The following is a 55,181-nucleotide window of genomic DNA, read 5'->3' on the forward strand; positions in this document are numbered from 1 at the left end:
AAGGTCATGCCGACGGAGAGTTCGGTCAGTTCCGGCGGGAAATAAGCGAGCCGAGCCATCCGCCAGTCGGGCTGCGCATCGGTGCGGTACTGGACGAAGAGGGCGTCGCCCATGCGGGTGACGCGGACCGAGATTTGCTCGAAATCGTCTGCCAGGCGGAAGGCGGACCAGTCGGAATGGCCATTGGTCACCACCACGCTGAAATGGCGCGCGCCGTCGGTGAATTCGATGCCGCATTTCATCCAGTGTTTTTCGTCGTGGCGGATCATCAGCCCGGCCTGGTCGTAGAGCGCTTCATAACGGCCCACGAAAGAAGTCTCGGCGGTGAAATCGCCGTTTCGGGTCCGATGCAAGAAGTGGCCGGTGTCGCGGTGAAAGCCGTAATAGGTGCCCTGCCAGAAATCGGTCTCAAAGCCGGAGCGGGCGATCAGGCGGCCGTTACCCTCACGGCTTTCCGGCGGCGGGTTCAGCCAGGACATGCGGGACAGGTCGATGGGCATCGGTTCCTCGTCGATGATCAGGCGGGCACGCGCACGACGGCGCGTAAGCCGCCGCGGGGGCTGTCGGCGAGCGTGACGTTGCCGCCATGGGCGCGGGCGATGTCGCGGGCGATTGCAAGGCCGAGGCCGGTGCCGGAGGAGTCGAGGTTGCGGGCCTGATCCAGCCGGTAGAACGGCTTGAAGACATCCTCGCGGGCGTCGGCCGGAATGCCGGGGCCGTCGTCGTCGAGCGTCAGCGTCAGCCACTTGGCGCTGTGCCTTGCATCCACATGCAGCGATTTGGCGTAGCGCTCGCTGTTCGAGACGAGATTGCCGACCAGCCGGGTGAAGGCGTTGGGGCGCACGGCGATCTCGTCTTCGCCGTCGATCTCGTAGGTCATGGTCTTGCCGTGCAGGGTAAATTCCAGGCACAGCTTTTCGAGCAGTTCGCTCAGGCGCAGTTCTCCGAAATCCTCCTCCGCTTCGCCCTTGGCGAAGGCGAGATATCCTTCCAGCATCGACTGCATGTCGTCGACATCCTGGCCCATGCCGGCCAGTTCCGGCTTGTTGCCAGCGAGTGCCAGCTGCAGTTTGAAGCGGGTGAGGATGGTCCTCAGATCGTGGCTGATGCCGGCGAGCATGGCGGTGCGCTGTTCCATCTGCCGCTCGATGCGCTCGCGCATCTGGATGAAGGCAAGGCCGGCGCGGCGAATCTCATCGGCGCCGCGTGGCGAAAACCCGTCGGTCTTCTGTCCCTTGCCGAAACTTTCGGCGGCGCTCGCGAGCGTCAGGATCGGCCGGATCTGGCCGCGCAGGAAAAGGATGGAGATGATCACCAGCACCAAGGCGGCGCCGATCATCCAGACAAGGAAGATATGGGTGTTGGAGGCGTAAGTTGAGCCGCGGCGGACAAAGACGCGCAGCACCCTCGTGTCGAACTTGATGCGGATCTCGACGAGCCGGCTGTCGCCCACCGTGTCGATCCAGAAGGGCATCTGGATCTGGCGGGTGATCTGGTCGGCGAGGATATCGTCGAGGATCTCGAAGAAGGGGCGGGAGCGGGGCGGCGGTAATTGGCCGTTTTCCTCGACCGCGATGGTAAGGTTCAGCGCGTCGCTGGCGATGCGGCTGATGGCGTCATAGTTGCTGTCCTGCGGATAGGCTTGGATCACCTCGATAATGCCGGCGATATCGCGCACCGTGCTTTCCGACAGGCGTTCGGTCACCATGCGCCAGTGCCGCTCCATGAAGACGGAGGCGACGACGCCCTGCAGCAGCAGCATCGGCAGGATGACGATCAGCAGCGAACGGGTATAGAGGCCGGTCGGCAGGCGGCGGCGCAGCCAGCGGGTCATCGGCCGCCAGCCCGGCAGGGTCAGCCGATCCATGTCGCGCTTCAGAGAGTCGAAAAGTGCCATCCTGCCTTCAGCCTGTGCCGTCTCTTCCCGGCTAATCGATACTCAGCCTGTATCCGATGCCGCGCACCGTCTGGAGATAGACGGGGTTGGCCGGATCCTCTTCGATCTTACGCCGCAAACGATTGATCTGCACGTCGATCGTGCGTTCGCCGACTTCGGCGTCGTCGCCGATCAGCTCGTGACGGGGAATGGTGTCGCCGGCGCGCAGCGCAAACAGCAGCATGATCTCCTGTTCGCGATCGGTCAGCCGGATGGTCTCGGCGGCCTTGCGCAATTCCTTGCGTGGGATCGAGAAGGTGAAGGGGCCGAACATGATCTGCTCGATCTTCGGTGTGTCGGGCGAGGTGCTGCGGCGCAGGATGTTGTTGATGCGCAGCACCAGTTCGCGCGGATCGAAGGGTTTCGACAGATAGTCGTCGGCACCCGCTTCGAGACCGGCAATGCGGGATTCCGATTCGGCGCGCGCCGTCAGCAGGATCACCGGCACCGTCTTCTTCTGGTAAAGCGACTGGGTGAGCGAAATGCCGGATTCGCCGGGCATCATCACGTCGAGAATGATCAGATCGAAATGCAGGCCTTCGAGCTTGCGACGGGCTTCGGCGGCGTCGCCGGCGACGGTGATGCGAAACCCCTGTTCCATCAGATAGCGGTTGAGGAGATCGCGGATGCGGGTGTCGTCGTCGACCACGAGAAGATGAGGCGCATCATCGGAAGGGGGCAGTGTCGTCATCTCAAAGGTCCCACTTATTCCAGGTCGCTGTCGATAGGCTCGAGACTTTCGTCGCGGCCGCGCATGTGGCGCAGGAATTCCTTGACCGAGGCCCGCGTGTCCGGGGTCAGCTCCTCCATGGCGCGAGCGATACGGCGCGATTGCGGCTCGGAAAGGGCGAGCGCCAGTTCACGGCCGGCAAGCGTCGGGTAGAGCCTGCGCTGGCGGCGATCCTTGGCGCCGGCCATCTGGCGAATATAACCCGATTCGATCAATTGCTTGAGGACGCGCGCCAGGCTCTGCTTGGTGATCTGCAGCGTATCGAGAAGGTCGGTGACCATCATGCCCGGCTGGCGGCTGACGAAATAGACGACGCGGTGGTGGGCGCGGCCCATGCCGATCTTGGCGAGGATCGCATCCGGATCGGACACGAAATCGCGGTAGGCGAAGAAAAGCAGTTCGATGGTCTCGAAGTCGATCTGGGCTTCGTCGACTGCCGGCATTGTCGGCAGGACCTTCTTGACGGCCTTTCCCGTCGATGCGCGCGACACTCGCGTTTCCTTTCCCTTTTTGGCTCCTTGCCCCCCGGAGTTCTGGAGGCCGAAGCTCTTTTTTGCTCGCTTCACAGTGTAACCTGACGCACGTCATAAAGCGCGAACAGGCTGAACAATCAACAGCATTTGTTGGGGAAGGGCGGATGCGCGGCTGGCGCAAAGGGAAAGGGCGCCGTCCGGCAGCGCCCCTTCATGGGAATGCTCAATCGTAGATGTGGACAATGCGGCGGGTGCCGGGATCGACGAGCACGGGCCGGTCGTTGACCACGACATAATCGTAATCGTAGTCCGGTACCTGCCGGACAACGACGCCTGGCGGCAGCGTGGCACCGATCGCCACTTCGTTGCGGACATAGACCGGCTGGACCGGGTGCTCCTCGATGTAGCTGATGACGGTTTCCGGCGGTTCCACGGCGTCGACGGCGCCGACAGGGCCGAGCAGGATATCGCCCGGACCGGGGACGGGTGCCGGCGGAACGACGCTTGCCGTCGTCTCGTAGGTGACGTTGGGGACTTCATACTGAGTGCGGTATTGCTCAACCGCGACCGGCGCGCCGTTGTGGCGAATGGTCAGGTATTCCGCATAGACCCAGCCGCGCATGCCGTTGACATCGATGCGGCACCATTTGCTGCCCTGAAGGCAGCCATCCATCATCGCCGGGCTGCCGCGGGTGGCAAGGCCGATTTCGGGATAGTCCTGGCCGGGGCCGGAGCGGACGATGATGTCCGAGGCGGTCGTGGTGGTCATCTGCGCCTGGGCGGGCAGGGCGAGCGTCGCAAGGACGGCGCCGAGGCCCAGCCACTTCAATTCCGGGCATTTCAACCAAGTCGTCATGGATTTTCTCCTCATGTTGACTGGCGGGGTAACCCCTGCCTCTCCTGGTGGTTCCGCCGGACGGGAGTGGATTCTACAAGCTGTGGCGGGGGTGCCACAGATAAAAAGGGCAGGGAACCTTTACGCCGCGAGTCCATTGATCCCGCCAGAAGCACCGGAGATATCCCATGACGACCCAGACGATGACCGCCCAGACCTTTGCCGCACTGCCCCCGATCAGAATGGAAACATCGAGCCCGACCAATCCGTTGAAAGGTCTGCTGGTGACGGTTTTTGCGCTGAAGATCGTGGTTGCGGCCTTCCTGATCGCCACGGTATCGCTCGCACCGCCGGTTTCAGCCGGCACCCCCTACACGACCCTTGCCTCGAATTGATCTTTTTGGCTGAAATGCCTTCCGTTTAGCGATATACCCCGGCGGACATTATCGCTTGAGACCGAGGCATCATGGGCAAGCTACAAGCCGGTATCATCCCGGTTACGCCATTCCAGCAGAACTGCACGATCCTTTTCGACGACGAGACCAAGCAGGGCGTGGTCGTCGATCCAGGTGGCGACGTACCGACCATTCTTCAGGTCATCACGGAAAACGGCATCACGCTGAAGGAAATCTGGCTGACGCACGGTCATATCGACCACGCAGGTGGCGCCGACGAATTGCGCGAGGCGCTCGGCATCCCGGTGATCGGGCCGCATGAAGCGGACTTGCCGCTGCTGCAGCGCCTGGAGACGCAGGCGGAAAAATTCGGGGTCAAGATGGAGGTGCGCAATGTCGTGCCGGACCGCTGGCTCAACGAAGGCGATACGGTTTCTTTCGGCGACCATGTCTTCGAGATTTTTCATTGCCCCGGGCATGCGCCGGGTCACGTGATCTACTATAACCGGGCTCAAGGGTTCGCGCATCTCGGCGACGTGCTGTTCAACGGCTCGATCGGGCGCACAGACCTGCCGGGCGGGGATCACGATACTCTGCTCGCCTCGATCCGCGACAAGGTCCTGCCGCTCGGCGACGAAGTCGGGTTCATCTGCGGCCATGGGCCGGGGAGCCGGATCGGCGACGAACGCCGCACCAACCCGTTCCTGCGCGGTCTCTGAGGTCGAAGTCGCGGCATGGCTTGATCAAAAAAAACCCGGCATCTCTGCCGGGCTTCAACTCGAAATGGTAAGCCTCGAGAGGCTTAACCGGCGATCTGCAGATTGACGGCCTTGGGGCCTTTGCCGCGACGATCCGGTTCCGTGTCGAAGCTTACTTTCTGGTTTTCCGACAATCCGGACAGGCCAGAAGCCTGTACGGCAGAGATATGAACAAAGATATCGGCGCCACCATTGTCAGGCTTGATAAAGCCGAAGCCTTTGTCGGTATTGAAGAATTTTACAGTGCCAGTCTCGGCCATGCGCAGGTCCTTTTCTCTCTGTCCGTGTTCAGCGGCGGACAGCATCACAGTGTAGCCCCGAAGGGCGGCGGCAGGCAGCTTTAAGAAAGGGTCCCTGTCTTTACCGCGATGACCGGCAGGAATTGCTTTGAAATCTCCGCCCCCGGCCTACCGCCCGAAGTCTTAGCGCCTTCGGAGCGCGTCATTATAGGTCTTCCCATGCTCGTAAATTGCCCGAACTTGCACAGAGTGCTGTGTTTATCGAAAATTGGCAAGAAAAAGTTTTTTGAACAGTGGCTACAATGCGAAATTGCAAATCACGAGAACGCCTGAAAATGCGGGCTTTGCGCCTTTCCTGACGCCTCGGGAACGCGAATCCATCGCTGGCAATGCTTCGCTAACCCTCTTCTGTGCGATTTTGAGGCAAATGGCGCGAAAAGAAAAATTTTAGTCGCACCTGTATTCGAGGGGGCGTCAGGGCGTCTTTCTTGGCGGTCATTGCGGTAAATCGCGGCAGGCGTTCGTCGCGTGAAGGTTGTTTTCTGGTTATTCGCCGCTCGATTGCCGACGGCCGAAGGCGCGGGCGGGCCTGGCGAATACCGGCTTGGCGGGAACCGGAGGAGGCGCCGCCATCGCGGCCCGGCTGAGGCCGAGCGTGATGTCGTTGCCGCCTGCCTGGAGCGGCGGCGCAAGGTCGGCGAGGCTTTCCGGAAAACTCTCGTTGAATGTCGTCGGTGCAAGTTCCGGCCGTGCAAGCGCATAACCCTGCATCAGCGGCACGCCGAGTTCCTCGCAGAGATCCACCTGCCACAGTTCTTCGAGCCCTTCGAAGATCGGTTCGATACCATCGTCGAGCATCTGCCGGACGATGACGCGCAGCAGCGCGTAACCGGCGGAATTGTCGAGGAAGTCGCGCACCCAGGCGGCCTCGAACTTCACATAGTCCGGCCGGATGCGCTTCAGCCGGTCGAGATCGGAATCGCGGGCGCCATAATCGTCGATCGCGATGCGGAAACCGATCGCCTGCATGTGTTCGGTAAAGGCGACGACGATGTCGTCGGCAGCGCCGGATCTTTCGGAGATTTCGCAGACGATGCGGTCCGGGGCGAGGCCGGCCTCATGGCTGGCGACCTTGATGCGATCGACTTCCTGGCGCATTTCCTGGGGCGTGCGGAAGAGGCCCGGATGGAACTTGACGAAAATCCCGGCGCGCGCGCGGTTCAGCCGGCCGGTGTTGAGGATGTGGATCGTGCGCAGGATGCTGTCGACATCGGCCATGTCGACCGGCGACACGAGCGGAAAAAACTCGGCAGGCGAGACCGGCTCGTTATCCCGGGAGGCACGCAGAAGGCCCTCGAAGGCTTCGATATCGAGGCCGGTTTCGGGGCCTGAGCGAAAGATCGGCTGCAGCGCGGATTGCAGCAGGAAAGGACCGTAGACGGTGGAGAACGACCCGTTGTCGCTGCGAACCAGATTGGCGAAGATGCTTCTCGGCGTCATGCCCTTGCCCGTCGATTTCCGTTATCCATCCCTCCTGGTTGTAGCAGCCAAGGGTTACGCGGCTGTAAACAAGGTTTCGAAGGTTTTAATCAGCTTCTTTCATGGCTCACATTCAAGCTTTGTGCTTGAAACGGAGTCATAGTTTAGACATAGAGCTAACCCGGCGGGTTCGGAACGCGAGGCCGCCTGGTTCAACAGCCCTTCAGGACGAAGATTATGGCCTTTCTTGCCGACATTCTTTCCCGCGCAAAGCCTTCCGCCACCATCGCCGTTGCCCAGAAAGCCCGCGAGCTCAAAGCAAAGGGCCGCGACGTGATCGGGCTTGGCGCCGGCGAGCCGGACTTCGATACGCCGGACAACATCAAGAAAGCCGCCATCGACGCGATCAACCGGGGCGAAACCAAATACACGCCGATCGCCGGCATCATCGAGCTTCGCGAGGCGATCGCCAGGAAGTACAAGCGCGAGAACAACCTCGACTACACGGCCGCGCAGGTCATCGTCGGCACCGGCGGCAAGCAGATCCTGTTCAACGCCTTCATGGCGACCCTCAACCCGGGCGACGAAGTGATCATCCCGGCTCCCTACTGGGTCTCCTATCCGGAAATGGTGGCGCTCTGCGGCGGCACCCCGGTGTTCGTCGACACGACGCTCGAAACCAAGTTCAAGCTCACCCCGGAAGCGCTCGAAAAGGCGATCACGCCGAAGACCAAGTGGTTCCTGTTCAACTCGCCGTCCAATCCGAGCGGCGCCGCCTACACGCATGACGAACTGAAGGCCCTGACGGACGTGCTGGTCAAGCACGAGCATGTCTGGGTCCTCACCGACGACATGTACGAGCACCTGACCTACGAGGGCTTCAAGTTCGCAACGCCGGCGGAAGTCGAGCCGAAGCTCTACGACCGGACGCTGACCATGAACGGCGTTTCCAAAGCCTATGCAATGACCGGCTGGCGTATCGGCTATGCGGCCGGCCCGCTGCAGCTGATCAAGGCCATGGACGTGATCCAGGGCCAGCAGACTTCGGGCGCCACCTCCATTGCCCAGTGGGCTGCGGTCGAGGCACTCAACGGCCCGCAGGACTTCATCACCAAGAACAAGGCGATTTTCCAGGGCCGCCGCGACCTCGTCGTGTCGATGCTCAACCAGGCCAAGGGGATCGTATGCCCGTCGCCGGAAGGAGCGTTTTACGTCTACCCGTCCTGCGCCGGTCTGATCGGCAAGACGGCTCCTTCGGGCAAGGTGATCGAGAACGACCTGGACTTCGTCACCGAGCTTCTGGAAACGGAAGGCGTTGCCGTGGTGCATGGCACGGCCTTCGGCCTCGGCCCCAATTTCCGCATCTCCTATGCGACCTCGGAAGAGGAACTGGAAGAAGCCTGCAAGCGGATCCAGCGCTTCTGCGCCAACTGCAAGTAAGTAGCCCCGATATTCCTGGAAAGCCCGCCGGCGACGGCGGGCTTTCTTGTTTCGAGTACTCGCGTTGACGATGACAGCAACCGGACGTACATTTCAGGCATGAAAACCGTATCAATCCGCGAAGCCCAGGACCGTCTCGACGAACTTGCCCAGGATGTGGAGCAGGGTGAAACCGTGACCGTGACACGCGACGGAAAGCCGGTGTTTGATATCGTGCCGCATATCGAGGCAGTGGAACCGGCTGAGAAGAAGGGCGGTATCGATCTCGATGCCCTCCAAGCTCATCTTCGTGCTCGCGGCATTACCAACCCTGTTCCATATATCGCGGATGATTTCGATGATCCGCTGCCGGAAGATTTCTTGCTGAGACCGCTGCCTTGACGAAGCGGTGTCTTCTCGACACCCATATCATCCTCGCGATTTTGCGGGCCGACACGCGTCAACGTTTCCCAAACATCAGCAAGCTGGTGGGCGCCGCGGATTTTTCCGGTTTCGTGAGCGTCGCCAGCCTTTGGGAGATCGCCATCAAGTCCCGCCTCGGAAAGCTCGATCCGGGCGTACCGCTGGAAGACATGCAGATCGTTCTGGAAGGTGCAGGCCTCACCATCCTGCCCATCGATATCCCGCATGTCATCACTGCCGCCGAACCGGAGCCCGATACGCGGGATCCTTTCGATCGGCTGCTTTTGGCGCAGTGCCAGGTCGAGGGGTTGCTGCTCGTCACGATCGACCGGGCGCTTGTGGGGCATCGCCTCGCATTCAAATTCTAGGAAAACAGCGCCCGGAGCGCCGCGTTGCCCGAACTGTCGATTACCCTTTCGTCAACTTCACGATCGTCGATTCCCCGCCGCCGCGTTGTTCGGTGACGGCATAGACGGCGCCGTCGGGGCCGACCTTGACGTCGCGGATGCGGTTGCCGAGCGGGACGCGCTCTTCATAGGCGACCTTGTCGCCATCCATGTGAACAACCACGACGGCCTGGGCGACAAGTCCGCCGATCAGGAAGGAATTCTTCCATTCGGGGATGGCGTCGCCGTCATAAAAGGCCATGCCGGACGGGGCGATGACCGGGTCCCAGAAATAGACCGGCTGTTCGGTCTCCTTCATGGCGGTGATGCCCTTGCCGACCGGCCGGCCGCTGTATTCGATGCCGTAAGTAACTTCCGGCCAGCCATAGTTCTTGCCGGCTTCCGGGCGGTTCAGCTCGTCGCCACCGCGCGGGCCGTGTTCGACGGTCCAGAGACGGCCCTGGCCGTCGAGGGTGGCGGATTGCAGGTTGCGGTGTCCGAGCGACCAGATTTCCGGCCGGGCGCCCTGACGGTTGACGAAGGGGTTGTCTGCTAAGGCCTTGCCGTTCATGTCGATGCGAAAGACCTTGCCGAGGCCGCTGGCGATATCCTGGGCCTGCACGCGCGGCTGCGGGTCGGAGCGTTCGCCGACGGTAACGTAGAGTTCCCTGTTGGGGCCGAAGACGAGGCGGGAGCCGAAATGGTTGTTGCCGTCATAGCTCGGCATCTGGCGGAAGATGACCTTGACGTTTTCGAGCTTGCCGCCGCCGCGGTCATCCGGGACCAGTTTTGCCGAGGCGACCGATGTGCCGTTGCCGTCGTCGCGCTGCTCGGAGAAGGAGAAGAAGATCATGCCGGAGGAGGCGAAATCCGGGGCGAGCGCCACGTCGAGCAGGCCGCCCTGGCCCCTGGCGAGCACTTTCGGCACGCCTTCGATCTTCGGTCCGGCTTCGCCTTCCTCCGAGATTATGTGCATGGCGCCCTGCTTGGCGGTCACCAGCATGCGACCGTCGGGCAGGAACTCCATGGCCCAGAGATGCGGCAGGCCGTCGGCGACCACTTCCTGGGCGATCTTCGGCATCCGGGCGGGCTGCGGCGCGCGCGTCTGGTTGGCGAAGGCGGGTTTCTGGTCCCGGGCGTTCGGCGCCCTGGTTTCGGCAGGCTGTCCGGCGTTCTGAGCGGGAACGGGGCCGGCAGCCAGCGCGATGGAGAGGGCCGAGCCGGTCAGGAGAAGACTGAGGCGTTTCATCGTGGACTCCCTTTCATGGGGCGGCATTGACCGCCGAGGCATGGAGCGACACCCTCGCACGCGGCGAAAGAGTATCGGTGATGGCCTTCATCTAGGGCGTTCATCCGCAAGCGCCGAACACGGTTCGTTCAAGATTATTTTATTGGGGCGTCAGAAAGAAAGCCCGCCGGCAAGGCGGGCTTTCTATATCGGGATGCGCCAGTCGTCGGGCGAGGCGCCGCTGCTCAGTCGGCGAGATCTGCCGGGACCTTGCCGCCGTTTTCGGCGAGTTTCTTCATCAGCGCCTTGTGGAGCCACACGTTCATCGTCGCGGAGTCGTTAGTGTCGCCGGTATAGTGCAGTTCGGCGGCCAGTTCCTTGCGGGCGGTAAGGCTGGAATCCAGATCGAGCGCCTTCATCAGGTCGACGATCGACTTGCGCCAATCGAGCTTCTGGCCACTCTTCTTGACGGCGGCGTCGAGTATCGGGGTGATGTCGACGGGCGTGGAGGAGGAGGGGGCGGCTGCAGACGTTGCCGAAGGGATGGGCGTCGGATTGCCCGCCGGGGCGGCGGATGCGGAAACCGGAGCGGCCGGCTTCAGCGGTTCGGCGGGCTTGGCAGCGGGTGCTGCTTCATCTGCGCCCCAAATCGCATTCTTAATCTTGTCGAAAATACCCATTGTTGCAGTCTCCCTCGGGTTAAATCCGAATAGGAACCTAAGCTAGAACAATGATTTCTCAAGTGGCGGCCGCGGGTTATTCGACCCGCGGCCCACGAATATCGGATCAGGCCGTGCCCCAGATGGCTTCGGCGGTCTGGACGACGAGTTCCAGCTTGCGCTTCTGGTCGTCCTCGGTGATCGAGTTGCCTTCCTCGGTCGAGGCGAAACCGCATTGCGGTGCGATCCCGAGCTGGTCGATATCGACGAACTTGGAGGCTTCGTCGAAGTGGCGACGGAGGCTGTCGAGGGTTTCGAGCTCACCGGTCTTGGTGGTGATGAAGCCCGGATAGACGCGCTGCTTCGAACCCTTCTGGAGCAGGCTCAGCGGCTGCAGGCCACCGGAACGCTCGGTGTCGTATTCCATGAAGAACATGTCGACACCGGTCTTGTTGAAGATCGCGTCGGCCGCCGCATCGTAACCGCCTTCGGCAGCCCAGGTGGAGCGGAAGTTGCCGCGGCACATATGCATGCCGATCAGCATGTCCTTCGGACGATCCTTGATCGCTTCGTGCATGGTTTCAGCATACTTCTGGATCAGCCAGTCCGGATCGTAGCCTTCCTCGCGCTTCATGGCGCGCTGCTTCTCGTCGCCGAGATAGGCGAAGTAGATGTCGTCCATCTGCAGGTAGCGGCAGCCGGCTTCGTAGAACTTCTGCACGGCCTTGGCATAGGTGCGGGCGAGAGCGGCGAAGAGCGCTTCGGGATCCTGGTATTCCGGATAGGTCACGTCGGCGCGGGCGGTGCGGTAATGCGCGACGCTCGGGCCGGGGATGGAGATCTTCGGCGTCACCTTGGTATTGGCGGCGAGGAACTTGAAGTGTTCCAGATGCGGGTGATCATCTGGGAAATCGAGCTTGCCGTTGATGGTCGGGAAGGTCGGCGGCAGCTTGACGCCGTGGAAGGTGACGCCCTTGTGGGCTTCGCGGGTGACGAATTCCAGGCCATCGAGCAGGCCCATGAAATCGTAGTGCCAGAAGTGGCGACGGGCTTCGCCGTCGGTCACGACCTTCAGGCCGACGCTTTCCTGCAGCTTGATGAGATCCTTGATGCCTTCGTCTTCGACGGCCTTCAGTTCCTCGGCGGAAATGCTCTTGTCTTCGTAGAACTTCTTGCGGGCGTCCTTGATGGAAGCGGGACGCAGGAGCGAACCGACGTGGTCGGCTCTGTAGGGAGGTGTAGACATTTGAAAATCTCCTTCATGCGCAACACGGGGGCCGCGCCAGACGCTGGACGACCGGCGGATAGGCCGGCCTTCGCCGCGGCGGACACGACCATATTTCAGACATTGATTCAACCTCTTCCCGATCCGATTCCGCTCCCGCGCGCAAGTCTTTGATCCGGAATCTCTTTCGCCTACAGACCAAGGGCAGTCAGCATCACGAATGTCGCAAAGAGAACGAAATGGGTCATGCCTTCGATGGCATTCGTCTGGCCGTCGTTGAGGTTGATCGCGGCGACGACGAGGGTGATCGCGACCATCACCGTCTGCACCGGAGTCATGGCCATCACGAAGGGCTGGCCGCTGTAGAGCGCGATGCTCTCCATGACGGGAACCGTGAGGATGACGGTCGAGAGCGAGGCGCCCATGGCGATGTTGACCACGGACTGCATGCGGTTGCGCAGTGCGGCGCGCAGTGCTGTCAGGATTTCGGGAGCTGCGGAGATCGCCGCGACCACGACAGCCATCAATGTCAGCGGCGCGCCGCTGCCCTCCAGTCCGGCATTCATGAGCGCGGACATGAACTCGGCGAGGAAGCCGATGATCAGCACGCCGGCCAGAATGACGCCGATGGAGATCGCGGCGGATTCTTGCTTGGTGTCCTCTTGCTGCGTCCCGGTGCCCGTGGCCGGCTTGGCGCGCGGATAGCTGTAACTGAAGAAATAGCTGTGCGGACCGACCTGCATCTTCAAGAAGACCGCATAGAGCGCGATCATTGCGCAGATCGTGAAGGCGGAATAATAGTGCCAGCGATCGCCGGGGATGAATTCCGGGACGATCATGGAAATGCCCATGGCGGTCAGGATCATCACGCTGTAGGTGCGGCTGGAATCGTCGTTATAAGGCTGTTCGCCATGGCGCAGGCCGCCGAGCAGGGCGGCGAGGCCGAGGATGCCGTTGATGTCCAGCATGACGGCCGCATAGATCGTGTCGCGCACCAGGGTGGGCGAGCTGGTATTGCCCATCATGATGGCGAGGATCAGCACCTCGACCGCCACCGCCGACAGCGTCAGGATCATCGTGCCATAGGGATCGCCGACCTTGTGGGCGAGCATTTCGGCATGGTGGGCGACGCGGGTCGAGGCGAGGATGATGATGCCGATCAGGACAGCTGCGGCGATCAGCGAAGCCGTCTTGCCGGCCTCGAGCACGGAATGCTCGACGGAATAGGCGACGAAGCCTGAGGCCAAAGCGACGATGAGAGATCTTTCCTGCTTCAGCAGGGACAACAAACCCACGTTCTACTCCTGACCTTACCCTCGGCGCTTATCTAACGCGGCAACCTGCAGCATCAAGCACCGTTCAGTCTGGCCTCAAGGATTTGCGGTCATCGGCCTTTGATGACATAATTTGCGACGTGATTTGCGATGTGGCTTGGAAGTCGTGGCACCTTTTTCGATTTTTCACCCCGATGCCGCGACAGGACGAGGATCCGATTGGATCGAGGCAGCCATGAAAGACAGGAGGGAGTATGACCAAGGTTACCTATAAAGTCGTGCCGCATGACGGCGGCTGGGCCTATCGCCAGGGCGACGTCTATTCCGAAACTTTTCCCAGCCATTCCGATGCCTTGCAGGCAGCCCGCATCGTGGCGGCCGAACAACAGGTCGGCGGGGATGCGGAAGAGATCAGCTGGCAGGACGAAAAGGGCATCTGGCACACCGAATACAGCGAGGGTGGCGACCGGCCCGAGGCCGAGGTCATGGATGGCGACGAGGGTACGACCACCCACTGAAAGCGTCAGCCGCGGACATAGTCCAGCAGGCCTCTGACGAGCGCGTCGAAGGTGACGCGCCAGCGGGGCGACGATTTCAGGTTTTCGTGCATGGCGATCCAGGTGTCGAGAGGCAGCTCGAAAACATCCGGCAGCACCCGGACCAGATCTCGATCACGTCGGGCGATGCCGACCTGGCAGATGCCGATGCCGACACCGCCGCGGATCGCCGCCAGTTGGGCGAGATTGCTGTCGGCGCGGTAGCTCCAGCGGATCTGCTCGATATCGGGGAAGGCCGGAGAGGTCATGCGGATACGGTCCGCAGCGGCGCGAACAAAGGCGGTGCGGCGGTCGAAACCGATCAGCCGGTGGGTTGCGAGATCGCCGGGGTTTTGCGGAGCACCATGCCGATCGAGATAGCGGCGATGCGCAAAAAGCCCCAGCGGAATGTCCCCGATATGGCGGGTGACGAGCGCATCCTGGGCCGGGCTAGTCATGCGCACGGCAATGTCCGACTCGCGTCTTAAAAGATCTTCCAGCGAATCCGACAACGACAGTTCCAGCTCCAGCCCGGGATGTTCGTCCTGGAGGGCGGCCAGGATCGGCGGAAGGACTTCGACGCCGATCACCTCGCTGGCGCTGATCCTCACAGTCCCCTTGATCGCGCCGATCTCGCCCGAGGCCAGCCGCTGCATGGCGGCGGCCGTGATGGCGAGGTTTTCCGCATAGGGCTTCATCGCCAGCGCCGGCTCGGTGGGCAGCAGGCCCTGCTGCGAGCGGGTGAAGAGCTGGTAGCCCACCGCCTCTTCCAGTGCGTCGATATGGCGGCCGACGGTCGGCTGGGTCAGGCCGAGTTCGCGCGCGGCCGCCGAGAGTGAGCCGAGCCGCAGGACGGCGAGGAAGGTGCGGTAGAAGTCCCAACTGATGTCATTCATTTTTGTATGGATGCCAAAGAAATTCTGCCAATTCCGTATAGAAGCAAAAGGCGCGATAGTCCAGCCAGCGAAACGCAACCAACCGGAAGGACTATCGCAATGTCCGAACAATCAACCTCAAAACCCGTCGCCCTCGTCCTCGGTGCCACCGGCGAGATCGGCGGCCATGTGGCGCGCGGCCTTGCCGCCCGCGGCTGGACCGTCCGGGCGCTCAATCGCAAGGCCGGGGAAACGGCCAAGCGCGAGCCGCGTTTTCACTGGCTTCAGGGCGATGCGATGAATGCCGCCGACGTCCGCCGGGCTGCCCAGGATGCGAAGCTCATCGTCCATGCGGTCAATCCGCCGGGCTACAAGGACTGGGAAAAGCTGGTCCTGCCGATGCTCGACAATACGATCGCTGCTGCCCGCGCCGTTGGTGCCCGTATCCTGCTGCCCGGCACGGTCTACAATTACGGGCCGGACGCCTTTCCCGAGATCACCGAGGAGAGCCCGCAGAACCCGGTGACGCGCAAGGGCGCGATCCGGGTGGAGCTGGAGCGGCGACTTGAAGCCGCGTCGAACGACGGCGTGCCGGTGCTGATCGTCCGGGCGGGTGATTATTTCGGTCCGGGCGCTGCCAATAGCTGGTTTGCCCAAGGTTTGGTGAAGCCCGGCAAGCCGGTGACATCGGTCAGCCGGCCGAATGCCCGGGGTGTCGGGCATCAATGGGCCTATCTGCCGGATGTCGCCGAAACCATGTTGCGGCTGATCGACCGCCACGCGGAGCTGCCGCGTTTCGCCCGCTTCCAGATGCGCGGCTTCTGGGACCGGGATGGCGGCGAGATGATCGCGGCGATCGGCCGGGTGGTCGGGCACGAGGTCAAGGTGAGGGCATTCCCGTGGTGGCTGCTGAAGCTCGGTTCGCCCTTCGTGCCTGTATTCCGCGAGCTCGGCGAGATGCGTTATCTCTGGAAGGTGCCGGTGCGGATGGGCAATGAAAAGTTGCTCGCCTTCCTCGGTGAAGAGCCGTCGACGTCGATCGATGAGGCGGTGAGGGCGGCGCTTGTTGATCTCGGCTGTATCGAGCCGAAGCCAACCAAGGCCGCCAAGCCGGTGGCGCTTCTTGCCTGAACAATAATGTTAAATGGAAAAGGGCCGCTTTTGGGCGGCCCCTTCCGAGGTTCATCAGGCCACCGCTTCGAGCACCGGGTAGTCGGTATAGCCCTTGGCGCCGCCGCCGTAGAAGGTGGACTTGTCGGCCTGGTTGAGCGGCGCATTGTCCCTGAAGCGCTGCACGAGGTCCGGGTTGGCGAGGAAGAGCTTGCCGAAGGCGACTGCATCGGCATAGCCGCTTTCGACGGCTTCGATGGCGCTTTCGCGGTCGTACCCGTTGTTGACCAGCCAGCCGCCGGTGCCGCCGGCCTTGCGGTAGATGCTCTTGAGCTCCTGGTAGTCGAAGGGCTTGTCGCCCTGGAAGAAGGCGCGGTCACCGCCGGTCGCACCTTCGACGACGTGGATGAAGGAGAGGCCGCGGGGGCCGAGCTGCTCGACGACATAGTTGAAGACGGCCTGCGGGTCCGGATCGCTGACGCCGTTTGCGGGCGTGACCGGCGACAGGCGGATGCCGACGCGGCCGGCGCCGATTTCCCGGGTGACGGCATCGACGACTTCGAGCACGAAGCGGGCGCGGTTCTCGATCGAGCCGCCATATTCGTCGGTGCGCTGGTTGGCGCCCAACTTGAGAAACTGGTCGATCAGGTAGCCATTGGCGCCGTGCAGCTCGACGCCGTCGAAGCCGGCGTCGATCGCGGCGCGGGCACCCTTGGCGAAGTCACCGACGATGCCGGCGATTTCGGAGGTTTCCAGTGCGCGGGGGGCGGAGGTATCGGCGAAGGCGCCGCTGCCATCGGGATTGAGGATATAGGTCTTGCCGCCGGCGGGAATGGCCGAGGGTGCGACCGGGGCCGCGCCATTCGGCTGCAGCGAGACATGCGAGACGCGGCCGACATGCCAGATCTGAGTGACGATCTTGCCGCCCTTGCGATGCACGGCCTCGGTCACCTTCTTCCAGCCCTCGATCGCCTGCGGCAGGTAAAGGCCCGGCACATCCGCATAACCCTGGCCCTGCTGGGTGACCGGCGTGCCTTCGGTGATGATGAGGCCGGCGGTGGCGCGCTGTTCGTAATAGGTGACGTTGAGGTTGTTGGGGATCGCTTTCGGCGAGCGGTTGCGCGTCAGCGGAGCCATGACGATGCGGTTCGAAAGTTCGATATCGCCGAACTTGGTCGGATCAAAAATGCTGGCCATCGGAAATTCCTTATACGGTTGAGGGGCGGCGGGCCGGATCTAGAGGGTCGATCGGAGCTCGTCGAGGAAGGCCGCGATGTTCTTCTCGTCGCGGTGGTAAAATGCCCATTGGCCGACCCGGTCGATTTTCACCAGGCCTGCCTTTTCGAGCGTCGAAAGATGCGCCGAGACCGTGGATTGGGAGAGGCCGCAGCGTTTTTCGAACTGGCTGGCGCAGATGCCCATTTCGAGCGGGTGCGCCTGATCGGAGAAATGGCGTTCCGGCTCCTTCATCCATTCCAGGAATTCGACCCGGGCCGGATGCGCCAGCGCTTTCAGAATTTCCGTCTTGTCCATCGTCAGGATCCAAATATCGGAGTTTCCCGATATATAGATCGTCTGAAGCCGATTTAAAGGAAGCGGTTTGCGGAGACGCGAATGATTGTAAAAAAAATGGGCCGCCGGATCGCTCCGAGGCCCAATAATTGTGAAGGTCAAAACCTCCAGAGGGGAACAGCCAGCACAGACAACAGGGACGTCGTCGAAGCGCGCCGGCTGACCTTAATATGGGGAGACCGGTTCCCCTCGACAAGGGTGCGGCTGAGATATTGAACGGAAGTTTCGAGGTGGATTATGACGGGTGAAAACTAGCCGAATGATCCAATGCCGGTTCGGGGCAGATCCAGGGCAAAAAAGAGGGCCACTGGATTGCTCCAGGGCCCTATAATTGTGAAGGTCAAAAAACCTCCAGAGGGGAACAGCTGCTGCGGCGGAACTGGGAGGAAAAGCCGCCATGTGCATCAGCTGTGTGCGATATGGTGGTTTTTTGTGCAGCGAACAATAGTCTTTTGTGCAGGCCAGCCATGCGCAGGCCGCAATGCTTTTGTTTGATGCGCTCAATGGTTACATATCAGGCAACCGCAGAATCGTGAAAACCCCTTGGTTTCTGGGCTTTAACGGGCCGGCCAGGTCTGGGCGCGCGGGGTCAGAAGTTCCAGTTGCGCGCTTTGCCGACCACGAAATCGCGGAAGACTTTCAGCTTCGCCGCGTTCTTCATTTCATCCGGGTAGCAGAAATAGGTATCGAAGGACGGGATGTCGGCATTGATCGCCAGCTGAATGAGGCCCGGGTCGCGGCCGACGATATAATCCGGCAGGCAGGCGATTCCGATTCCCAGCAGGCAGGCGCGCTTGATCGAGGTCTGGCTGTTGATCTGCAGATGCGGCGTGCGGGTATTGTCCGATGACCGGCCGGCATATTCCAGCCAGTTGACGTCGAGCAGGTAGTTCGGCGCCGGTTCCCCGAACGAGATGATGCGGTGGTTGTCGAGATCCTCGACGGACTGCGGCTCGCCATAACGGTTGATGTAGGAGGGGGCCGCATAGACGTGCATATGCACGGTGAAGAGCTTGCGCTGGATGAGATCGGACTGGACCGGCTGACGCAGGCGAATGGCGCAATCCGCATGGCGCATGTTCACGTCCACCTCCTCGTTGTCGAGGATCAGTTGGATCGACATTTCCGGATAGAGCTGCAGGAATTCCTGCACCTTGTCGGTGAGCCAGCCCTGGCCGAGGCCGACCGTGGTGGTGACGCGCAGCTTGCCGGACGGCTTTTCAGTCGTTTCGGTGAGCTGCATCTTCACGGTTTCGAGCTTCAGTAGCACGTCGTGGGCGGTGCGGTAGAGCAGTTCGCCCTGTTCGGTGAGGATCAGGCCGCGCGCGTGGCGATGGAAGAGCTTGACCCCGACATCCTGTTCCAGCGCGCTGACCTGGCGGCTGATCGCCGACTGGGAAAGATGCAGCTTGTCGGCCGCATGGGTGAAAGACCCTGCCTCCGCCGCCGCGTGGAAAATGCGCAGTTTATCCCAGTCGAGCGGCACACCCATCGTTCAACGTCACTCCGCGGCTATGGCGACCGGCTGGATGCCGGAGAGGTAGCGTTCGGCCTCGAGCGCTGCCATGCAGCCCATGCCGGCGGCGGTGATCGCCTGGCGGAAGGTATCGTCGGTCACGTCGCCGGCGGCGAATACGCCGGGCACGTCGGTGGCGGTCGAATCGGGAGCCGTCCACAGATAGCCGTTCGGCTTCATCTTCAATTTGCCCTTGAAGAGCTCGGTCGCCGGCGCATGGCCGATCGCCACGAAGACGCCGTGGATCGGGAAGTCGGTCACCGCACCCGTCTGGGTGTTGCGCAGCTTGACGCCCTCGACGGAGGGCGGCATCGGCGCCTTGGCCGGCTTGCCGGTGATCTCGGCGATTTCGGTGTTCCACAGCACGCTGACATTCGGGCGCTGGAACAGGCGTTCCTGCAGAATCTTTTCCGAGCGGAAACTGTCGCGGCGGTGCACGACCGTCACGGACTTGGCGATGTTCGACAGGTAGAGCGCTTCCTCGACAGCGGAATTGCCGCCGCCGACCACGATCACGTCCTTGTTGCGATAGAAGAAGCCGTCGCAGGTTGCGCAGGCGGAGACGCCAAAACCCTGGAACTGCTGCTCGGTTTCGATGCCGAGCCATTTTGCCTTGGCGCCGGTCGAGATGATGATCGTCTCGGCGGTCCAGACCTGGCCGGAATCGGTGCGCACCGTGAAGGGACGATGGTTGAGCTCGACTTCGGTGACGAGATCGTTGACGATTTCGGCGCCCACGTGGGTCGCCTGCTTGAGCATCTGCTCCATCAGCCAGGGGCCCTGGATCGGGTCGCCGAAGCCCGGATAGTTCTCGACATCCGTGGTGATCATCAACTGGCCGCCCTGTTCCATGCCGGCGATCAGCACCGGTTTCAGCATGGCGCGCGCTGCATAGATGGCGGCCGTATAGCCAGCCGGGCCGGAGCCGATGATCAGGACCTCGGTGTGACGGGAGGACATGGACAATTTCCTTTCAAAGACCGGTCGACGTTTCGTTGCCCCTCATATAGGTGGTCGATGTCCGGTCTGCCGCTTTAGAAGCGCCATGTAAGATTGATCCATGCAGCAATGCAAGGGCAGCCTTGCACTAACAACAGATCAGTTGGCATGGAAACGGCGCTGAACCGCTTGACGACATATTCTTGCTTAAAATTCGTCTTGCGATAAAAGCACTGCAGAATGAAGGGGACTTCCGTGCTTCGCGCCGATCTTGATGCCATCGATCTAAAAATCCTCCGGGAATTGCAGCGCGACGGGCGCATGACCAATGTCGAGCTCGCGGAACGCGTCGGCATTTCGGCGCCGCCCTGCCTGCGCCGGGTGCGCAAGCTCGAGGAAGCCGGCATCATCGAGGGTTATCACGCGCTGCTCAGCGCCCCGAAACTGGGCGTCGATCTCGTCGCCTTCTGCATGGTCGGGCTGAAGCGCCAGTCGGACGCGGACCTCAAGGCCTTCGGGGCGAAGGTCCAGCAATGGCCGATGGTGCGCGAGGCCTGGATGGTCAACGGCGACAGCGACTTCCTGCTGCGCTGCGCTGCCCAGAACCTTACCGTCTTCCAGGACTTCGTGATCGAGGTGCTGACCGCCGACCAGCATGTGGACACGGTGCGCACCATGCTGACGATCCGGCAGGTGAAGCAGCTGGGTCTGGTCGAGATCTGAAGCGCACCGGCGCCGCCGACGTTTCGTCACTTGCTCCCGGCAGGGCGGAACCGCTTCTTGTGAATGAAGGCGATCAGCTTGTCTTCCATCAGGCGCCGCTGCTTGGCGAGCGCGTAGAACCATTTCCGCTTGTTGGTTTTTCTGGCGCGGCCGGAGCTTGCGAGGATTTCGCTTTGCGCGTCGGTCGTGGTGACGGGCGAGGGCCAGAAGGAGTAGCCATGGCCGGTGCGGGTCAGCCAGTGGCGGAAATAATTGTCAACGGGGGCGAACATCTTGCGATGCTCCTCGATGAACAGCCGGGCGCCTTCGCGCGACCAGACGATGGCGCTGGTCGTCATCGGAAAGTAATGGGCTGCTACCAGTTCGCAGTCGTGGCCGCCGATGCCGTAGCGGGCGAGCGGCGTTGCGATCTTCAGCTTGTTGTTGCCGATGTTGATCAGCCGCCAGTCGGGATCGACCTTTTCCAGATCGGGGAGGGCGGCTTGAAGCAGTTCAACCGGATTGCAGAGCGGCAGGGCGTCGTCTTCCAGCACCAGCGCATAACGAGCATCGGACTTCAAAAAATGTTCGGCGACCTTCAGGTGGCTGCGATAGCAGCCGATTTCGCCGCCCACAAGAGTGCGGCCCATGTAGCTCTCAGCGCGTTCCGCGTCGTAGTCCTGGATCGTCGAGAGATCGAACTTGCGGCCGTCGACGGCGGAAATCCGCTCGAAGGCGATGCCATAGGCCGAAAGCCGGTCGCTGATGGCTTTCAGGCGGTCATTGCTGCCATCCAGATTGATGACATAGGTCTCAAGCGATTGCATTTTACCCTTTTCCGGCAGGCAGGCGCAGCGGCGTTTCACCCGCTATGGCCGCTTCCGTTGCCGGTAGACTTGTGATGGTCGAAGCTTTTCGACGTTGCTATATCGTGGCCGGACGGTTTTTGGAACAGCGCGGGTCTTATGCCGGATAGCATCGTTGGCGGGGGTGCTGAAGTCCTGCGACAGGCATCCTGGGCAGGTTCAACATTTCAGGGACAAGCATTCCCGCCCCCCCTTGCGCGGGGTTTTCAACCGTAACATATAGGCGGCGCTGCCTATAGATGCTGGTTTCAGGTATAAAGCGGCGGAAACAGACAGGCGAGGCGACGATCGATGCGGGTTCACCAGTATATTTTCGGCAAGGACGGCGGGGCGGAGAAATTCTTCGTGCACCTGGTCGGCGCGCTTGCACGGCGCGGCGTCGAGCAGACGGCCGTGATGCGCTGGAACCGCCGCTGGAAGCCGGATGTCGAGGCTCATGCCAAGGTGATCGAGAGCAATTTCCGCAACCTGTCGATCGATCGTATCCTTCTGCCGATGAAGGTGCTCTCCATGGCAAAGCGGGACAAGGCCGACGCGATCATTTCCTGGTCCACCCGCGGTGCCCGCCTGATGCCGGACTATAAGGGCGGTATCAAGCTCTCCCGTCTCGGCGACTACCCCACCCATCTCGGCTATTTCAAGAATTCTGACATTCTCGTCTGCAACACGCCGGGCATTGCCGACCATGTGCGCAACAATCTCGGCTGGACCCGCGGCGTCGAGGTGATCTCGAACTTCACCGATACGTCGGTCGTGGCGCCCGTCTCGCGCTCGGTTGCCAACACGCCGGAAGGCGTGCCGCTGATCATGACGATGGGGCGTTTCGTCAAGCGCAAGCGTTTCCACCTGCTGATCGAGGCGATGGCGGCGGTGCCGGACGCCTATCTGTGGATCGCCGGCGACGGCGAGGAACGGGAAGCGCTGGAGGCGGTCATGCGCGAGCACAAGATGGAGAACCGGGTCCGCTTCCTCGGCTGGCACAAGGATACACGCCCCTATCTTGGGGCCGCAGACATCTTCATCATGCCGTCCAGCCACGAGCCGCTCGGCAACGTGATTTTCGAGGCCTGGGCGCAGAGCAAGCCGGTGATTTCCTCGCGTTCGGAAGGGCCTTCGTGGTTCATGCAGCACGGCGAAAACGGTCTGCTTGTCGATATCGATGACGTCGCCGGTTATACGCGCGCCATCAACCAAGTGATCGCAGATCCTCAGCTGGCTGCGAGCCTCGGCGAAAAGGGCAGGGCGACGCTGGTGGGGCAGTTTTCGGAAGAGGCGATCGCCAACGCCTATATCGAACTGTTCAAGCGGAAGCCGTGATCCGGTAGATATTGCCGAGCAGCTTTGCTTCGCCCTCGATGCTGAAATTTTCGAGCGCGTGGGTGCGGGAGCGGAGCGCGGCGGCCTTGCGGCGAGCCTCGTCGTCCATGAAGGCGGCCGCCGCCTCGGCCATGGCATCGACGCTGTCGCGGGCGATGATCAGGCCGGTTTCCTCGTCGCCTGTCACCAGAAGTTCAGGGAAGGCGCCGACGTCGGTAGCGATCACCGGGACCGCGGTCGCCATAGCTTCGAGCGGCGTCAGCCCGAAACCCTCCCAGCGCTGCGGCGCGATGAACAGGTCGAGGGCGCGATACCATTCGTTGATATCGGTGTGTTCGCCGACGAACAGGATGCGGTCAGCAAGGCCGGCGGCAGCGACCTTCTTCTTCAGGCCGTCCTCGAAATCCACATGCGGGCCGGTGGCGCGGCCGGCGACGATCACCGACCAGTCCTTGCGGTCGGCAAGCACCTTGATCATCGAATCCACGAAAAGATCGGTGCCCTTCTGGCGGCGCACGCGGCCGAAACAGCCGACGATCTTCTTATCCGGATCGAGGCCTTTGGCGCGCTTTGCCTCGGCCTTGTCGGAGGGCGGCGAGAAGCGGTCGGTGTCGATGCCGTGCAGCACGACGGTGTTCTTGACGGCCAGATAATCCGCCGTCTTGCCGCTGGTGGCGATCACGGCGTCCATCTTCGAGACCAGCCATTTTGTCCAGCCGGTGTGATGGCGCTGAGAGGCGGAGGTGAAGACGATCTTCATCGGCATGCGCAACACGTCGCGCATGAAAACTGCCGGGAGCATCTCGATATTGCGGCGCGCGTGCCAGATCCGGCACCGCCGGCCGCGCGGCGGCGACCAGAGGCGGAAGAGGTCCCGATAGCGGATATGGGCCAGGTCGGCGGGCAGGCCGGGGCCAAGCGCCGCCACCTTCTGGCCGAGCGATCTCTGGACGGGAACGAGCTGGATGATCGTCGATGTGACGCCGGAGAGGCGCCGCTTGAAATTCGGCGCGATCACTTCGACGTCACGGATATCGATGATGGCGGGGTCGCCTTGTTTGCCCACGGGCGTATCAGCCCCAGGAAATGGCGAGGATTTCGTAGGCCTTGGAGCCGCCGGGGGCGACAACTTCGATGGAATCGCCCTTTTCCTTGCCGATCATCGCACGCGCGATCGGCGAGGAGATGGAGATGCGGCCAGCCTTCACGTCGGCTTCCTGGTCGCCGACGATCTGGTAGATCTTTTCCTCGTCGGTGTCCTCGTCGATGAGCTTCACGGTGGCGCCGAACTTGATCTTCGAGCCGGACATCTTCGACAGGTCGATGACTTCTGCACGCGCGGTCAGGTCTTCCAGCTCGGTGATGCGGCCTTCGTTGTGGCTCTGGGCCTCCTTGGCGGCATGGTATTCGGCATTTTCCGAAAGGTCGCCATGGGCGCGCGCTTCCGCGATTGCCTCGATGATACGGGGACGCTCCTCCTGCTGACGCCAGCGCAGCTCCTCTTGCAGCTTGGAAAAACCACTCTGCGTCATCGGTACCTTTTCAACCATTTCCTTGTCCTTCAGGCGCATGCCCGCGGATACCGCGGACACAAAAAGAAACAGGTTCCGGAGCGAAACTTCGGAACCATCGTAAAATCAGAATGTAGGTCACTATAACAGAATTTCGACAGCGAACGCTAGGAATTTCGAAACCTTGTCCGTGTGCCCCTCCTTCACCATGAGATTGCAAGCGGCACCGTTTGTCAATGACTTGACGGGCTGAAAAAGAACATTTAGTGAACACTCTAATGAAGAAGTCGCTGAAAGAACGCCTGGCGATCCTTTCGGATGCCGCCAAATACGATGCATCCTGTGCCTCCAGCGGGACCGTGAAGCGGGACTCGTCCGCGACAGGCGGGCTCGGCTCGACGGAGGGTTCGGGCATCTGCCATGCCTATGCGCCGGACGGGCGCTGCATATCGCTCCTGAAGATCCTGCTCACCAATTTTTGCATCTACGACTGCGCCTATTGCATCAACCGGTCGTCCAGCAATGTGGAGCGAGCCCGCTTCACGCCGGAGGAGGTGATCTGGCTGACGCTGGAATTCTACCGCCGCAACTATATCGAGGGCCTGTTCCTCTCCTCCGGCATCATCCGCTCCTCCGACCACACGATGGAGGAGATGGTGCGGATCGCCAGGGAACTCAGGACAACCCATAATTTCCGCGGCTACATCCACCTGAAGAGCATTCCGGAAGCGTCCGCGCATCTGATCGAGGAGGCGGGGCTTTATGCCGACCGGCTGTCGATCAATATCGAGTTGCCGACCGACAGCGGCATCAGCCGGTTCGCGCCGGAAAAGCGGCCGGAGAACATCCGCCGGTCGATGGGCAAGCTCAGGCTGAAGATCGAGGAAATGGCCGATCCGACGCTACAGACGAAACGGAAGAAGACGTTCGCGCCGGCCGGGCAGAGCACGCAGATGATCGTCGGCGCCGACGGCGCCAGCGACGCGACCATTCTCGGCACCAGCGCCCGGCTTTACGGCAGTTATGGTCTGAAGCGCGTCTACTACTCCGCCTTCAGCCCGATCCCGGATTCGTCGAAGACCCTGCCGCTGATCAAGCCGCCTTTGATGCGCGAGCACCGGCTCTACCAGGCGGACTGGCTCTACCGGTTTTACGGTTTCGAGATCGGCGAGATCACCGCGACTCAGGCGGGCGGCATGCTCGACCTCGATCTCGACCCGAAGCTCGCCTGGGCGCTCGGCCATCGTGAACGGTTCCCGGTGGACGTCAACCGAGCGGAGAAGGAGATGTTGCTGCGGGTGCCGGGTTTCGGCGCCAAGACGGTGAAAGGCATCCTCTCGTCGCGGCGGTTCGGGCGGCTGCGGCTCGACGATCTGAAGCGGCTCGGCGTGTCGCTCCGGAAGGTGCAGCCGTTCATCACGGCGGAGGGCTGGACGCCGCACCGGCTGGTCGATCGGACGGATCTCAGGGCAATGTTCGAGCCGAAGCCGGAGCAGTTGTCGTTGTTATGAGGTACCGGTTTTCGCTGCGGGGCAGGGGGGATCTTACCGAATGGCGCGATGCCGCCCGCGCCTTCCTCATGGCCGGGATCGTGCCGGAATATGTCGAATGGCGGACGATGGACGATGCCGACGGGCTGTTCGGTTTCGACGAGAACCACCTGCCGCCGCCGCACCCTGACTGCGAGCCGATGACGGTGTCGCCCGCCTTCATCCGGCTGGCGCAGGCGGTGCTCTGCCATTCCGACCCGACCCGGTTCGCGCTGCTCTACCGCATGCTGTTTCGGATGATGCATGGCGGGGTGATCCATGGCCGGCATCTGCTGCAGATGGCGACCGACCCGGACGTGGTTGCCGCCAGCCGCATGGCGAAATCGGTCGGCCGCGACTATCACAAGATGACCGCTTTCGTGCGCTTCAAGGAACTGCCGCTCAGGGAAGGCACGGCCGGACGGCGGCGCTTCATTTCCTGGTTCGAGCCGGATCATTTCATCGTCGCCCGGGTGGCGCCGTTCTTCCAGCGGCGCTTCACCGACATGGACTGGCTGATCGCGACGCCGAAGGGCTCGGCCTCCTGGGACGGCGAGACGCTGCGCACGACCGACGAGCCGGCGGAGAAGCCCGACCTGCGAGACGAGACGGACGAGCTTTGGCGCACTTACTACGCCTCGATCTTCAACCCGGCGCGGCTGAAGGTGAAGATGATGACCACCGAGATGCCGAGGAAATACTGGAAGAACCTGCCGGAAGCGGAGCTCATTCCGGGGATGATCGCCAATGCCGAGGCCAATGTGATCGAGATGGCGCGCAAGGCGGCGAGCGAGCCCTTGCCCTTCCATCACCGCATCCAGAAGGCGGCCGCCAGGGCGCCGGCGGAGCCCATGGCTGCTGCCGGTACGCTTGCGGCGCTGAAGCAGGAGGCGCGGCACTGCACGCGCTGCGACATCCATTGCTTCGCGACCCAGACGGTGTTCGGCGACGGTCCGCCGGACGCTCGGGTGATGTTCGTCGGGGAGCAGCCCGGCGACCAGGAAGACCTGGCGGGAAAACCCTTCGTCGGGCCGGCGGGAAAACTGTTCAACGACGTGATCGGCGAGGCCGGCATCGACCGGCGGTCGCTCTATATCACCAATGCGGTGAAGCACTTCAAATACGAGCCGCGCGGCAAGCGGCGCATCCACCAGAAACCGAATATGGGCGAAGTCAGGCAATGCCGCTGGTGGCTGACCCAGGAGCTGGAACTGGTGAAGCCAAAACTGGTGGTGGCGATGGGCGCGACGGCGCTGTTTGCGCTGACCGACATGCGCCAGAAGCTGGAGGATATCAGGGGCGAGCCCATTGCCATGGACGAGGGGCGCATGCTCTTCGTGACCGTGCACCCGTCATACTTGCTGCGCATTCCCGACGAAGGGAGAAAGGCGGAGGAGCTGGTCCGGTTCAGGGAAGACATGCGCCGGATCAAGCGCTTGGCGGCGTGAACGGAGAGAATGATTCAGGCCGCTTAAGGGACGAAAGTGGGGTTGTTCGGCAGGTTGGGTGGGGTGTAGGTGCCAGCGTCCAATCGGGTTTTGACCGACTCGTGAAGCTTCGCTCCGTCCGGAATGAAGCGCCGGTCTTCGAGCGGCAGATAGATTCCGCTGCGATCCCCACGCTTGCGCCACGAGCTTTCGGGAACGCGCCGCGGCAGGTATTCGAGGATTTTCCAGCCCTTCGACATCGAGTCGTGAAGATCGGCTTTCGGATCCAGGGGCACATATTTATTGGCGTTCCTGCCGAGGACGATATTGTTGATCGTGCGGGTCACATAGAAGAGGCCGGTCGGGCCGGTTTCGCGGATCATCCAGTCGAGCGGGATCTTGATCTGGCTGCTCTGCGCCTCGGGGTAACCGCCGCCGATATCGCCGTGCACGCCGGCAAACCAGACTTCCTTGAAATCCTGTTTCACGACGGTTTTCGGCTTGAACGGGCCGCCCCAATAGTCCTGGTCCGCCATCCACAATTCCGGCTGGAACATGGTGCGCCGCTCGTCGATCGCCACCGCGTGGCGCACGCATTCGACGCTCGGGTTCTTGCGGGTGAAGGGATGGGTCTTCAATTGCGGGCGCCACTTGCCCGATTCGATGACCGAAGCCACGGTATCGAAAAGGCCGAGGAGCGCGATCGGCGGACGGTCGTTGCGGAGCATTCTCTCATAGAGGCGCATACTGGCAAATGCCGACGATGCGTCCTCGTCCTCGACCGCATCTTCCTTGCGCTGTTCCTGCTCGGGAATGCCCTTGTAGGTCTTGTAGGCGTAATCCAGCAGGTTGAGGTGATATTTCGTGGTCAGGCCGAAGGCATGGATGAAGCCGGCAAGCACACGTGCGGAATAGGCGCCGCGGCTGAAGCCGAAGATATAGAGGCGGTCGCGATCCGAATGCCGGCCATCCACGTTTTTGGGGCCGCGATCATAGTTTTCGACGAGGAAACGATAGGCTTCCTTGACGTTCTCGTCCAAACCCCAGCCGGTGGCGAGGCCCCAGACTTCGAAGGCCTTGCGATAGAATCTCGACCAGGAATTTGCAGCCCCGAAGGTGCCGACGCCGGGGTCGTAATAGACGATCTGCCTCTCGGACCGCTCCAGCGTTCCGAACAATCTGAGGATATTGGTGCGGTCGGCGGATATTTCGTTCGACGTACCGTCGAACAGAATGACGATATTCCTCGACATGGTTTCCCCCGGATGATCCCGACCGAAGAGTATCATCACCCTGTCATGTTTACAATTTTAAGTAGCTGTATCAGTCTTGGCATTCGTCGTTTTGCGGGAGGCAGGCATGGCCGATTTCAGATTCGCGACCTTCAATCTCTATCATTTCGCCGAGCCGGGCATTTTCTGGCACGAGCGGGATCCCAAATCGACCTACACGCCGGAGCAGTGGCAGGCCAAGCAGGCCTGGATCATCGGCATGCTGGCGCAGATGAATGCCGATGTGGTCGGGTTCCAGGAAGTGGTTTCATTCGAGGCGCTGAAGGACCTGGCTGCCGCTGCCGGTTATCCGCATTTCTACAATGCCGGCGCGCCGATTTTCGACGACCAGGATCCGGCGATCTATGTGAACGCCACCGTTTCGATCGCCTCGCGCCATCCGTTCGCGCAGGTCGGCGACCTGATCGGCGTTGCCGATATCGACGTCGATACGGTCGTCGATCCCGGTTTCAGGTTTTCGCGGACGCCGGTCGCCGCACGCATCGACCTGCCGGGGATCGGCGGGGTGGACATCTATGTCTGCCATCTGAAATCACAGGGCGCATTCGTCGATCCCCGCGACGTCGATCCGATCACGGACTGGGCTGCGAAGATCAAGACCTATTATGCGCTGCGCAATGCCGCCGGCGTCGACCAGGTCGCCAAGCGTGCGGCCGAAGCCGGCGTCGTCTACCGGCTCTTCCGCCGCGCCATCGATCGCGACAACGATGCGCCGGTCCTGCTGCTCGGCGACCTCAACGAGGGGCCGGATTCGCACACGATCGGCATTCTGACCCAGGGCGAGCGGGTGTTTTCCTGGGGCAGCATCCCGGGCAACGGTGTTCCGCCGGAATTCGCCTTCCTCAAACATGTCTACAAGCTCTACGACACGTGGCCCCTCGTGCCGACCCAGCTTCAGGGCCGGCCGATCACCCATAGCAGTTCGGGCCACGGATCGATCCTCGACTACGCGATCGTTTCCAACGGGCTCAATCCGAACAATCCGCGCCGGCGCGGCACGGTGACCAAGGTGGAGATCTTCGACGATCATTTCCGGGATGGGCCGCCGAAGGGCATTGCCTCCGACCACGCGCCGGTCATCGTCACCATCGCGGGACGCGACACTTGAAGGCAGGAGGGCGTCGAGCCGCTCTCCCTTCGATCGCATCGCCTCTTCGCCGAGTTTTGCAGGCGCCGTTCAGGTGGATGTCGCGGAAATCAAGGCTGAAGGCAAAGGTGCGCGCGGCCGAAGGTCTCCCTCGGCTGCGCGATCAATGTCAGGCGAAATAGCTCTGCAGCGGGCGGACTTCGAGGTTGCCGGCTTTCAGCGCCTTGATCGCCATGGCGGCGGCTTCGGCGCCGGCCATGGTGGTGTAATAGGGCACCTTCTGCATCAGCGTCGCGCGGCGGAGCGATTTGCTATCCGAGATCGCCTTGTTGCTGTCGGTCGTGTTGATGACCAGCTGGACCTGCCGGTTGCGGATCGCGTCCTCGATATGCGGGCGGCCTTCCAGCACCTTGTTGATGCGGGTTGCGGAAATGCCCTGTTCGGCGAGGAAGCGGGCGGTGCCGCCGGTTGCCAGAACCTTGAAGCCGATATCGGTCAGGATGCGGATTGCCGGAAGCACGCGGATCTTGTCCTCGTCGCGAACCGAGACGAAGACCGTGCCGTCGCGCGGCAGTTCTACGCTGGCGCCGAGCTGCGACTTGGCGAAGGCCAGCGCGAAATCCGTGTCGAGGCCGATGACTTCGCCGGTCGAGCGCATTTCCGGGCCGAGCAGGATGTCGACGCCGGGGAAGCGGGCGAATGGGAAGACGGCTTCCTTGACGGCGATATGCTTCAGGTTGCGCGGATCGGGCTTGGTGCCGTAGGCGGCGAAGGTCGCGTCCAGCTTTTCGCCGGCCATGACGCGGGCGGCAATCTTGGCGATCGGCGCGCCGATGGTTTTTGCCACGAAAGGCACGGTGCGCGAGGCGCGCGGGTTGACTTCGAGAACGTAGACCGTGCCGTCCTTGATGGCGAACTGGACGTTCATCAGGCCGACGACATGCAGGGCCTTGGCCATGGCCTTCGCCTGGCGCTCCAGTTCGTCGATCATCTCGTTGGAAAGCGTGCGCGGCGGCAGCGAGCAGGCGCTGTCACCCGAATGGATGCCGGCTTCCTCGATATGTTCCATGATGCCGGCGACATAAACGTCGGTGCCGTCGCAGACACAATCCACGTCGACTTCGATGGCGTTGCTGAGGTAGCTGTCGAACAGAAGCGGGTTCTTGCCGAGCAGGGTGTTGATCTGGCCGGTCTTGTCGTTCGGGTAACGCTGCTTGATGTCTTCTGGCACTAGGCCCGGCACGGTGTCGAGCAGGTAGGTCTGCAGCATCGATTCCGAATGGATGATCTGCATGGCGCGGCCGCCGAGAACATACGACGGGCGCACGACGAGCGGGAAGCCGATTTCCGAGGCAACCAGACGGGCCTGCTCGACGGAATAGGCGATGCCGTTGTTCGGCTGGTTGAGGTCGAGCTTCATCAGAAGCTTCTGGAAACGATCACGGTCTTCGGCAAGGTCGATCATGTCGGGCGCGGTGCCGAGGATCGGGATGCCGTTCTTTTCGAGCGCCTCGGCGAGCTTCAGCGGGGTCTGGCCGCCGAACTGGACGATGACGCCGACAACTTCGCCCTTTTCCTGTTCGGCGCGCAGGATCTCGATCACGTCTTCGGCGGTCAGCGGCTCGAAATAGAGCCGGTCCGAGGTGTCGTAGTCGGTCGAGACGGTTTCCGGGTTGCAGTTGATCATGATCGCTTCATAGCCGGCATCCTTCAGCGCGAAGGCGGCGTGGCAGCAGCAATAGTCGAACTCGATGCCCTGGCCGATGCGGTTCGGACCGCCGCCGAGGATGACGACCTTCTTGGCGGTCGACACTTCCGCTTCCGAGCGCAGTTCGCCGACGAAGGGCGTTTCATAGGTCGAGTACATGTAGGCGGTCGGCGAGGCGAATTCGGCGGCGCAGGTGTCGATGCGCTTGAAGACAGGCCTCACATTCAGGCTGTTGCGCAGTTCCGCCACTTCCTTCGGACGCTTCTTGGTGAGGCTTGCGAGGCGGGCATCGGAAAAGCCCATGGCCTTCAGCATGCGCAGGTTCTCGGCATCGTCCGGCAGGCCGTGCTCGCGGACGCGGGCTTCCATGTCGGTGATGCCCTTGAGCTGGGCGATGAACCACGGATCGATCTTGCAGGCCTCATGGACTTCGCCTTCGGTGAGGCCGAGGCGCAGCGCCTGGGCGACCATGCGCAGCCGGTCCGGCGTCGGCGTGCCGATCGCGGCGCGGATGGCGTTCTTGGAGTTCTCGCCGTCCTCGAAGCCGGGGATTTCGATCTCGTCGAGGCCAGTCAGTCCGGTTTCCAGGCCGCGCAGCGCCTTCTGCAGCGATTCCGCGAACGTGCGGCCGATCGCCATGACTTCGCCCACCGACTTCATCGCGGTGGTCAGGATCGGCGAGGCGCCGGGGAATTTTTCAAAGGCGAAACGCGGGATCTTGGTGACGACGTAGTCGATCGACGGTTCGAACGAGGCGGGCGTCGCACCGCCGGTGATGTCGTTGTCGAGTTCGTCGAGCGTATAGCCGATCGCGAGCTTGGCGGCGACCTTGGCGATCGGGAAGCCGGTGGCCTTCGATGCGAGCGCCGACGAGCGCGAGACGCGCGGGTTCATTTCGATGACGACGAGGCGGCCGTCCTTCGGGTTGACGGCGAACTGCACGTTCGAGCCGCCGGTCTCGACGCCGATCTCGCGCAGCACCGCGATGGAGGCGTTGCGCATCATCTGGTATTCCTTGTCGGTCAGCGTCAGAGCCGGCGCGACAGTGATCGAATCGCCCGTGTGGACGCCCATCGGATCGATGTTCTCGATCGAGCAGATGATGATGCAGTTGTCCGCCTTGTCGCGGATCACCTCCATCTCGTATTCCTTCCAGCCGAGCACCGACTCCTCGATCAGCACTTCGGTGGTCGGAGAGGCATCGAGGCCGCCGCCGACGATCTCGAAGAATTCCGAGCGGTTATAGGCAATGCCGCCGCCGGTGCCTCCCATGGTGAAGGAGGGACGGATGATGGCGGGCAGGCCGACCACGTCGATCGCCTGGGCGGCAATTGCCATGGCGTGGCTGATATAACGCTGCTTGCGGTCGGTCTCGCCGAGGTTCCACTGGTTTTCGAGCTCGTCGAGTGCCTTGTCGAGTTCGGCGCCGGTGAGGCTTTCCTTGACCCGGTTGCGCTCGATCTCATGGGTCTTGCGGTCGGCGTCCTTGATGTCGGTGGCATTGGCCAGCATCGACTTCGGGGTTTCGAGGCCGATGCGGGACATCGCTTCGCGGAACAGGGCGCGGTCTTCGGCCATGTCGATGGCGGCCGGCTTGGCGCCGATCATCTCGACATTGTAGCGGTCGAGCACGCCCATGCGCTTCAGGGAGAGGGCGGTATTCAGCGCCGTCTGGCCGCCCATGGTGGGCAGAAGCGCGTCCGGACGTTCCTTGGCAATGATCTTGGCGACCACTTCGGGGGTAATCGGTTCGACATAGGTGGCGTCGGCAAGGCCCGGGTCGGTCATGATCGTCGCCGGGTTGGAATTGACCAGGATGACCCGGTAACCTTCCTCCTTCAGCGCCTTGCAGGCCTGGGTGCCTGAATAATCGAACTCGCATGCCTGGCCGATAACGATCGGACCCGCGCCGATGATGAGGATCGATTTCAAATCTTGGCGCTTGGGCATGGGGTATCTTTCCGCTTTTTTCCTGCGCGGAAAACCGGCGCGGTGTGGAGAGGCACCGGTCGGGTCGCGCGCGCATGTCTTTTCAGGCTAGACGCGGCTTATAGGCAAATGTTCTGGCGAACGGAACCCCATAAATCGCCAAATCGACAGGAAAAGCGTTCGGCATCACTTGCCGACAAACCAGCTTTTCGACAACGTCGCCACCGGCGTTCCGGCGGCAACGCTTCCTCGTGCCGGTCACCGCCTAGCGGGAGAGGTCGCCGAAGCGGGCGCGCACCGTATCGGCATAGGTGCGGCTCACGGGGATCTCGGTGCCGTCCTTCACAATGACGAAAAGCTTGCCTTCAATACGTTTCAGCGTCTCGACATGGGCATCCGCCACCCAATGGGAGCGGTGCACCTGCAGGCCGAGCGTGGGTCCAAGTTCCTTCAGGGCGTCGGCGAAGCGCAGGAGGACCAGTTCATGGCCGCGGCTGGTGACCACGTCGGTATAATGGTCCTCGACCGAAAGCCGCAGGATTGCGCCGCGGTTCTGGGGTTTCAGCCGGGCGAGGATCTCGGGTTGGGCTGGGGGCGAAGCGGCCGGCACCACGGCAGGCGAAGGCGATACAGGCGGGGCTGGTGCGGAAACCTCGGCGATCTGCCGGTGCATGGCCGTGTAGGTCAGAAGACAGAAGAGGGCGCAGAGCGGCAGCGCGAACAGCGCGCGGTGGAAGCCGGTCTCCATCTCGGCCCAGCGGCCGAAGAAGGCGAAATCGATGGCGCCGAGAGCGAAGCCGATCGGCAGGGCCGCGGCCAGCGACCCGATCATCATGCGGGCGAGCGTGTGGTTGAGATGCGGGCGCAGCAGGATTTCAGCCATCAGCGCGAAACAGATGGCGATCGTCCAGGTAACCGCGTGGACGGTCAGCCAGTAGCCGAACCGGATGCCGAGGGTCATGCGCTCGAACGTGCCGTAGGGGCCGGTGACGACGAAGATCAGGATGACCAGCGTAAAGGTCGCCCAGAAGCGCCAGGAGCGGGTGAAGAGCTGCAATTCACGAAGCGTGGAGCTCAAAAACGGGTGATTCACGAAGTTTGTCCGTTGTCTGCGCCATTCCGGTTGAGGGTGAGCCAGTCATGGCGGAAACAGGCGATCAATTCAATCGCTTGGTGATTTCGAACAGGTATTCCCCATGAACCTCCAACCGCTTCTCGATGCGCCGCTTGCCGTCCAGATCCATGTCGCGGCCGTGCTGCCGGCCTCGGTGCTCGGCGCCTATATCCTGCTCAACCGCAAAGGCACGCCGATACACCGGCTGCTCGGCAAGATCTGGATGGCGCTGATGGTCATCACCTCGCTCTCCAGCTTCTTCATCCACGAGATCAACCTCTTCCACGGTTTCAGCCCGATCCATCTCCTGTCGATCTCCGTGCTCGTCGGGGCGTGGCAGGCGATCAGTTCGGCGCGCGCCCACAATATCCGGGCGCATAAGGCGGCCGTCATCGGCATGTATTTCGGCGGCATCGTGATCGCCGGCCTGTTCACCCTGATTCCGGGGCGGATCATGAACGCGGTGGTCTTTTCCGGCGGGCCAAGCTGGATCCTGATCCTGACACTGCTCGGTATCGCCGCAATGCTGTTCCTGCAACAGCGGCTGGTGACGCGCCGGTTTTGAAATTGCGTATCAAGAATTTCCTCGAAGCGTACCGTTCGGCGCCTTGCTGTCATGGACAGGCCCGGCTTACGGGACTAGAGCTGCCCTCAAGTAACTTGCAGCAACGGCCATCCGCGATGACGACCGCTTGCGCGGAGGAAATTCCATGGCCGATGCAACATCCAAACCCGTTTCCGCCACTGCCGCCGAAGTGACGGTGCTGCCAATCATCCTGGCCGTCAGCTTCTGCCACATGCTGAACGACATCATGCAGTCGATGATCGCGGCAATCTATCCGATGCTGAAGACCGATTATGCCCTCGATTTCTGGCAGATCGGCATCCTGACGCTCGCCTTCCAGTGCACGGCCTCGCTGCTGCAGCCGGTGATCGGCATCATCACCGACAAGAAGCCTTTCCCGTATTCGCTCCCGGTCGGCATGGGCTCGACTTTCATCGGCCTCTTCATGCTGGCCGCTGCCCATTCCTACGTCATGCTGGTCGTTGCGGCATCGCTGATCGGCATCGGCTCGGCGGTCTTCCATCCGGAATCCTCGCGCGTCGCGCGGCTGGCTTCCGGCGGCCGCTATGGTTTTGCGCAGTCGGTCTTCCAGGTCGGCGGTAATTTCGGCCAGTCGATCGGCCCGCTGCTCGCTGCCTTCATCATCGTGCCGAACGGGCAGGGGAGCGTCGCCTGGTTCTCCGGCATCGCGCTGCTCGGCATCGTCATCCTGTCCTGGGTAGCGCGCTGGTACAAGGCGCATATGCTCGCCAACAAGGGCCGCAAGCGCATTCTCAACGCGCATAACCTGTCGAAGCGCACGGTGGCGATTGCGCTGACGGTGCTGGCGCTGCTGACCTTCTCCAAGAACATCTACATGGCGAGCATCGGCAGCTACTACACGTTTTTTGTCATCGAGCGTTTCGGCGTGACGGTGCAGCAGTCGCAGATCATGCTCTTCGTCTTCCTCGGAGCTGTCGCGCTCGGGACCGTCATCGGCGGGCCGATCGGCGACCGGTTCGGCTCGAAGGTGGTGATCTGGTTCTCGATTCTCGGCGTGCTTCCATTCACGCTAGCCATGCCCTTTGCCAACCTGCCGGTGACGATCGGGCTTTCGGCCATCGTCGGCTTCATCATGGCCTCGTCCTTCCCGGCGATCGTGGTGATGGCGCAGGAACTGGTGCCGGGCCGGGTGGGCATGATCGCAGGCATCTTCTTCGGGCTGGCTTTCGGCATCGGCGGCATCGCCGCGGCAGTGCTCGGCATCCTCGCTGACCAATACGGCATCACCTTCGTGTACAATGTCTGCGCCTTCCTGCCGGCGCTCGGGCTGCTGGCGGTTTTCCTGCCGGGGAAAAAGGCCCTGCGGGTCGCCTGAGGGCGAATCTTCGGCTATGTGATGCTGGGACGGATCGCTTTTGCGGCCGCCAGCGTTATATCGGCTAAAGTACAGTCGAACAGGAGGGCAGGACATGGAATGGAAAGGGCGGCGGCAATCCGACAATGTCGAGGACCAGCGTGGCGCTTCCATGGGTGGGAGCCCGCTTGGGCGGGGCGGATTTCGCATTCCGGTGGGCGGCGGTGGCCGGCGCGGCGGCGGGCTCGGCATCGGCGGGATCATCGTTATCCTGATCATCTGCTGGATCACCGGCATCAACCCGCTGTCGCTGCTATCTGGCGAACTCGGCATGGATGGGTCGGGCTTCGAGCAGCAGCAGACGACCGGCAATCGCACGCCGGCCAATGACGACACGACGGCGTTCGTGCGCACTGTGCTCGCCGAGACGGAAGATACCTGGAACGGCATTTTCCAGGCGAACGGCCAGCAATATCAGGAGCCGGTGCTGGTGCTGTTTTCGGGCCAGGTGAATTCCGCCTGCGGATTTGCCTCTTCCGCGACCGGGCCTTTCTATTGCCCCGGCGACCACAAGCTTTATCTCGACACCAATTTCTTCAAGGAACTCGAGCAGCGCTTCGATGCGGCCGGCGACTTTGCCGAGGCCTATGTGATCGCCCATGAAGTCGGCCATCACGTGCAGAACCTGCTCGGCATCCTGCCGAAATTCAACCAGGCACGCCAGCGCATGAGCGAGGCCGACGCCAACCGCATGTCGGTGCGCGTCGAGCTGCAGGCCGACTGCTTTGCCGGTGTCTGGGGTAAGTTCACCCAGCAGAAGGGCATTCTCGACACCGGCGATCTCGAAGAGGCGCTGAACGCCGCCCAGCAGATCGGCGACGATACGCTGCAGAAGCGCAGCCAAGGCTATGTCGTGCCGGAAAGTTTTAACCACGGCACCTCGGCGCAGCGCGCGCGCTGGTTCAAGCGCGGGTTTGATACGGGCGACATGAAGTCCTGCGATACGTTTTCGGGGAATGTGTAGCTTTCAGGCCCGAAGGAGAGGGCGGAGCCAGATCGCCCCCCTCTGACCTGCCGGGCATCTCCCCCTCAAGGGGGGAGATCACAAGCGGGACGATCCCGGCATCCAAATAGCCACTGCGAAGGATGTGACGTTCAATCCCGGGCGATGAGCAGGCTCCAGCCGATCTCCCCCCTTGAGGGGGAGATGCCCGGCAGGGCAGAGGGGGTGAGCGGCACCCTCAGGAGCCAAACTACTTATACATCCCCTCGCGGAGGTTGATGCCGTATTCGACAAAGGCCTTCATGGCGCAGAGCATCTGCGACCAGCCCTGGCAGTTGCCATAGGAGGCTTCGAGCCCGCCCTTCGTTTCGCGCCAGCCTTCCTCGGCGATCGTCACCAGCGTGCGGTTTCCGTCAAGCGGCTCGAACGTCATGGTCACCGTCGTCTTGTAGTTGGCGGGTGCGACGTTTTCCGGGCCCTGTTCGGCCGCATTGCCCTCCGTCGCATCCCAGCGCAGCACGATCTTCCTGTTCTTTTCCACCTCGACCACGTCGACCGGGAAGGCGCCCGGAAAGTCGTGAAAATCCCAGGTGACCGTCGCGCCGGGTTCGAGCCGTCCCTTGGCGCCGCCTGTGGTGAAATAACCCGACAGCTTCTTCGGATCTGCGACGGCTTCGAACACGTCCTCGACCGGTTTAGAGATCCGGCCCGATACCTTGAACTTCAGTTCCATGATCTTTCTCCCTTGTTTCTCCCTGCCTTATTATGTTATAAAAATATAACATGTCAAGCGATGAAAAAAATGACCTGATTTTCAAGGCCCTGGCGGCGACGGTTCGCAGGGAGATTCTGGACGAGTTGAAGGATCGGCCGCAGACGACGGGCGATCTCTGTGCCCGGTTTCCCAAGCTCGACCGCTGCACAGTGATGCAGCATCTGAAGGTTCTGGAAGGTGCGGACCTGGTGCTGGTGAGGCGCGAAGGGCGGGAGCGTTGGAACCACCTCAATCCATTGCCGATCAAGGCGATCCACGACCGCTGGATCGGTGCCTATGCGGCGCATGCGGTCGACATGCTCGACCGGATGAAGCGGGATCTGGAAGGTTAGCGGATCAGCAGGGCGGCGCCGTAAAGCCCGAGCGCGAAAACGGTGTGGGCGGCGAAATTGAGGAGGCGGACCTTGCCCGGCTTCGGCGTCTTCGAGGCGGCCCAACCGAGTCCCATGCCGGGCTGCATCAGGAACCAGCCGGCGCCGATGGTGACGATGCCGAGGATCCAGGCGGGAATGAAGGTCGGCGCGGCAAACCAGCCCGGTCCCATGATGAAGGCGAGGATTACTCCGTAGAGAAGACCGACGGCATAATGGCCGGCCCAGCCCAGGGCGAGTTCATGTTCGTAAGGGTCGGCGGCAGCAATGCTGTCGTGGAAGACCTTTCCCCGGGGCAGGTGCCAGAACCAGCGCCCGGCCGGCGCCCAGTTGGGTTTTGGCTGGCCGAAGGCGCGGTAAAGCAGGATCGCCCAGAGGTCCATGAGAATGGTTGCGCCGAGGCCGATCAGGATGCCGCGCCAGAAAAGTTCGAACATGAAGAATCCGCCGGAAGAGGAAGGTGAGCCAATCTCTAAGGGCTCCGGTTTGGGCTGTCGAGATCTTCCGGACTTAAGGAAACATCTTGTCGGAGGTGGCGGTCGCAAGCGTCTTGCCGCCGGCATCGAGTGCCTTCACCGTGAAGCGGTATTTGTGCTTGCCGGACGGCGGGCAGGGGCCGGTATAGCTGAAGGCGCCGTAGGCCAGCGACTTCTGGCCGGAAAAATCCACCTTGCCGCCGCCGTGGTTATAATCCGGCACGTCCATATCCTTCATGCGGATATCGAGCGCCTTGGTGCCGGCGGGTACGCCCGAGAGCGAGATCGGCGGAGATTTCGAATCGAAACATTTCTTTGTCGGCCCCCAGTCGAAGGAGACCTTCATGTCCGCCATCGCGGCGGTACCCGATGTCAAGAGGAATGCGATTGCCATCAACCCGCGCATGATAATCCCCCAATCGATCATGACCGAAACAACCGGACGCGAGCCTATGTGTTTGATTGCGGCTGTCAACGGAGATCGCGCAAAAATGGCGGAAGGGCAGGCGGCAGAGCTTTTCGGAGCCGTTCCTTTCTTGTAATCACCGGCGCCATTGCGCGCATTCGTTGATTTTCTCGAAGCCAACTGGCGTGGAGCCGCTTGAATGATGCGTTACGGTTGTACCGTTCATCAAAAACTTTGAAATGTTCACGGATTGTTTCCGTTTTCTTTTGCCGCTATGTAAGCAGCCCGGCGAGCTGATCGTCTTTCCAGAAAACGCCATTGCTAGAGAGACATCGTATGCTCGACCCGAAATTTGTCCGCCGCGGCCTTTTCCTCGTCTTCATGATCCTGTTCCTCGATATCATCGGGATCGCGATCATCATGCCGGTGCTGCCGACCTTCCTGCGCGAGCTGACCGGCGACGACATGAGTGCGGCGGCTGTCGATGGCGGCTGGCTGATGCTGATCTATTCCGGCATGCAGTTCCTGTTCGCGCCGCTGCTCGGCAACCTCAGCGATCGTTTCGGCCGCCGGCCGATCCTGCTCGCCTCGGTGCTCACCTTTGCGCTCGATAACCTGATCTGCGCGGCCGCCACCAGTTTCTGGATGCTGTTCGTCGGCCGGGTGCTGGCCGGCATTTCCGGCGGCAGTTTCGCCACCTGCTCGGCCTACATCGCTGACATCAGCAATGACGAGAACCGCGCCAGGAACTTCGGGCTGATCGGGATCGCCTTCGGCGTCGGCTTCACGGTGGGGCCGGTGATCGGTGGCCTGCTTGGCGAACTCGGGCCGCGCGTGCCTTTCCTCGGCGCCGGGCTTCTGTCGCTTGCCAATTTCGTCGCCTCCTGGTTCCTGCTGCCGGAGACGCTCGACAAGGCGAACCGCCGCAAGTTCGAGCTGAAGCGCGCCAATCCGCTCGGCGCGCTGCGCCAGATGCGGCACTATCCGGGCATCGGCTGGGTCATGCTGGTGATGTTCCTCTACTGGCTGGCGCATGCGGTCTATCCGTCGGTCTGGTCCTTCGTCTCCGCCTATCGCTACGGCTGGAGCGAGGGGCAGATCGGCTTGTCGCTCGGGCTCTTCGGCATCTGCGCGGCTTTTGTCATGGGCTTCATCCTGCCGAAGCTGGTGCCGGTGCTCGGCGAATGGAGGACGGCGGTGCTCGGGCTGTGCTTCTCCTGCCTTGGCCTCACCGGCTATGCCTTCTCCTGGCAGGGGTGGATGGTCTATGCCGTCATCCTGGTGACAACGATCGAGAACGTCGCCGATCCGGCGCTGCGAAGCATCGCTTCGGCCAAGGTGCCTCCCTCGGCTCAGGGCGAGCTGCAGGGTGCCATGACCAGCCTCACAAGCCTGACGACGATCATCGGTCCGGTGATCTTCACGCAGCTCTTCAGCGCCTTTACGGGCGGGCATGCGAAAGTGGAGTTCGCAGGCGCCCCCTACCTGATGGCGGCGATCTTCCTTGCTTGTGCGACTGTGGTGTTTTTGAGCCGGATTTCACGAAAAACGCCGGTCGTTCCGGCCGAGAACGAGCTCACTCATCAGATTTCTTGAACCGACGTCCAAAAATTCTGCTGAATCGCCTGTAAGTGTTGCCGCACGGATGATGCTCCTCTATAGGCTGCATCATCCGCCGCTCGCCAGTTTCTGGAAGCGGCTTTTTTCGTCTGCGGAGGAGTGTCATGTCGAGCCTTTCCCCCACCATGGCTGTGGCGGTGACGGACAATTCCTGGTCCGCGCATATGCGCGCGACCTTTGCGCTGGGCGTGCCGCTGGTCGGCGCCCAGCTTGCGCAGATGGCGATCAACACGACCGACGTCATCCTGGTCGGCTGGCTCGGCACAACCGAACTCGCCTCGGTGGTGCTCGCCACCCAGATGTTTTTCCTGGTCTTCATCTTCGGCACCGGGTTTACCAGCGCCGTGGTGCCGATGGTAGCGCAGGCGCTCGGGCACGGCGATACCCGCTCGGTGCGCCGTTCGGTGCGCATGGGGCTGTGGATCGCGCTTGCCTTCGGCGTGCTGACGGCGCCGCTCCTGTGGTTTTCCGAACCCATCCTTCTGACGCTCGGGCAGCAGCCGGATGTTGCGGCGAATGCACAGAGTTATCTGCGCATCGCCCAATGGGGCATTTTCCCGGCACTCGGGCTGATGGCGCTTCGAAGCTTCGTCACCGGGCTCGAGAAGGGCGGCATCGTGCTCTACGTCACGATCGCGATGTTCTTCATCAATGCCGGTCTCGCCTATCTGCTGATCTTCGGCCATTTCGGCGCGCCGGAAATGGGGCTGCACGGGGCTGCGATCGCTTCCGTTGCCGCCAACCTGTTCGGGTTCGTGGCCGCTCTCCTTTATGTGGAAAGCCAGCCGAAGATGCGGGCCTACGAGATCTTCGTGCGCTTCTGGCGGCCGGACTGGAGCATGGTGCGCGAGATCATCGTGCTCGGCCTGCCGATCAGCTTCACCATCCTGGCGGAGACCAGCCTGTTTTCGGCCGCGTCCCTGCTGATGGGCGTCATCGGCAAGCTGGAGCTCGCAGCCCACGGCATCGCGCTGCAGCTCGCGGCGATCGCCTTCATGATCCCGCTCGGCCTGTCGCAGGTGGCGACGGTGCGCGTCGGGCTCGCCGACGGCCGCGGCGATCTTCTGGGCGTCAAGCGGGCGGCGATCGCCGTGCTCGTGGTCAGCGTGCTCTTCACGACGATCGGCAGCGTGCTTTATGCGACGATCCCGCGCTTCTTCGGCAATCTCTTCCTGGATATACGCAAGGAGGATGCCGCGACAGTGCTGGAATTGGCGGTGCCGCTGATCGTGATCGCCGGCGCTTTCCAGCTGGTCGACGGATTGCAGGTGGTCGGTGCCAGCCTGTTGCGTGGCCTGAAAGACACCAGGGTGCCGATGGTGCTGGCGCTGATCGCCTATTGGCCGATCGGTTTTTCCTGCGCCTGGGTGTTTGCCTTCCCGCTCGGTTTTCGCGGCGAGGGCGTCTGGTTCGGCTTTGTGACCGGACTTGCGGCCGCGGCTGCTTTGCTTTGCGGCCGCTTCTGGCTGCTGGTGAACCGCCGGACGATGGCGGCCCGCTGAGTTTCAGCGGGCTCTCCGTGTTGGTCAGGCCGGCAGGAGTTCCTGTAGAACCGCCCTGTGGTAGAAGCCGATGTTGGTCTCTACGCCGAGGCGTCGGCTCAACGCCTGCCGATCGATGCCTTCCTCCTCATCCGATTTTGCGACTGCGGCGATGACCGGCTGAAGGACGTGTTCGCCTTCGAACTGGAGGATGGTGATGACGTTGAACAATCCGGCGATGGAAGCCTGTTCAAGGATCAGATCCTCGATGAATCCCGGCTGGGCGCGGATCACCTCATGCGTCCTGTGAACCAGCGCCATAAATTCTTCGCGCCCTTCGACCGGAACCGCAAACCTGTTGACGCGAAAGATGCGTCGATTCTGTATTTCGCTCATATGAAAAACCCCTGCTCTTTTCTGAACAGGGGCGTTTATGGGACCTCAACCAATGTTGAGGTCAATAGGCGTCTGCGGATTTTTTAAGGGCGCCGGAAATCAGCGTTCCGCAAGGGCAGGCTCGCCCTTCTTCTCGCGCACCATGTTGATGAAGCGGCGGAAGAGATAGTGGCTGTCCTGCGGGCCCGGCGAGGCTTCCGGGTGATGCTGGACGGAGAAGACCTGCTTGCCTGTGACGCGCAGGCCGCAATTGGTACCGTCGAAGAGCGAAATGTGAGTCTCCTCAACGCCTTGCGGCAGAGACTTCGAATCGACCGCGAAGCCGTGGTTCATCGAGACGATCTCGACCTTGCCGGTGGTGTGGTCCTTGACCGGATGGTTGGCGCCGTGATGGCCCTGGTGCATCTTCTCGGTTTTTGCGCCGAGAGCGAGACCGAGCATCTGGTGGCCGAGGCAGATGCCGAAGGTCGGGATGTCGGTCTTGATGACGTTCCTGATGACGGGCACGGCATATTCGCCGGTGGCGGCCGGGTCGCCCGGGCCGTTCGACAGGAAGACGCCGTCGGGCTTCAGCGCCAGGATGTCTTCGGCCGAGGTCTGGGCCGGCACGACGGTCACCTTGCAGTCGAGGCCGGCAAAGAGGCGCAGGATGTTGCGCTTCACGCCGTAATCGACGCAGACGATGTGATATTTCGCGTCTTCCGGCTTCAGTTCGCCGTAGCCTTCGTTCCAGACCCAGGGCTTCTGGTCCCATTGCGACGACTGGCCGGATGTCGCCTCCTTGGCGAGGTCGAGGCCTTCGAGGCCGCTCCAGGCGCGGGCTTCGGCCTTCAGGGCCTCGACGTCGAAGACGCCGTTCGGGTCATGGGCGATGACGGCGTTCGGGGCGCCGTTCTGGCGGATCCAGGCGGTCAGCGCACGGGTGTCGATGCCGGACAGGCCGATGATGCCGCGGGCCTTCAGCCAGCCGTCAAGATCCTTGGCGGCGCGGTAGTTGGAGGGCTCGGTGATGTCGGCCTTGAAGATCGTGCCGACCGCGCCGCGGCGGGCTGCCGGCGTCAGGTCCTCGACGTCTTCCTCGTTGGTGCCGATATTGCCGATATGCGGGAAGGTGAAGGTGACGATCTGGCCGAGATAGGAGGGGTCGGTCAGGATTTCCTGGTAGCCGGTCAGTGCGGTGTTGAACACTACTTCGGCTGGCACCTTGCCGGTTGCGCCGATCCCGGTTCCTTCGATCACGGTGCCGTCGGCCAGAACGAGCAATGCGGTGGGTTTCTTGGTGGTCCAGGGAGCGGTCGCGGTCATATCCATCCTTCTGCCTCACCGGTCCCGTCCCTTGAAGGAACAGGCTGTGAGGGCCATCTATGGTCGTGAGAGACGGGCGCGCGGAAATCCCGGCGCAAGCCCAAACCTCTAAATCTCGTGCAGGTGCCGGAAAATAGACAAAGCGGGCGAGGTGGTCAATCTCGCAGCCCAAGAATTCCATGGAGATTATAGATCATGGGATTCAACGGTTTGGGTGATTTGATTTGATCGCCCCCGAACCGTCGTCTATGACAGCGGTGTGAATGCCAAGGAAAAGCCACAATTCACCGTGCCTGCGCCAGAGCTTTTCCCAAGGAGAAAAAACGATGTTGCGCGACAAGCTTTCCGATGCGCTCAAGGAATCCATGAAGGCCAAGGACACCCGCCGGCTTTCGACCGTGCGGCTGATCCAGACTGCGATCAAGGATCGCGACATTGCCAATCGCGGTCTCGGCAAGGACCCGGTCAGCGATGACGACATCCTGCAGATCCTGCAGAAGATGGTGAAGCAGCGCGAGGAATCGGCGAAGATTTATCAGGATGCCGGACGCGCCGAGCTTGCGACGCAGGAGCGCGAGGAAATCGAGATCATCAAGGGATTCATGCCCGAACAGCTCTCGGACGAGAAGGTGCAGGACCTGATCAAGGCGGCGATCGCCGAGTCCGGCGCGCAAGGCCTGCGCGACATGGGCAAGGTCATGGCGGTGCTCAAGGAAAAGCATCCGGGCCAGATGGATTTCGCCAAGGCTTCCGGCGTGGTGAAAGAGCTTTTGAAATAAGCGGCCATTTTTGAGGTCGGTCAACGAAAGGCGGGAATCCGGTGACCGGATTTCCGCCTTTTTGCTCTCCTGGATCCCGCCGGCCGACTGCGGACTTGCCGCCGGTGAGACGGCCCGAGGTGCTGCGATACGCTGCGACACGCCTCGTCCCGAAGAGCGAAGGAAATTCTTGCCGTTGCGTGTCTGTACGCGGCCGGCATTTCCGAATTCGGAAAGGAGCTAAATCCCGCAGGGTCCGTCTGGCAAATTACAAAAAGATAATCTTGCCCCCTGCTGATCTGCCAAAAATTTGCCCCACGTTGGGGCAAACGGGAGCGCCGGACTCACGCTGGGCTGATCAGGCGGCGACCAGCCATCCACCCAGAAATGCTCCGCCGATGATGGCGAGCAGCGCGCCTCCGATGAAGGCCACGAAGGCGATGGTCGCAGCGATCGGTTTCCGCGACTGGAAGAAATAGATGAGCAGCCCCAGAGGCGCGAGAAAAACGGTGGCGGTCTGGGTCAGGATCGCGGCGGTGCCGCCCCGCAATTTCGCGTCCTCCATCTCCCACCAGACGCGGAGGACAATGGTCGCGATCAGCTGACCGGCATCGTTGAGGGTCAATCCCACCGCGTCGGCACCCCGGTGAAGGCGTCGATGATCGGGCCGGTGGCAAGCGCGATCAGCAACGCCACATAGATGAAATCGCGTTTCGTCATGAAATATCTTGGCCTTTGAAAACCCATTGCGCGGATGATGGTAGGTCACCGGAAAAGAGATTCAAGCTTGGACCGAGTGGTGCCGGCGAGCCGGTTGCCCCGTTCGCTTCCTGTGAATAGCGGGTAGCATTTCCCTTGGCGGTGGCGTTCCTGAAGGTCTGCGCTTATATGGAAGCTGACCCCAAGAGGTAGAAATGCGCTTTTCCAACAGTTTTCTCGACGAGATTCGCGATCGCGTGCCGATATCGGGCGTGGTCGGCCGGCGGGTGACGTGGGATCGCAAGAAGACCAACGTCTCGCGTGGCGACTACTGGGCCTGCTGCCCTTTCCATGGTGAGAAGAGTCCGAGCTTCCATTGCGAGGACCGCAAGGGCCGCTACCACTGCTTCGGCTGCGGCGTCACAGGCGACCATTTCCGGTTCCTGACCGATCTCGAAGGGCAGAGTTTTCCTGAAGCGGTGCAGACGGTCGCCGACATGGCCGGTATCGCCATGCCGCAGCCGGACCCCCAGGCCGAGAAGCGCGAGAAGGAACGCACGACGCTGCTCGACGTCATGGAGCTGGCGACGCAGTTCTTCCAGGACCAGCTCCAGAGCGCCGTCGGCGCCAAGGCGCGCGCTTACCTGCGCGACCGCGGGCTGACGGGCCGCACGATCGAGACCTTCCGTCTCGGTTACGCGCCCGAAAGCCGCAATGCGCTGAAGGAACATCTGGCGGCCAAGGGCGTGCCGAAGGACCAGATCGAAGCTTGCGGCCTGGTCGTGCACGGGGAGGGGATCGCCGTCTCCTACGACCGTTTTCGCGATCGCATCATGTTTCCGATCCTGTCCTCGCGGGAAAAGGTGATCGCCTTTGGCGGCCGGGCCATGGCGCCGGATGCGCCGGCGAAATATCTCAACTCCAACGAGACCGAGCTCTTCCACAAGGGGCAGGTGCTCTACAATTTTTCGCGCGCCAGGCGGGCTCAGGGGGTCGGAAAGCCGGGGCAGGGCGAGGGTACGATCATCGCCGTCGAAGGGTACATGGACGTCATCGCGCTGCACCAGGCGGGCGTCGAGAATGCCGTGGCACCACTCGGGACCGCGCTCACCGAAAACCAGCTCGAGTTGCTCTGGCGGATGACGTCGCAGCCGGTGCTCTGCTTCGACGGTGACGGTGCGGGCCTGAGGGCCGCAAGCCGTGCCGCGGATCTGGCGCTTCCGTTCCTGAAGCCGGGAAAATCGGTGCGTTTCGCGCTGCTTCCCGATGGCAAGGATCCGGACGATCTCGTCCGCCATGAGGGCCGCGCGCCCTTCGACAAGGTGCTCAACGAAGCCCGGCCGCTGGTGGAGATGATCTGGCAGCGCGAAGCGGCGTCTGCCAGTTTCGACACGCCGGAAAAACGCGCCGAGCTCGAGGCACGGCTGAAGCAGATCGTTTCCGTCATCGCCGACGAGAATGTGCGCCGCCATTACCAGCAGGCCATCCGCGAGCGACTGAACAGTTTCTTTGCACCGGCTCCGCGCGGTGGCGGCGACCGGCGCCAGAATTTTCAGCGTGGTGCCGGCGGTGGCAAGCCGGGGCAGGGCGGCCCTCCGCAGGGACCGCGTGCTGCGGGAAGGGCCGCGGGGGTTTCCGACCGGCTTGCGCGTTCCGGTCTGGTGCGTGGTTATGGGGATCTTCCGGCGCTTCGGGAAAGCGTGCTGGCGCTCACCATCGTCAACCATCCGCAGCTTCTGCTGGAGGAGTATGACGAGATCGCCGCGATCGATTTCGAGAACCGCGACCTGCAGCGTTTCTGGTCGGCCATGCTGCCGGCGGCCGCGACATCAGGCGCCAATCTTTCGCGCGAATACCTGATGCAGCGGCTTACCGGCGAGGGGTTCGACGTGATCCTGAAATCCCTCGACCAGCAGGTGCGCAACGCGCGTCTCTGGACCGCGACGGAGATCGCCGCACTGGAGGATGCCCGAGAGGGCTATCGTCAGGCGCTTTCGCTGCACAAGCGCACCAAGGCGCTCAGGCTCCAGAAGATCGAGCTGGAGCGGGAGATCGCCGAGACGACGGAAGCAGGCGATGCCGGCGAGATCGAGCCGCTGCTGCGCGCACTTTCCGAGGTCCAGCTCGAAATCGTCCGCATGGAAAACCAGGAAGCGATCATCGACGGGTTCGGGGTGCTTTCCGGCCGGGTGAAGGGGGCGGCGGTCAGCCACGGCTGAGGGCACTTGGCCGATAAAATACTGCTCTTGCCGAATGATGACGCGGCCCTATTGTATCCGCATGAGTCGGCTGAGTAGGGAGCCTGATGCGGATTGCGGGAAGCTGTCATTGCGGCAATATCGCCTTCGAGGCGGAGGGCGAGTTCGCTACGGCGATGGAATGCAACTGTTCCCTCTGCCGGCGAAAGGGCGTGCTGCTGGCCTTCGTTCCGCGCAGTCAGTTCCAGCTTGCGACCTTGCGGGAGAACCTCTCCTCCTATCAGTTCAACAAGCATGTCATCACGCACTACTTCTGCGCCAATTGCGGTATCGCTCCCTTCAGTGAGGCGACGATGCCGAATGGTACGGAGATGGCCGCGATCAACCTGAGATGCGTGCCGGAAATCGACATCGCCACACTGACGGTAACCCAGTATGACGGCGCTTCTCGCTGAGGAATATGCCGAACGAAAAGCATAGGTCTTTGTGTCTACGCAAACCCTTGTCTTTCAGGGTCTACCGCCTACATAACGGTTAATTCTGGTGAGCGTACCCCTATTAGGCCCGTCAAAGGGCATATTTTCGACTTTTCCTGGGTATGACCTCTGGAAAGGCTTGACGGAACGTTAATTTGTGGGAATCACCATCTCAAGGCAAAATAGGCGGAGTGGGTCAATAGCACCGAACATGGCCGGTGATCCTCTGACAGGCGATCCTCGAGTCAAAAACGACCGCCGAATGGTAATCGGGAATTAAAGGTCATTCCGTTACGTGTTGGACAATGATTCGCGGCTAAGGCGGCCAAACCCGTCTTCGGCCGGTGGCCACGAAGCGCGGCGAAAGTAGCGTTCAGGGAAAGCGACTAAATACATGGCAACAAAAGTCAAAGAAAACGAAGAAGCAGAGAACGAACGCGAAGGCTCGCACGACGGTCCGCTTCTCGATCTTTCCGACGACGCCGTCAAGAAGATGATCAAGGCCGCCAAGAAGCGCGGCTATGTCACCATGGACGAATTGAACTCGGTCCTGCCTTCGGAGGAAGTCACCTCCGAGCAGATCGAGGACACGATGGCGATGCTCTCCGACATGGGCATCAACGTCGTCGAGGACGAAGAAGCCGAGGAAGCAACGACCGGCGGCGAAGACGACAGCGATAACGACAGCGACGAAGGAGAAAGCGAAGGCGGCGAGATCGCCACCTCCTCCGGCGGCACGGCGCTGGCAACCGCCAAGAAGAAAGAGCCGACCGACCGTACCGACGACCCGGTGCGCATGTATCTGCGCGAAATGGGTTCCGTCGAGCTTCTGTCGCGCGAGGGCGAAATCGCCATCGCCAAGCGCATCGAGGCCGGCCGCGAAACGATGATCGCCGGGCTCTGTGAGAGCCCGCTGACCTTCCAGGCGCTGATCATCTGGCGCGACGAGCTCAACGAAGGCACGACCCTGCTTCGCGAGATCATCGATCTCGAAACGACCTATTCCGGTCCTGAAGCCAAGGCTGCGCCGCAGTTCCAGAGCCCGGAAAAGATCGAGGCCGACCGCAAGGCTGCCGAGGAGAAGGAAAAGACCCGCAAGGCTCGTTTCTCCGCTGCCAACGACGACGACATCACCGCCGTCGGCGGCGAAGGCATGAATCTCGAGGAAGAAGAGGAAGACGACGACGAGTCGAGCCTTTCTCTCGCCGCGATGGAAGCCGAGCTGCGTCCCCAGGTCATGGAGACGCTCGACACGATCGCCGACACCTACAAGAAGCTGCGCAAGCTGCAGGACCAGCAGGTCGAGCAGCGTCTGGCGGCAACCGGTACGCTGTCGTCGGCCCAGGAGCGACGTTACAAGGAGCTCAAGGACGAGCTGATCACCGCGGTCAAGTCGCTGTCGCTCAACCAGAATCGCGTCGATTCGCTGGTCGAGCAGCTTTACGACATTTCCAAGCGCCTGATGCAGAACGAAGGCCGCCTGTTGCGTCTCGCCGAATCCTACGGCGTCAAGCGTGACTCGTTCCTCGAACAGTACCAGGGTGCCGAGCTCGATCCGAACTGGATGAAGTCGATCGCCAATCTGGCCGCCCGCGGCTGGAAGGAATTCGCGCGTGCCGAGAACACGACGATCCGCGATATCCGCCAGGAGATCCAGAACCTTGCGACCGAAACCGGCATCTCGATCGCCGAATTCCGCCGCATCGTTTCCATGGTGCAGAAGGGCGAGCGCGAAGCGCGTATCGCCAAGAAGGAAATGGTCGAAGCGAACCTTCGCCTCGTCATCTCGATCGCCAAGAAGTACACGAACCGCGGCCTGCAGTTCCTCGACCTCATTCAGGAAGGCAATATCGGCCTGATGAAGGCGGTCGATAAGTTCGAATACCGCCGCGGTTACAAGTTCTCGACCTATGCCACCTGGTGGATCCGGCAGGCGATCACCCGTTCGATCGCCGACCAGGCCCGCACGATCCGCATTCCGGTGCACATGATCGAGACCATCAACAAGATCGTCCGCACATCGCGCCAGATGCTGCACGAGATCGGCCGCGAGCCGACCCCGGAAGAACTGGCCGAAAAGCTCGCCATGCCGCTCGAAAAGGTCCGCAAGGTCCTGAAGATCGCCAAGGAGCCGATCAGCCTCGAAACCCCGGTGGGTGACGAAGAGGATTCGCATCTCGGCGATTTCATCGAGGACAAGAATGCGCTTCTGCCGATCGACGCCGCCATCCAGGCGAACCTGCGCGAGACCACGACCCGTGTGCTTGCCTCGCTGACCCCGCGTGAGGAACGCGTTCTTCGCATGCGCTTCGGCATCGGCATGAACACTGACCATACGCTCGAAGAAGTCGGCCAGCAGTTCTCGGTCACCCGCGAACGTATCCGCCAGATCGAAGCGAAGGCGCTGAGGAAGCTGAAGCATCCGAGCCGCAGCCGCAAGCTGCGCAGCTTCCTGGACAGCTGAGCGGTTTCAGCCATTGGAAAAGAAGAGACCCGGTTTGCGAGAGCAGGCCGGGTTTTTTGTTACAGGAGGATGCTGCGCCCGCCGAGGGTGTTTGCCGCGGAAGCGAACCGCTTGTCGAGGGTGACGATTTCAGCGCCGGCTTCCATTGCGACGGCGAGATGGAGTGCATCGCCCGAGCGGAGGCCAACGTCGATATCATCGGCGAGCCGTGCGGCCGCGACGAAGTGGCGAGAGAATATTGGAAGTATTTCGAGGGATTGAGAGGTCATGCGATTGAAGCCAGCCAGCGCCAGTTGCCGCAGTTCCTGGGGCATTCGTTCGTGTCTCGCTTTTACGGAGAGCGCGGACGAAAACTCGGTGATTGTCCATTCGCTCACGAGAGTTCGCTGGTCTGCGTTCTTCGCAAACCAGTCGAGCACTCTTTCGACGGATGTCTCTCCCACCAGCAAAGCAATCAGAGCTGATGTATCGACGTAGAACATCAGTAGCGTTCGTCGTCCCTGAAACGTCGCATGAATGTTCCGGCGTCTTCACTTTGCGGAGGCATTTGCTCCCGGATCGCCTTGAGCATCTCGAAGTCGATTGGCTGCTTTTTCGACCGTGGTGGCGCCAGCTGCGCGACCGGCTGACCGTCGCGCAGAATCTCGACCGTCTCGCCTTGGGCGACGCGGTCGATCAGTTCGCCGAGTTTTTCTTTCGCTTCCGCCAGAGTGATCGCGGTCATCGTGATCTCCGAATTGTCCCTGAAGTATAGGTCGGAAGTCCTGCTTTCGCAATCAATGCCCGACCGAGCTCGAAAACACGTTGACCACCACGACGCCGGAGATGATCAGGCCGAGGCCGATGATGGCGGCGGTGTCGAGGGTCTGGCGGAACAGGATGGTGCCGACGGCCGAGATCAGCACGATCCCGAGGCCGCTCCAGATCGCGTAGGCGATGCCGACCGGCAGGGTGCGCAAGGCGATCGACAGGAGATAGAAGGCGGTCGCATAGCACAGCCCCATGAGGATGGTGGGCAGGGCGCGGGTGAACTGCTGGCTTTGCTGCAGGAAGGTCGTGCCGATGACTTCCAGCACGATTGCACAGGCAAGCGAGCCGTAGGTGAGGATTGCGGGGTTCATTTTCGTTACTCTTGTTTCGTAAGGCTTTGAAGGTGGTCGCGGAGTTCGGCAAGTTCTTTTGCCGGTAAACCGTCCGCCTCCATGAGATTGGCGAGCCAGATGCCATCCGCCGCGTAGCGCGCGAGCCTGAAGGCCGGGTGACTGTCGGTCTGCGCATGGCGTTCGAGCCGGTCGCGCATCCATTCCGACCAGAGCTGCCTGAGCCGCCCATCGGTCATGCAGGAGATCGACAGCGCCGCCCAGGGGCTTTCGGCTCCATCGCGGGTCACCTGGAAAAAGGCGTCGACATAGGCGCGGGTGAACCGGCCCCGATCGGTTTTGTCCTCGCTCATCAGCCGGTCGATTTCCACGTCGAGCTTTCCGAGCAGGTCTTCGAAAACGGCTTCGATCAGAGTCTGCTTGCTCGGGAAATGATGCAGCAACCCGCCTTTGGTGACGGAGGCCGCATCGGCGACCGCTTGAAGCGTGAGGCTGCCGAGACCTTCGTCCACGGCACATCGCGCTGCATGATCCAGAAGGGATCGCCGTACCTGTTCGGGCTGTTTTTCGCGTCTGTGAGCTTTTGACATAAGATAAAAATACCATATGGTCGGTTTGTTTGCAATGAGCAAACTCGTTCCAAATCCCTTGGAAGAGTGGTGGCAGTGCAGCTCGCTCCCCGAAAGTGGGATTTTGCGGTGTTTTGATCACTCGGGGACTCGATCCGGGCGGCTTTCCATCTTACATCCGCTGCCATGACGGATTTACCTGGAAAGCCGCGCGGCGACATAAGATGGGGCATCCCTGCCTCCATCCTCGTGCATGTCGTGTTCGTGGCGGCCCTGTTCTTCCACCTGCCGGTCGATCAGTCCGAGCCGGAGAAGGAGGAGAGCGTCCAGGTCGAGATCGTGCCTCCGCCGGAAGAACCCGAAAAGAAACCGGCAGAGCAGAAGGCCGAAGAAAAGAAGTCCGAAGAGAAGAAGCCGGCCGAAGAGGCGAAACCGGAGGAAAAGAAACCTCCGGAACCTGCAAAACAGGAAGAGGCCAAAAAGGCGGAGCCGCCCCCGCCGCCACCTGAGCCACCGAAGCAGGAGGAGGCCAAGAAGCAGGAGCCACCTCCGCCGCCTCCGCCGGCACCTGAGGAGAAACCCGCCGAACCGCCGCCCTCGGCCGAGCAGGCCAAGGGGCAGCCCTTGCCGGTTCTGCGTCCTGTCTTCGAATTCGGCGAGAAGGATGGGGGGCCGAAGAAATCCGAAACCGGCAATGCATCGAAGGAAACGACCAATCCCACCGCCGAGAGCAAAGCGGATGCGGAGCCCGTCGAGCCGGTAAAGCAGGCGAAAGAGGCGCCTACTGTCGTGGAGGCGCCACCGGCCAATCCGGTGCCTGACGATATTCAACTGCCGGAGGTCGGCATTGCGGCAGCCAACGGATTGCGAAGCGGTCCGGTCGCTGGGATTTCGCCGGATGCGACCAAAACCGAAATCGTAACAGCGCCACCGACCGCGTCGCCCAAGAGCGACCCTTCCAAGACACCGACCCCCGGCAAGCCGCTCGAACTGAAGGAGGCAAAGACGCTGTTTTCGCAGACCGAGACGGGCGATCCGATTGCCACGACGGCGATGGGCAGCATTCCACGGGGCGTGCGTGCCGGCCAGCTCTGCGCAACGGAACTGGGCCAGCAGTTACGGCATTCGTCGCAATCCTACAGACTGGAAATAGTACCGGCTTATGAACTGCCGAGTGGCAGGGTTCTCGAGATCAAGCGCGGCTCGTTTCGGGCCAATGCGCAATGGTACGACTTCAGCTTCCGATGCGAGGTCAATGAGAACGCCACCAAGATCGTCTCTTTCGCATACGATGTCGGCGCTCCGGTGCCGCGGAGCGAGTGGCGCAAGCGCGGCTTTCCGGATTTGTGATCGGCCGATCTGCAAATGTGCCTCAGGTAGGGGATCACCCTTGGTTGACCGGTAGATTGCTGCGACTATGTTTCACCCGCTTTGTGATGGGGGTCTCCAATGAAAGCCATGTTCTACGATGCCTTTGAAAAGGCGCCGGAAATCCGCAATCTTCCCGACCCGGAACCGACCTTTGGCGGGGTCGTGGTCAAGGTCGGCGCGACCGGGCTTTGCCGCAGCGACTGGCATGGCTGGATGGGGCACGATCCCGATATCCGCCTGCCGCATGTGCCGGGCCATGAGCTGGCTGGCAAGGTGGTGGCGACCGGCAAGGGCGTCATGCGCTTCAAGATCGGCGACCGGGTGACGGTGCCTTTTGTCTCCGGCTGCGGCCATTGCTCGGAATGCCATTCCGGCAACAGCCAAGTCTGCCCCAACCAGTTCCAGCCGGGTTTCACCCATTGGGGCTCGTTTGCCGAATATGTGGCGATCGACTATGCCGACACCAACCTCGTGCACCTGCCCGAGGAGATCGACGATGCCACGGCGGCGAGCCTCGGCTGCCGGTTCGCGACTTCCTTCCGTGCGGTTGCCGACCAGGCCCGCACCGGGCCTGGCGATTGGGTGGCGGTGCATGGCTGCGGCGGGGTAGGGCTCTCTGCCATCATGATCGCTACGGCACTCGGCGCCAACGCGATCGGCATCGATCTTTCCGAGGACAAGCTGGCGCTCGCCCGCCAGTGCGGTGCGGTTGCAACGATCAATGCGAGTGCCGTGCCGGACGTGGTCGAGGCGGTTCGCGAGATCACCAAGGGTGGCGCGCATGTGTCGATCGATGCACTCGGCCATCCTGTCACCTGTTTCAACTCGATCAAGAACCTGCGCCGCCGCGGCCGGCATGTGCAGGTCGGGCTGATGCTCGGCGAACATGCAACGCCCTCGATCCCGATGGCGCAGGTAATCGGTCACGAGCTCGAAATCTACGGCAGCCACGGCATGCAGGCCTGGCGGTACGACGCCATGCTCGCCATGCTGACGGCCGGCAAGATGAAGCCGCAGCAGCTCATTTCCAGGCGCATCAGCCTGGAAGAGGCGGTGCCGGGGCTGATGACGATGGACAAGTCGGAAACACCCGGCATCAGCGTGATCACCACCTTCTGATGTTCGGAATTGTTCGTCAGCCCTGGCCGGAGCATTCCGCTTCGGCCGCTTGGTGACGGTTAGGCGCGCCCTATATGCAAGGCATGCGTCGAACCCGAAAGGACGAGCCATGAACGCCAGAGCCCAGAGAATTCCAGGACCGGATCATCCGATCACCGTCGAGCATAACCCGGCGCGGGTGGTGGTGAAGCTGGGCGACAAGGT

General features: G+C 61.9%; 58 protein-coding genes (1 of these 58 running past the window's edge). 26 read left to right on the forward strand and 32 right to left on the reverse strand.

Annotation, left to right across the window (positions count from 1 at the left end; all coding sequences use genetic code 11):
- From PMI07_RS23975 to PMI07_RS23995, 5 genes are all read right to left on the reverse strand, one after another.
- The coding region (locus PMI07_RS23975) for a DUF1349 domain-containing protein (protein ID WP_024164095.1) at window positions 1–500 on the reverse strand (500 nt) is incomplete at its 3' end.
- Between the two features lie 17 nt (window positions 501–517).
- A complete protein-coding gene (locus PMI07_RS23980) occupies window positions 518–1,897 on the reverse strand; it encodes an ATP-binding protein (RefSeq protein ID WP_007758085.1) in 1,380 nt (459 codons plus the stop codon).
- Between the two features lie 31 nt (window positions 1,898–1,928).
- Window positions 1,929–2,627 (reverse strand): response regulator transcription factor, encoded by a 699-nt coding sequence (locus PMI07_RS23985; protein ID WP_007758087.1) that lies wholly within the window; start codon window positions 2,625–2,627, stop codon window positions 1,929–1,931.
- Window positions 2,628–2,641: 14 nt separating this feature from the next.
- The gene (locus PMI07_RS23990) at window positions 2,642–3,109 is read right to left on the reverse strand and encodes a MarR family transcriptional regulator (RefSeq protein WP_080725022.1); all 468 of its coding nucleotides are present in this window, start codon (window positions 3,107–3,109) and stop codon (window positions 2,642–2,644) included.
- A 253-nt stretch (window positions 3,110–3,362) separates the two neighbouring features.
- A complete protein-coding gene (locus PMI07_RS23995) occupies window positions 3,363–3,995 on the reverse strand; it encodes a DUF1236 domain-containing protein (RefSeq protein WP_007758090.1) in 633 nt (210 codons plus the stop codon).
- Between the two features lie 167 nt (window positions 3,996–4,162).
- Between PMI07_RS23995 and PMI07_RS24000 the strand changes: the two genes are divergently transcribed.
- Window positions 4,163–4,369: a hypothetical protein gene (locus PMI07_RS24000; RefSeq protein ID WP_007758094.1), complete on the forward strand. Its 207-nt coding sequence runs from the start codon at window positions 4,163–4,165 to the stop codon at window positions 4,367–4,369.
- A 71-nt stretch (window positions 4,370–4,440) separates the two neighbouring features.
- Window positions 4,441–5,088, forward strand: coding sequence for an MBL fold metallo-hydrolase (locus tag PMI07_RS24005; RefSeq protein ID WP_007758095.1), 648 nt, complete (start codon window positions 4,441–4,443; stop codon window positions 5,086–5,088).
- Between the two features lie 83 nt (window positions 5,089–5,171).
- On the opposite strand, the gene PMI07_RS24010 is transcribed toward PMI07_RS24005, so the two are convergent.
- Together PMI07_RS24010 and PMI07_RS24015 are read right to left on the reverse strand one after the other, a co-directional pair.
- Complete coding sequence (locus tag PMI07_RS24010; RefSeq protein ID WP_003494703.1) at window positions 5,172–5,387, reverse strand: cold-shock protein; 216 nt, start codon at window positions 5,385–5,387, stop codon at window positions 5,172–5,174.
- Window positions 5,388–5,912: 525 nt separating this feature from the next.
- On the reverse strand, window positions 5,913–6,866 hold the full coding sequence (locus PMI07_RS24015) for an EAL domain-containing protein (protein ID WP_007758103.1): 954 nt from the start codon (window positions 6,864–6,866) through the stop codon (window positions 5,913–5,915).
- A gap of 216 nt (window positions 6,867–7,082) precedes the next feature.
- On the opposite strand from PMI07_RS24015, the gene PMI07_RS24020 reads away from it, so the two are divergent.
- From PMI07_RS24020 to PMI07_RS24030, 3 genes are all read left to right on the forward strand, one after another.
- Entirely contained in the window at window positions 7,083–8,285 is a 1,203-nt protein-coding gene (locus PMI07_RS24020) for a pyridoxal phosphate-dependent aminotransferase (protein ID WP_007758108.1), read from the forward strand.
- A gap of 99 nt (window positions 8,286–8,384) precedes the next feature.
- A complete protein-coding gene (locus PMI07_RS24025) occupies window positions 8,385–8,666 on the forward strand; it encodes a type II toxin-antitoxin system prevent-host-death family antitoxin (protein WP_007758110.1) in 282 nt (93 codons plus the stop codon).
- Entirely contained in the window at window positions 8,663–9,055 is a 393-nt protein-coding gene (locus PMI07_RS24030) for a type II toxin-antitoxin system VapC family toxin (protein ID WP_007758111.1), read from the forward strand. The genes PMI07_RS24025 and PMI07_RS24030 overlap by 4 nt, the downstream gene beginning before the upstream one ends.
- A gap of 40 nt (window positions 9,056–9,095) precedes the next feature.
- On the opposite strand, the gene PMI07_RS24035 is transcribed toward PMI07_RS24030, so the two are convergent.
- The 4 genes from PMI07_RS24035 to PMI07_RS24050 form a co-directional block, all read right to left on the reverse strand.
- Window positions 9,096–10,322, reverse strand: a complete 1,227-nt coding sequence (locus PMI07_RS24035) for a PQQ-dependent sugar dehydrogenase (RefSeq protein ID WP_007758112.1) — start codon at window positions 10,320–10,322, stop codon at window positions 9,096–9,098.
- Between the two features lie 224 nt (window positions 10,323–10,546).
- Entirely contained in the window at window positions 10,547–10,981 is a 435-nt protein-coding gene (locus tag PMI07_RS24040; RefSeq protein ID WP_007758113.1) for a DUF3597 domain-containing protein, read from the reverse strand.
- Between the two features lie 106 nt (window positions 10,982–11,087).
- The gene (locus PMI07_RS24045; RefSeq protein ID WP_007758116.1) at window positions 11,088–12,206 is read right to left on the reverse strand and encodes a 5-methyltetrahydropteroyltriglutamate--homocysteine S-methyltransferase; all 1,119 of its coding nucleotides are present in this window, start codon (window positions 12,204–12,206) and stop codon (window positions 11,088–11,090) included.
- Between the two features lie 170 nt (window positions 12,207–12,376).
- Window positions 12,377–13,480, reverse strand: coding sequence for a calcium:proton antiporter (locus PMI07_RS24050; RefSeq protein WP_007758117.1), 1,104 nt, complete (start codon window positions 13,478–13,480; stop codon window positions 12,377–12,379).
- A gap of 233 nt (window positions 13,481–13,713) precedes the next feature.
- Here PMI07_RS24050 and PMI07_RS24055 point away from each other — a divergent pair, with 233 nt between their 5' ends.
- Complete coding sequence (locus PMI07_RS24055; RefSeq protein ID WP_024164096.1) at window positions 13,714–13,977, forward strand: DUF2188 domain-containing protein; 264 nt, start codon at window positions 13,714–13,716, stop codon at window positions 13,975–13,977.
- A gap of 5 nt (window positions 13,978–13,982) precedes the next feature.
- On the opposite strand, the gene PMI07_RS24060 is transcribed toward PMI07_RS24055, so the two are convergent.
- Complete coding sequence (locus tag PMI07_RS24060) at window positions 13,983–14,891, reverse strand: LysR family transcriptional regulator (protein WP_024164097.1); 909 nt, start codon at window positions 14,889–14,891, stop codon at window positions 13,983–13,985.
- A gap of 99 nt (window positions 14,892–14,990) precedes the next feature.
- Here PMI07_RS24060 and PMI07_RS24065 point away from each other — a divergent pair, with 99 nt between their 5' ends.
- Entirely contained in the window at window positions 14,991–16,001 is a 1,011-nt protein-coding gene (locus PMI07_RS24065; RefSeq protein ID WP_007757097.1) for an NAD-dependent epimerase/dehydratase family protein, read from the forward strand.
- A 54-nt stretch (window positions 16,002–16,055) separates the two neighbouring features.
- On the opposite strand, the gene PMI07_RS24070 is transcribed toward PMI07_RS24065, so the two are convergent.
- The 4 genes from PMI07_RS24070 to trxB form a co-directional block, all read right to left on the reverse strand.
- Window positions 16,056–17,177, reverse strand: a complete 1,122-nt coding sequence (locus tag PMI07_RS24070) for an alkene reductase (protein ID WP_007757095.1) — start codon at window positions 17,175–17,177, stop codon at window positions 16,056–16,058.
- 39 nt (window positions 17,178–17,216) lie between these two features.
- On the reverse strand, window positions 17,217–17,513 hold the full coding sequence (locus PMI07_RS24075; RefSeq protein WP_007757092.1) for a helix-turn-helix transcriptional regulator: 297 nt from the start codon (window positions 17,511–17,513) through the stop codon (window positions 17,217–17,219).
- 628 nt (window positions 17,514–18,141) lie between these two features.
- Window positions 18,142–19,038, reverse strand: a complete 897-nt coding sequence (locus PMI07_RS24080) for a LysR family transcriptional regulator VtlR (RefSeq protein ID WP_037088219.1) — start codon at window positions 19,036–19,038, stop codon at window positions 18,142–18,144.
- A 15-nt stretch (window positions 19,039–19,053) separates the two neighbouring features.
- On the reverse strand, window positions 19,054–20,028 hold the full coding sequence (gene trxB, locus PMI07_RS24085; protein ID WP_007757088.1) for a thioredoxin-disulfide reductase: 975 nt from the start codon (window positions 20,026–20,028) through the stop codon (window positions 19,054–19,056).
- 234 nt (window positions 20,029–20,262) lie between these two features.
- On the opposite strand from trxB, the gene PMI07_RS24090 reads away from it, so the two are divergent.
- On the forward strand, window positions 20,263–20,730 hold the full coding sequence (locus tag PMI07_RS24090) for an Lrp/AsnC family transcriptional regulator (RefSeq protein WP_024164098.1): 468 nt from the start codon (window positions 20,263–20,265) through the stop codon (window positions 20,728–20,730).
- A gap of 26 nt (window positions 20,731–20,756) precedes the next feature.
- Here the strand turns inward: PMI07_RS24090 and PMI07_RS24095 are convergent, their stop codons facing one another.
- Complete coding sequence (locus PMI07_RS24095) at window positions 20,757–21,536, reverse strand: glycosyltransferase family 25 protein (RefSeq protein WP_007757074.1); 780 nt, start codon at window positions 21,534–21,536, stop codon at window positions 20,757–20,759.
- A 330-nt stretch (window positions 21,537–21,866) separates the two neighbouring features.
- On the opposite strand from PMI07_RS24095, the gene PMI07_RS24100 reads away from it, so the two are divergent.
- Window positions 21,867–22,892 carry a glycosyltransferase gene (locus tag PMI07_RS24100; protein WP_007757067.1) on the forward strand — a complete coding sequence of 342 codons (1,026 nt, stop codon included), beginning with the start codon at window positions 21,867–21,869 and terminating at the stop codon, window positions 22,890–22,892.
- On the opposite strand, the gene PMI07_RS24105 is transcribed toward PMI07_RS24100, so the two are convergent.
- Both PMI07_RS24105 and greA read right to left on the reverse strand, forming a co-directional pair.
- Entirely contained in the window at window positions 22,876–23,934 is a 1,059-nt protein-coding gene (locus PMI07_RS24105; RefSeq protein WP_037088225.1) for a glycosyltransferase family 4 protein, read from the reverse strand. The genes PMI07_RS24100 and PMI07_RS24105 overlap by 17 nt on opposite strands.
- Window positions 23,935–23,965: 31 nt before the next feature.
- Window positions 23,966–24,442: a transcription elongation factor GreA gene (greA, locus tag PMI07_RS24110; protein WP_024164099.1), complete on the reverse strand. Its 477-nt coding sequence runs from the start codon at window positions 24,440–24,442 to the stop codon at window positions 23,966–23,968.
- Window positions 24,443–24,681: 239 nt separating this feature from the next.
- On the opposite strand from greA, the gene PMI07_RS24115 reads away from it, so the two are divergent.
- Together PMI07_RS24115 and PMI07_RS24120 are read left to right on the forward strand one after the other, a co-directional pair.
- Window positions 24,682–25,914 (forward strand): putative DNA modification/repair radical SAM protein, encoded by a 1,233-nt coding sequence (locus PMI07_RS24115; RefSeq protein WP_007757060.1) that lies wholly within the window; start codon window positions 24,682–24,684, stop codon window positions 25,912–25,914.
- On the forward strand, window positions 25,911–27,380 hold the full coding sequence (locus PMI07_RS24120; protein WP_007757057.1) for a UdgX family uracil-DNA binding protein: 1,470 nt from the start codon (window positions 25,911–25,913) through the stop codon (window positions 27,378–27,380). Before PMI07_RS24115 ends, PMI07_RS24120 begins: the two co-directional genes overlap by 4 nt.
- Before the next feature lie 23 nt (window positions 27,381–27,403).
- Here PMI07_RS24120 and PMI07_RS24125 read toward each other — a convergent pair whose 3' ends face one another.
- Complete coding sequence (locus PMI07_RS24125; RefSeq protein WP_007757056.1) at window positions 27,404–28,612, reverse strand: DUF2235 domain-containing protein; 1,209 nt, start codon at window positions 28,610–28,612, stop codon at window positions 27,404–27,406.
- 106 nt (window positions 28,613–28,718) lie between these two features.
- Here PMI07_RS24125 and PMI07_RS24130 point away from each other — a divergent pair, with 106 nt between their 5' ends.
- Window positions 28,719–29,759 (forward strand): endonuclease/exonuclease/phosphatase family protein, encoded by a 1,041-nt coding sequence (locus PMI07_RS24130; RefSeq protein WP_007757055.1) that lies wholly within the window; start codon window positions 28,719–28,721, stop codon window positions 29,757–29,759.
- 148 nt (window positions 29,760–29,907) lie between these two features.
- On the opposite strand, the gene carB is transcribed toward PMI07_RS24130, so the two are convergent.
- Together carB and PMI07_RS24140 are read right to left on the reverse strand one after the other, a co-directional pair.
- A complete protein-coding gene (gene carB / locus PMI07_RS24135) occupies window positions 29,908–33,396 on the reverse strand; it encodes a carbamoyl-phosphate synthase large subunit (protein WP_007757054.1) in 3,489 nt (1,162 codons plus the stop codon).
- Window positions 33,397–33,640: 244 nt separating this feature from the next.
- The gene (locus PMI07_RS24140) at window positions 33,641–34,468 is read right to left on the reverse strand and encodes a LytTR family DNA-binding domain-containing protein (protein WP_007757053.1); all 828 of its coding nucleotides are present in this window, start codon (window positions 34,466–34,468) and stop codon (window positions 33,641–33,643) included.
- Between the two features lie 103 nt (window positions 34,469–34,571).
- On the opposite strand from PMI07_RS24140, the gene PMI07_RS24145 reads away from it, so the two are divergent.
- From PMI07_RS24145 to PMI07_RS24155, 3 genes are all read left to right on the forward strand, one after another.
- Entirely contained in the window at window positions 34,572–35,054 is a 483-nt protein-coding gene (locus PMI07_RS24145) for a DUF2306 domain-containing protein (protein WP_007757052.1), read from the forward strand.
- Between the two features lie 145 nt (window positions 35,055–35,199).
- The gene (locus tag PMI07_RS24150; RefSeq protein ID WP_007757051.1) at window positions 35,200–36,411 is read left to right on the forward strand and encodes an MFS transporter; all 1,212 of its coding nucleotides are present in this window, start codon (window positions 35,200–35,202) and stop codon (window positions 36,409–36,411) included.
- Window positions 36,412–36,505: 94 nt separating this feature from the next.
- The gene (locus tag PMI07_RS24155) at window positions 36,506–37,414 is read left to right on the forward strand and encodes a neutral zinc metallopeptidase (RefSeq protein ID WP_007757050.1); all 909 of its coding nucleotides are present in this window, start codon (window positions 36,506–36,508) and stop codon (window positions 37,412–37,414) included.
- A gap of 229 nt (window positions 37,415–37,643) precedes the next feature.
- Here PMI07_RS24155 and PMI07_RS24160 read toward each other — a convergent pair whose 3' ends face one another.
- Entirely contained in the window at window positions 37,644–38,126 is a 483-nt protein-coding gene (locus PMI07_RS24160; RefSeq protein ID WP_007757049.1) for an SRPBCC family protein, read from the reverse strand.
- Window positions 38,127–38,176: 50 nt separating this feature from the next.
- Here PMI07_RS24160 and PMI07_RS24165 point away from each other — a divergent pair, with 50 nt between their 5' ends.
- A complete protein-coding gene (locus tag PMI07_RS24165) occupies window positions 38,177–38,500 on the forward strand; it encodes a helix-turn-helix domain-containing protein (RefSeq protein ID WP_007757048.1) in 324 nt (107 codons plus the stop codon).
- On the opposite strand, the gene PMI07_RS24170 is transcribed toward PMI07_RS24165, so the two are convergent.
- Both PMI07_RS24170 and PMI07_RS24175 read right to left on the reverse strand, forming a co-directional pair.
- A complete protein-coding gene (locus PMI07_RS24170) occupies window positions 38,497–38,976 on the reverse strand; it encodes a DUF2938 domain-containing protein (RefSeq protein WP_007757047.1) in 480 nt (159 codons plus the stop codon). The two genes, PMI07_RS24165 and PMI07_RS24170, sit on opposite strands and share 4 nt — an antisense overlap.
- Before the next feature lie 73 nt (window positions 38,977–39,049).
- On the reverse strand, window positions 39,050–39,370 hold the full coding sequence (locus tag PMI07_RS24175) for a phospholipid-binding protein (RefSeq protein WP_245277229.1): 321 nt from the start codon (window positions 39,368–39,370) through the stop codon (window positions 39,050–39,052).
- Here PMI07_RS24175 and PMI07_RS35430 point away from each other — a divergent pair.
- From PMI07_RS35430 to PMI07_RS24185, 3 genes are all read left to right on the forward strand, one after another.
- Entirely contained in the window at window positions 39,360–39,557 is a 198-nt protein-coding gene (locus tag PMI07_RS35430) for a hypothetical protein (protein WP_197032563.1), read from the forward strand. The two genes, PMI07_RS24175 and PMI07_RS35430, sit on opposite strands and share 11 nt — an antisense overlap.
- Before the next feature lie 200 nt (window positions 39,558–39,757).
- Complete coding sequence (locus tag PMI07_RS24180; protein ID WP_007757044.1) at window positions 39,758–41,017, forward strand: TCR/Tet family MFS transporter; 1,260 nt, start codon at window positions 39,758–39,760, stop codon at window positions 41,015–41,017.
- Window positions 41,018–41,145: 128 nt separating this feature from the next.
- On the forward strand, window positions 41,146–42,543 hold the full coding sequence (locus PMI07_RS24185) for an MATE family efflux transporter (protein ID WP_007757040.1): 1,398 nt from the start codon (window positions 41,146–41,148) through the stop codon (window positions 42,541–42,543).
- A gap of 24 nt (window positions 42,544–42,567) precedes the next feature.
- Here PMI07_RS24185 and PMI07_RS24190 read toward each other — a convergent pair whose 3' ends face one another.
- Window positions 42,568–42,918, reverse strand: a complete 351-nt coding sequence (locus PMI07_RS24190; RefSeq protein WP_007757039.1) for a hypothetical protein — start codon at window positions 42,916–42,918, stop codon at window positions 42,568–42,570.
- A gap of 99 nt (window positions 42,919–43,017) precedes the next feature.
- The gene (gene carA / locus PMI07_RS24195; RefSeq protein ID WP_037088229.1) at window positions 43,018–44,223 is read right to left on the reverse strand and encodes a glutamine-hydrolyzing carbamoyl-phosphate synthase small subunit; all 1,206 of its coding nucleotides are present in this window, start codon (window positions 44,221–44,223) and stop codon (window positions 43,018–43,020) included.
- 326 nt (window positions 44,224–44,549) lie between these two features.
- Between carA and PMI07_RS24200 the strand changes: the two genes are divergently transcribed.
- Window positions 44,550–45,002, forward strand: coding sequence for a GatB/YqeY domain-containing protein (locus tag PMI07_RS24200; protein WP_007757037.1), 453 nt, complete (start codon window positions 44,550–44,552; stop codon window positions 45,000–45,002).
- 337 nt (window positions 45,003–45,339) lie between these two features.
- Here PMI07_RS24200 and PMI07_RS24205 read toward each other — a convergent pair whose 3' ends face one another.
- The gene (locus PMI07_RS24205) at window positions 45,340–45,606 is read right to left on the reverse strand and encodes a hypothetical protein (protein WP_007757031.1); all 267 of its coding nucleotides are present in this window, start codon (window positions 45,604–45,606) and stop codon (window positions 45,340–45,342) included.
- A gap of 289 nt (window positions 45,607–45,895) precedes the next feature.
- Between PMI07_RS24205 and dnaG the strand changes: the two genes are divergently transcribed.
- The 3 genes from dnaG to rpoD all read left to right on the forward strand — a co-directional run bounded on the left by dnaG (window position 45,896) and on the right by rpoD (window position 50,818).
- Window positions 45,896–47,899: a DNA primase gene (dnaG, locus tag PMI07_RS24210; protein WP_007757029.1), complete on the forward strand. Its 2,004-nt coding sequence runs from the start codon at window positions 45,896–45,898 to the stop codon at window positions 47,897–47,899.
- Between the two features lie 86 nt (window positions 47,900–47,985).
- Window positions 47,986–48,333, forward strand: a complete 348-nt coding sequence (locus tag PMI07_RS24215) for a GFA family protein (protein WP_007757020.1) — start codon at window positions 47,986–47,988, stop codon at window positions 48,331–48,333.
- Window positions 48,334–48,748: 415 nt separating this feature from the next.
- A complete protein-coding gene (gene rpoD, locus PMI07_RS24220; protein ID WP_007757019.1) occupies window positions 48,749–50,818 on the forward strand; it encodes an RNA polymerase sigma factor RpoD in 2,070 nt (689 codons plus the stop codon).
- 59 nt (window positions 50,819–50,877) lie between these two features.
- Here the strand turns inward: rpoD and PMI07_RS24225 are convergent, their stop codons facing one another.
- Genes PMI07_RS24225 through PMI07_RS24240 form a run of 4 tightly spaced genes read right to left on the reverse strand, consistent with a single transcriptional unit; the run spans window position 50,878 to window position 52,430 of the window.
- Complete coding sequence (locus PMI07_RS24225) at window positions 50,878–51,300, reverse strand: type II toxin-antitoxin system VapC family toxin (RefSeq protein ID WP_007757017.1); 423 nt, start codon at window positions 51,298–51,300, stop codon at window positions 50,878–50,880.
- Window positions 51,300–51,542, reverse strand: coding sequence for a type II toxin-antitoxin system prevent-host-death family antitoxin (locus PMI07_RS24230; protein WP_007757016.1), 243 nt, complete (start codon window positions 51,540–51,542; stop codon window positions 51,300–51,302). The genes PMI07_RS24225 and PMI07_RS24230 overlap by 1 nt, the downstream gene beginning before the upstream one ends.
- A 52-nt stretch (window positions 51,543–51,594) precedes the next feature.
- Entirely contained in the window at window positions 51,595–51,939 is a 345-nt protein-coding gene (locus tag PMI07_RS24235; RefSeq protein WP_007757015.1) for a multidrug efflux SMR transporter, read from the reverse strand.
- A 5-nt stretch (window positions 51,940–51,944) separates the two neighbouring features.
- Window positions 51,945–52,430 (reverse strand): TetR/AcrR family transcriptional regulator, encoded by a 486-nt coding sequence (locus PMI07_RS24240; RefSeq protein ID WP_007757014.1) that lies wholly within the window; start codon window positions 52,428–52,430, stop codon window positions 51,945–51,947.
- A 243-nt stretch (window positions 52,431–52,673) separates the two neighbouring features.
- Here PMI07_RS24240 and PMI07_RS24245 point away from each other — a divergent pair, with 243 nt between their 5' ends.
- The 3 genes from PMI07_RS24245 to PMI07_RS24255 form a co-directional block, all read left to right on the forward strand.
- Window positions 52,674–53,837: a DUF930 domain-containing protein gene (locus PMI07_RS24245; protein ID WP_007757013.1), complete on the forward strand. Its 1,164-nt coding sequence runs from the start codon at window positions 52,674–52,676 to the stop codon at window positions 53,835–53,837.
- A 99-nt stretch (window positions 53,838–53,936) separates the two neighbouring features.
- The gene (locus PMI07_RS24250) at window positions 53,937–54,977 is read left to right on the forward strand and encodes a zinc-dependent alcohol dehydrogenase family protein (protein WP_024164100.1); all 1,041 of its coding nucleotides are present in this window, start codon (window positions 53,937–53,939) and stop codon (window positions 54,975–54,977) included.
- A 109-nt stretch (window positions 54,978–55,086) separates the two neighbouring features.
- Window positions 55,087–55,181 carry the 5' end (the start) of a DUF427 domain-containing protein gene (locus tag PMI07_RS24255; RefSeq protein ID WP_007768015.1) on the forward strand. 304 nt of this gene lie beyond the right edge of the window, so 95 of the gene's 399 nt are visible here — the first part of the coding sequence; the start codon lies at window positions 55,087–55,089; its stop codon lies beyond the right edge, outside the window.

The organism is Rhizobium sp. CF080 (assembly GCF_000282095.2).
Lineage (GTDB): Bacteria > Pseudomonadota > Alphaproteobacteria > Rhizobiales > Rhizobiaceae > Neorhizobium.

Bases quoted from the DNA above. Each gene is read 5' to 3' on its own strand.
- PMI07_RS23980 (WP_007758085.1), bottom strand. From the start codon at position 1,897: ATGGCACTTTTCGACTCTCTGAAGCGCGACATGGATCGGCTGACCCTG.
- PMI07_RS23985 (WP_007758087.1), bottom strand. From the start codon at position 2,627: ATGACGACACTGCCCCCTTCCGATGATGCGCCTCATCTTCTCGTGGTC.
- PMI07_RS23990 (WP_080725022.1), bottom strand. From the start codon at position 3,109: ATGCCGGCAGTCGACGAAGCCCAGATCGACTTCGAGACCATCGAACTG.
- PMI07_RS23995 (WP_007758090.1), bottom strand. From the start codon at position 3,995: ATGACGACTTGGTTGAAATGCCCGGAATTGAAGTGGCTGGGCCTCGGC.
- PMI07_RS24000 (WP_007758094.1), top strand. From the start codon at position 4,163: ATGACGACCCAGACGATGACCGCCCAGACCTTTGCCGCACTGCCCCCG.
- PMI07_RS24005 (WP_007758095.1), top strand. From the start codon at position 4,441: ATGGGCAAGCTACAAGCCGGTATCATCCCGGTTACGCCATTCCAGCAG.
- PMI07_RS24010 (WP_003494703.1), bottom strand. From the start codon at position 5,387: ATGGCCGAGACTGGCACTGTAAAATTCTTCAATACCGACAAAGGCTTC.
- PMI07_RS24015 (WP_007758103.1), bottom strand. From the start codon at position 6,866: ATGACGCCGAGAAGCATCTTCGCCAATCTGGTTCGCAGCGACAACGGG.
- PMI07_RS24020 (WP_007758108.1), top strand. From the start codon at position 7,083: ATGGCCTTTCTTGCCGACATTCTTTCCCGCGCAAAGCCTTCCGCCACC.
- PMI07_RS24025 (WP_007758110.1), top strand. From the start codon at position 8,385: ATGAAAACCGTATCAATCCGCGAAGCCCAGGACCGTCTCGACGAACTT.
- PMI07_RS24035 (WP_007758112.1), bottom strand. From the start codon at position 10,322: ATGAAACGCCTCAGTCTTCTCCTGACCGGCTCGGCCCTCTCCATCGCG.
- PMI07_RS24040 (WP_007758113.1), bottom strand. From the start codon at position 10,981: ATGGGTATTTTCGACAAGATTAAGAATGCGATTTGGGGCGCAGATGAA.
- PMI07_RS24045 (WP_007758116.1), bottom strand. From the start codon at position 12,206: ATGTCTACACCTCCCTACAGAGCCGACCACGTCGGTTCGCTCCTGCGT.
- PMI07_RS24055 (WP_024164096.1), top strand. From the start codon at position 13,714: ATGACCAAGGTTACCTATAAAGTCGTGCCGCATGACGGCGGCTGGGCC.
- PMI07_RS24060 (WP_024164097.1), bottom strand. From the start codon at position 14,891: ATGAATGACATCAGTTGGGACTTCTACCGCACCTTCCTCGCCGTCCTG.
- PMI07_RS24065 (WP_007757097.1), top strand. From the start codon at position 14,991: ATGTCCGAACAATCAACCTCAAAACCCGTCGCCCTCGTCCTCGGTGCC.
- PMI07_RS24070 (WP_007757095.1), bottom strand. From the start codon at position 17,177: ATGGCCAGCATTTTTGATCCGACCAAGTTCGGCGATATCGAACTTTCG.
- PMI07_RS24075 (WP_007757092.1), bottom strand. From the start codon at position 17,513: ATGGACAAGACGGAAATTCTGAAAGCGCTGGCGCATCCGGCCCGGGTC.
- trxB (WP_007757088.1), bottom strand. From the start codon at position 20,028: ATGTCCTCCCGTCACACCGAGGTCCTGATCATCGGCTCCGGCCCGGCT.
- PMI07_RS24095 (WP_007757074.1), bottom strand. From the start codon at position 21,536: ATGCAATCGCTTGAGACCTATGTCATCAATCTGGATGGCAGCAATGAC.
- PMI07_RS24100 (WP_007757067.1), top strand. From the start codon at position 21,867: ATGCGGGTTCACCAGTATATTTTCGGCAAGGACGGCGGGGCGGAGAAA.
- greA (WP_024164099.1), bottom strand. From the start codon at position 24,442: ATGGTTGAAAAGGTACCGATGACGCAGAGTGGTTTTTCCAAGCTGCAA.
- PMI07_RS24115 (WP_007757060.1), top strand. From the start codon at position 24,682: ATGAAGAAGTCGCTGAAAGAACGCCTGGCGATCCTTTCGGATGCCGCC.
- PMI07_RS24120 (WP_007757057.1), top strand. From the start codon at position 25,911: ATGAGGTACCGGTTTTCGCTGCGGGGCAGGGGGGATCTTACCGAATGG.
- PMI07_RS24125 (WP_007757056.1), bottom strand. From the start codon at position 28,612: ATGTCGAGGAATATCGTCATTCTGTTCGACGGTACGTCGAACGAAATA.
- PMI07_RS24130 (WP_007757055.1), top strand. From the start codon at position 28,719: ATGGCCGATTTCAGATTCGCGACCTTCAATCTCTATCATTTCGCCGAG.
- carB (WP_007757054.1), bottom strand. From the start codon at position 33,396: ATGCCCAAGCGCCAAGATTTGAAATCGATCCTCATCATCGGCGCGGGT.
- PMI07_RS24145 (WP_007757052.1), top strand. From the start codon at position 34,572: ATGAACCTCCAACCGCTTCTCGATGCGCCGCTTGCCGTCCAGATCCAT.
- PMI07_RS24150 (WP_007757051.1), top strand. From the start codon at position 35,200: ATGGCCGATGCAACATCCAAACCCGTTTCCGCCACTGCCGCCGAAGTG.
- PMI07_RS24155 (WP_007757050.1), top strand. From the start codon at position 36,506: ATGGAATGGAAAGGGCGGCGGCAATCCGACAATGTCGAGGACCAGCGT.
- PMI07_RS24160 (WP_007757049.1), bottom strand. From the start codon at position 38,126: ATGGAACTGAAGTTCAAGGTATCGGGCCGGATCTCTAAACCGGTCGAG.
- PMI07_RS24165 (WP_007757048.1), top strand. From the start codon at position 38,177: ATGTCAAGCGATGAAAAAAATGACCTGATTTTCAAGGCCCTGGCGGCG.
- PMI07_RS24170 (WP_007757047.1), bottom strand. From the start codon at position 38,976: ATGTTCGAACTTTTCTGGCGCGGCATCCTGATCGGCCTCGGCGCAACC.
- PMI07_RS35430 (WP_197032563.1), top strand. From the start codon at position 39,360: ATGTCCGCCATCGCGGCGGTACCCGATGTCAAGAGGAATGCGATTGCC.
- PMI07_RS24175 (WP_245277229.1), bottom strand. From the start codon at position 39,370: ATGGCGGACATGAAGGTCTCCTTCGACTGGGGGCCGACAAAGAAATGT.
- PMI07_RS24180 (WP_007757044.1), top strand. From the start codon at position 39,758: ATGCTCGACCCGAAATTTGTCCGCCGCGGCCTTTTCCTCGTCTTCATG.
- PMI07_RS24185 (WP_007757040.1), top strand. From the start codon at position 41,146: ATGTCGAGCCTTTCCCCCACCATGGCTGTGGCGGTGACGGACAATTCC.
- PMI07_RS24190 (WP_007757039.1), bottom strand. From the start codon at position 42,918: ATGAGCGAAATACAGAATCGACGCATCTTTCGCGTCAACAGGTTTGCG.
- carA (WP_037088229.1), bottom strand. From the start codon at position 44,223: ATGACCGCGACCGCTCCCTGGACCACCAAGAAACCCACCGCATTGCTC.
- PMI07_RS24200 (WP_007757037.1), top strand. From the start codon at position 44,550: ATGTTGCGCGACAAGCTTTCCGATGCGCTCAAGGAATCCATGAAGGCC.
- dnaG (WP_007757029.1), top strand. From the start codon at position 45,896: ATGCGCTTTTCCAACAGTTTTCTCGACGAGATTCGCGATCGCGTGCCG.
- PMI07_RS24215 (WP_007757020.1), top strand. From the start codon at position 47,986: ATGCGGATTGCGGGAAGCTGTCATTGCGGCAATATCGCCTTCGAGGCG.
- rpoD (WP_007757019.1), top strand. From the start codon at position 48,749: ATGGCAACAAAAGTCAAAGAAAACGAAGAAGCAGAGAACGAACGCGAA.
- PMI07_RS24225 (WP_007757017.1), bottom strand. From the start codon at position 51,300: ATGTTCTACGTCGATACATCAGCTCTGATTGCTTTGCTGGTGGGAGAG.
- PMI07_RS24230 (WP_007757016.1), bottom strand. From the start codon at position 51,542: ATGACCGCGATCACTCTGGCGGAAGCGAAAGAAAAACTCGGCGAACTG.
- PMI07_RS24235 (WP_007757015.1), bottom strand. From the start codon at position 51,939: ATGAACCCCGCAATCCTCACCTACGGCTCGCTTGCCTGTGCAATCGTG.
- PMI07_RS24245 (WP_007757013.1), top strand. From the start codon at position 52,674: ATGACGGATTTACCTGGAAAGCCGCGCGGCGACATAAGATGGGGCATC.
- PMI07_RS24250 (WP_024164100.1), top strand. From the start codon at position 53,937: ATGAAAGCCATGTTCTACGATGCCTTTGAAAAGGCGCCGGAAATCCGC.